52 protein-coding genes (2 of these 52 running past the window's edge) are annotated in these 57,671 nt (G+C 45.3%); 27 read left to right on the forward strand and 25 right to left on the reverse strand.

What is annotated here, in order from left to right; genetic code table 11:
- The 13 genes from AZI87_RS08570 to AZI87_RS08630 form a co-directional block, all read left to right on the forward strand.
- A protein-coding gene (locus tag AZI87_RS08570; RefSeq protein WP_063206145.1) for an arylesterase crosses the window boundary here: on the forward strand, positions 1–584 show its 3' portion. It extends 40 nt beyond the left edge of the window; 584 of the gene's 624 nt are visible here — the last part of the coding sequence; the start codon falls outside the window, past its left edge; its stop codon occupies positions 582–584.
- Positions 581–1,246 (forward strand): ABC transporter ATP-binding protein, encoded by a 666-nt coding sequence (locus tag AZI87_RS08575; RefSeq protein WP_063206146.1) that lies wholly within the window; start codon positions 581–583, stop codon positions 1,244–1,246. The genes AZI87_RS08570 and AZI87_RS08575 overlap by 4 nt, the downstream gene beginning before the upstream one ends.
- Positions 1,246–3,792 (forward strand): ABC transporter permease, encoded by a 2,547-nt coding sequence (locus AZI87_RS08580; protein WP_063206147.1) that lies wholly within the window; start codon positions 1,246–1,248, stop codon positions 3,790–3,792. The genes AZI87_RS08575 and AZI87_RS08580 overlap by 1 nt, the downstream gene beginning before the upstream one ends.
- Before the next feature lie 3 nt (positions 3,793–3,795).
- Positions 3,796–4,812: an L-threonylcarbamoyladenylate synthase gene (locus AZI87_RS08585; RefSeq protein WP_063206148.1), complete on the forward strand. Its 1,017-nt coding sequence runs from the start codon at positions 3,796–3,798 to the stop codon at positions 4,810–4,812.
- Positions 4,813–4,911: 99 nt separating this feature from the next.
- Positions 4,912–5,787 (forward strand): GNAT family N-acetyltransferase, encoded by an 876-nt coding sequence (locus AZI87_RS08590; protein WP_063206149.1) that lies wholly within the window; start codon positions 4,912–4,914, stop codon positions 5,785–5,787.
- Between the two features lie 105 nt (positions 5,788–5,892).
- Positions 5,893–6,753 carry a Ku protein gene (locus tag AZI87_RS08595; protein ID WP_063206150.1) on the forward strand — a complete coding sequence of 287 codons (861 nt, stop codon included), beginning with the start codon at positions 5,893–5,895 and terminating at the stop codon, positions 6,751–6,753.
- Positions 6,754–6,755: 2 nt separating this feature from the next.
- Positions 6,756–9,287, forward strand: a complete 2,532-nt coding sequence (gene ligD / locus AZI87_RS08600) for a DNA ligase D (RefSeq protein WP_063206151.1) — start codon at positions 6,756–6,758, stop codon at positions 9,285–9,287.
- Positions 9,284–11,632, forward strand: a complete 2,349-nt coding sequence (locus tag AZI87_RS08605; protein WP_063206152.1) for a phosphoenolpyruvate carboxylase — start codon at positions 9,284–9,286, stop codon at positions 11,630–11,632. Before ligD ends, AZI87_RS08605 begins: the two co-directional genes overlap by 4 nt.
- An 85-nt stretch (positions 11,633–11,717) precedes the next feature.
- Positions 11,718–12,281, forward strand: a complete 564-nt coding sequence (locus AZI87_RS08610) for a hypothetical protein (RefSeq protein ID WP_063206153.1) — start codon at positions 11,718–11,720, stop codon at positions 12,279–12,281.
- A gap of 41 nt (positions 12,282–12,322) precedes the next feature.
- Positions 12,323–13,159, forward strand: coding sequence for a lysophospholipid acyltransferase family protein (locus AZI87_RS08615; RefSeq protein ID WP_253696572.1), 837 nt, complete (start codon positions 12,323–12,325; stop codon positions 13,157–13,159).
- A 32-nt stretch (positions 13,160–13,191) separates the two neighbouring features.
- Complete coding sequence (gene dinB, locus AZI87_RS08620; protein WP_063206154.1) at positions 13,192–14,262, forward strand: DNA polymerase IV; 1,071 nt, start codon at positions 13,192–13,194, stop codon at positions 14,260–14,262.
- Between the two features lie 109 nt (positions 14,263–14,371).
- Positions 14,372–14,995 carry a hypothetical protein gene (locus AZI87_RS18115; RefSeq protein WP_063206155.1) on the forward strand — a complete coding sequence of 208 codons (624 nt, stop codon included), beginning with the start codon at positions 14,372–14,374 and terminating at the stop codon, positions 14,993–14,995.
- Positions 14,996–15,087: 92 nt separating this feature from the next.
- Positions 15,088–15,456 (forward strand): hypothetical protein, encoded by a 369-nt coding sequence (locus tag AZI87_RS08630; RefSeq protein ID WP_063206156.1) that lies wholly within the window; start codon positions 15,088–15,090, stop codon positions 15,454–15,456.
- On the opposite strand, the gene AZI87_RS08635 is transcribed toward AZI87_RS08630, so the two are convergent.
- The 3 genes from AZI87_RS08635 to AZI87_RS08645 all read right to left on the reverse strand — a co-directional run bounded on the left by AZI87_RS08635 (position 15,453) and on the right by AZI87_RS08645 (position 18,467).
- On the reverse strand, positions 15,453–16,613 hold the full coding sequence (locus AZI87_RS08635) for a mechanosensitive ion channel family protein (RefSeq protein ID WP_063206157.1): 1,161 nt from the start codon (positions 16,611–16,613) through the stop codon (positions 15,453–15,455). The two genes, AZI87_RS08630 and AZI87_RS08635, sit on opposite strands and share 4 nt — an antisense overlap.
- A gap of 446 nt (positions 16,614–17,059) precedes the next feature.
- On the reverse strand, positions 17,060–17,419 hold the full coding sequence (locus tag AZI87_RS08640) for an arsenate reductase family protein (protein ID WP_063206158.1): 360 nt from the start codon (positions 17,417–17,419) through the stop codon (positions 17,060–17,062).
- Positions 17,412–18,467, reverse strand: a complete 1,056-nt coding sequence (locus AZI87_RS08645; RefSeq protein WP_063206159.1) for an agmatinase family protein — start codon at positions 18,465–18,467, stop codon at positions 17,412–17,414. The genes AZI87_RS08640 and AZI87_RS08645 overlap by 8 nt, the downstream gene beginning before the upstream one ends.
- 148 nt (positions 18,468–18,615) lie before the next feature.
- Here AZI87_RS08645 and AZI87_RS08650 point away from each other — a divergent pair, with 148 nt between their 5' ends.
- The 4 genes from AZI87_RS08650 (at position 18,616) to AZI87_RS08665 (ending at position 23,190) form a co-directional block, all read left to right on the forward strand.
- Complete coding sequence (locus AZI87_RS08650; RefSeq protein ID WP_063206160.1) at positions 18,616–20,238, forward strand: peptide-binding protein; 1,623 nt, start codon at positions 18,616–18,618, stop codon at positions 20,236–20,238.
- 137 nt (positions 20,239–20,375) lie between these two features.
- Entirely contained in the window at positions 20,376–21,410 is a 1,035-nt protein-coding gene (locus tag AZI87_RS08655) for an ABC transporter permease subunit (RefSeq protein WP_172795342.1), read from the forward strand.
- Complete coding sequence (locus AZI87_RS08660; protein WP_253696574.1) at positions 21,407–22,435, forward strand: ABC transporter permease subunit; 1,029 nt, start codon at positions 21,407–21,409, stop codon at positions 22,433–22,435. The genes AZI87_RS08655 and AZI87_RS08660 overlap by 4 nt, the downstream gene beginning before the upstream one ends.
- A 158-nt stretch (positions 22,436–22,593) precedes the next feature.
- Positions 22,594–23,190: a transposase gene (locus tag AZI87_RS08665; RefSeq protein WP_172795507.1), complete on the forward strand. Its 597-nt coding sequence runs from the start codon at positions 22,594–22,596 to the stop codon at positions 23,188–23,190.
- Positions 23,191–23,244: 54 nt separating this feature from the next.
- On the opposite strand, the gene speA is transcribed toward AZI87_RS08665, so the two are convergent.
- Both speA and leuS read right to left on the reverse strand, forming a co-directional pair.
- A complete protein-coding gene (gene speA / locus AZI87_RS08670) occupies positions 23,245–25,149 on the reverse strand; it encodes a biosynthetic arginine decarboxylase (protein WP_063206162.1) in 1,905 nt (634 codons plus the stop codon).
- 125 nt (positions 25,150–25,274) lie between these two features.
- Entirely contained in the window at positions 25,275–27,668 is a 2,394-nt protein-coding gene (gene leuS, locus AZI87_RS08675) for a leucine--tRNA ligase (RefSeq protein ID WP_063206163.1), read from the reverse strand.
- 225 nt (positions 27,669–27,893) lie between these two features.
- Between leuS and AZI87_RS08680 the strand changes: the two genes are divergently transcribed.
- From AZI87_RS08680 to trmB, 3 genes are read left to right on the forward strand one after another with little or no spacing between them, the layout of a single operon-like run.
- On the forward strand, positions 27,894–28,892 hold the full coding sequence (locus AZI87_RS08680; protein WP_063206164.1) for a GGDEF domain-containing response regulator: 999 nt from the start codon (positions 27,894–27,896) through the stop codon (positions 28,890–28,892).
- Between the two features lie 39 nt (positions 28,893–28,931).
- Entirely contained in the window at positions 28,932–29,966 is a 1,035-nt protein-coding gene (locus tag AZI87_RS08685) for a cation diffusion facilitator family transporter (RefSeq protein WP_063206165.1), read from the forward strand.
- On the forward strand, positions 29,944–30,642 hold the full coding sequence (gene trmB / locus AZI87_RS08690; protein ID WP_253696576.1) for a tRNA (guanine(46)-N(7))-methyltransferase TrmB: 699 nt from the start codon (positions 29,944–29,946) through the stop codon (positions 30,640–30,642). The genes AZI87_RS08685 and trmB overlap by 23 nt, the downstream gene beginning before the upstream one ends.
- Here the strand turns inward: trmB and AZI87_RS08695 are convergent, their stop codons facing one another.
- Positions 30,643–31,716 carry a hypothetical protein gene (locus tag AZI87_RS08695; RefSeq protein ID WP_063206166.1) on the reverse strand — a complete coding sequence of 358 codons (1,074 nt, stop codon included), beginning with the start codon at positions 31,714–31,716 and terminating at the stop codon, positions 30,643–30,645.
- Positions 31,717–31,847: 131 nt separating this feature from the next.
- Here AZI87_RS08695 and AZI87_RS08700 point away from each other — a divergent pair, with 131 nt between their 5' ends.
- Positions 31,848–32,156 carry a hypothetical protein gene (locus tag AZI87_RS08700; RefSeq protein WP_063206167.1) on the forward strand — a complete coding sequence of 103 codons (309 nt, stop codon included), beginning with the start codon at positions 31,848–31,850 and terminating at the stop codon, positions 32,154–32,156.
- A 51-nt stretch (positions 32,157–32,207) separates the two neighbouring features.
- Here the strand turns inward: AZI87_RS08700 and AZI87_RS08705 are convergent, their stop codons facing one another.
- A complete protein-coding gene (locus AZI87_RS08705; RefSeq protein ID WP_063206168.1) occupies positions 32,208–32,495 on the reverse strand; it encodes a 2Fe-2S iron-sulfur cluster-binding protein in 288 nt (95 codons plus the stop codon).
- A 106-nt stretch (positions 32,496–32,601) separates the two neighbouring features.
- On the opposite strand from AZI87_RS08705, the gene trxB reads away from it, so the two are divergent.
- The 4 genes from trxB to AZI87_RS08725 all read left to right on the forward strand — a co-directional run bounded on the left by trxB (position 32,602) and on the right by AZI87_RS08725 (position 36,607).
- Positions 32,602–33,546 (forward strand): thioredoxin-disulfide reductase, encoded by a 945-nt coding sequence (gene trxB / locus AZI87_RS08710; RefSeq protein ID WP_063206169.1) that lies wholly within the window; start codon positions 32,602–32,604, stop codon positions 33,544–33,546.
- A 7-nt stretch (positions 33,547–33,553) separates the two neighbouring features.
- The gene (locus tag AZI87_RS08715; RefSeq protein ID WP_063206170.1) at positions 33,554–34,051 is read left to right on the forward strand and encodes a response regulator; all 498 of its coding nucleotides are present in this window, start codon (positions 33,554–33,556) and stop codon (positions 34,049–34,051) included.
- Between the two features lie 125 nt (positions 34,052–34,176).
- Positions 34,177–34,914: a hypothetical protein gene (locus AZI87_RS08720; RefSeq protein ID WP_063206171.1), complete on the forward strand. Its 738-nt coding sequence runs from the start codon at positions 34,177–34,179 to the stop codon at positions 34,912–34,914.
- A complete protein-coding gene (locus AZI87_RS08725) occupies positions 34,901–36,607 on the forward strand; it encodes a S8 family serine peptidase (protein WP_155722521.1) in 1,707 nt (568 codons plus the stop codon). Before AZI87_RS08720 ends, AZI87_RS08725 begins: the two co-directional genes overlap by 14 nt.
- A gap of 22 nt (positions 36,608–36,629) precedes the next feature.
- On the opposite strand, the gene AZI87_RS08730 is transcribed toward AZI87_RS08725, so the two are convergent.
- The 6 genes from AZI87_RS08730 to AZI87_RS08755 all read right to left on the reverse strand — a co-directional run bounded on the left by AZI87_RS08730 (position 36,630) and on the right by AZI87_RS08755 (position 42,238).
- A complete protein-coding gene (locus tag AZI87_RS08730; protein ID WP_063206172.1) occupies positions 36,630–37,700 on the reverse strand; it encodes a hypothetical protein in 1,071 nt (356 codons plus the stop codon).
- A 362-nt stretch (positions 37,701–38,062) separates the two neighbouring features.
- On the reverse strand, positions 38,063–38,905 hold the full coding sequence (locus AZI87_RS08735; protein WP_063206173.1) for a PilZ domain-containing protein: 843 nt from the start codon (positions 38,903–38,905) through the stop codon (positions 38,063–38,065).
- Positions 38,906–38,960: 55 nt separating this feature from the next.
- On the reverse strand, positions 38,961–39,929 hold the full coding sequence (locus AZI87_RS08740) for an ABC transporter ATP-binding protein (protein WP_063206174.1): 969 nt from the start codon (positions 39,927–39,929) through the stop codon (positions 38,961–38,963).
- Between the two features lie 2 nt (positions 39,930–39,931).
- Positions 39,932–40,921, reverse strand: a complete 990-nt coding sequence (locus tag AZI87_RS08745) for an ABC transporter ATP-binding protein (protein ID WP_063206175.1) — start codon at positions 40,919–40,921, stop codon at positions 39,932–39,934.
- A gap of 99 nt (positions 40,922–41,020) precedes the next feature.
- Positions 41,021–41,683, reverse strand: coding sequence for an HAD family hydrolase (locus tag AZI87_RS08750; protein WP_063206176.1), 663 nt, complete (start codon positions 41,681–41,683; stop codon positions 41,021–41,023).
- Between the two features lie 24 nt (positions 41,684–41,707).
- Positions 41,708–42,238 (reverse strand): OmpA family protein, encoded by a 531-nt coding sequence (locus AZI87_RS08755; RefSeq protein ID WP_063206177.1) that lies wholly within the window; start codon positions 42,236–42,238, stop codon positions 41,708–41,710.
- A 115-nt stretch (positions 42,239–42,353) separates the two neighbouring features.
- Between AZI87_RS08755 and AZI87_RS08760 the strand changes: the two genes are divergently transcribed.
- Positions 42,354–43,013, forward strand: a complete 660-nt coding sequence (locus AZI87_RS08760; protein WP_063206178.1) for an O-methyltransferase — start codon at positions 42,354–42,356, stop codon at positions 43,011–43,013.
- 135 nt (positions 43,014–43,148) lie between these two features.
- Here the strand turns inward: AZI87_RS08760 and AZI87_RS08765 are convergent, their stop codons facing one another.
- The gene (locus AZI87_RS08765; protein ID WP_063206179.1) at positions 43,149–43,955 is read right to left on the reverse strand and encodes a hypothetical protein; all 807 of its coding nucleotides are present in this window, start codon (positions 43,953–43,955) and stop codon (positions 43,149–43,151) included.
- A gap of 167 nt (positions 43,956–44,122) precedes the next feature.
- On the opposite strand from AZI87_RS08765, the gene AZI87_RS08770 reads away from it, so the two are divergent.
- Entirely contained in the window at positions 44,123–44,989 is an 867-nt protein-coding gene (locus AZI87_RS08770; RefSeq protein WP_063206180.1) for a hypothetical protein, read from the forward strand.
- Between the two features lie 23 nt (positions 44,990–45,012).
- Here the strand turns inward: AZI87_RS08770 and AZI87_RS08775 are convergent, their stop codons facing one another.
- The 11 genes from AZI87_RS08775 to AZI87_RS08825 form a co-directional block, all read right to left on the reverse strand.
- Positions 45,013–48,234: an error-prone DNA polymerase gene (locus AZI87_RS08775; protein WP_063206181.1), complete on the reverse strand. Its 3,222-nt coding sequence runs from the start codon at positions 48,232–48,234 to the stop codon at positions 45,013–45,015.
- Positions 48,218–49,540, reverse strand: a complete 1,323-nt coding sequence (locus tag AZI87_RS08780; protein ID WP_253696580.1) for a hypothetical protein — start codon at positions 49,538–49,540, stop codon at positions 48,218–48,220. The genes AZI87_RS08775 and AZI87_RS08780 overlap by 17 nt, the downstream gene beginning before the upstream one ends.
- A complete protein-coding gene (locus AZI87_RS08785) occupies positions 49,488–50,144 on the reverse strand; it encodes a recA protein (RefSeq protein WP_063206182.1) in 657 nt (218 codons plus the stop codon). The genes AZI87_RS08780 and AZI87_RS08785 overlap by 53 nt, the downstream gene beginning before the upstream one ends.
- 115 nt (positions 50,145–50,259) lie before the next feature.
- Positions 50,260–50,751 carry a methylated-DNA--[protein]-cysteine S-methyltransferase gene (locus AZI87_RS08790; protein WP_063206183.1) on the reverse strand — a complete coding sequence of 164 codons (492 nt, stop codon included), beginning with the start codon at positions 50,749–50,751 and terminating at the stop codon, positions 50,260–50,262.
- 44 nt (positions 50,752–50,795) lie between these two features.
- Positions 50,796–51,215, reverse strand: a complete 420-nt coding sequence (locus AZI87_RS08795) for a hypothetical protein (RefSeq protein WP_063206184.1) — start codon at positions 51,213–51,215, stop codon at positions 50,796–50,798.
- Between the two features lie 104 nt (positions 51,216–51,319).
- Positions 51,320–52,306: a hypothetical protein gene (locus AZI87_RS08800; RefSeq protein WP_063206185.1), complete on the reverse strand. Its 987-nt coding sequence runs from the start codon at positions 52,304–52,306 to the stop codon at positions 51,320–51,322.
- Between the two features lie 67 nt (positions 52,307–52,373).
- Positions 52,374–53,216, reverse strand: coding sequence for a hypothetical protein (locus tag AZI87_RS08805; protein WP_063206186.1), 843 nt, complete (start codon positions 53,214–53,216; stop codon positions 52,374–52,376).
- Position 53,217: 1 nt separating this feature from the next.
- Complete coding sequence (locus tag AZI87_RS08810) at positions 53,218–53,655, reverse strand: hypothetical protein (protein WP_063206187.1); 438 nt, start codon at positions 53,653–53,655, stop codon at positions 53,218–53,220.
- 168 nt (positions 53,656–53,823) lie between these two features.
- Positions 53,824–54,486, reverse strand: a complete 663-nt coding sequence (locus AZI87_RS08815) for a class I SAM-dependent methyltransferase (protein WP_253696582.1) — start codon at positions 54,484–54,486, stop codon at positions 53,824–53,826.
- The gene (locus tag AZI87_RS08820) at positions 54,483–55,247 is read right to left on the reverse strand and encodes a hypothetical protein (RefSeq protein WP_063206188.1); all 765 of its coding nucleotides are present in this window, start codon (positions 55,245–55,247) and stop codon (positions 54,483–54,485) included. Before AZI87_RS08820 ends, AZI87_RS08815 begins: the two co-directional genes overlap by 4 nt.
- A 42-nt stretch (positions 55,248–55,289) precedes the next feature.
- Positions 55,290–57,671, reverse strand: the 3' portion of a protein-coding gene (locus AZI87_RS08825) for a pyruvate dehydrogenase (RefSeq protein WP_063206189.1). 432 nt of this gene lie beyond the right edge of the window; only the last 2,382 of its 2,814 coding nucleotides appear in the window; the start codon falls outside the window, past its right edge; its stop codon occupies positions 55,290–55,292.

Consider the following 57,671-nt stretch of genomic DNA (forward strand, 5'->3'; position numbering starts at 1 on the left):
TCTCTCTTTTTCTATTCACAAGTTCCTTTTCTTACGCGCAAAAAAAACTGATCGTCTTGGGGGATTCACTCACCGAAGGTTATGGCGTGGCGAAGGATGCAGCTTATCCCGCGCTTCTTGAAAAAAAATTGCACGAGTCCGGAAAGAAAGAATGGACCGTGGTGAATTCCGGAGTCAGTGGTTCAACAACGGCGTCCGGTATTTCCCGCATGAAGTGGCTTTTTAAATCCAAGCCCGAAGCCGTGTTGCTTGTACTGGGCGCGAATGATGGCCTTCGTGGATTGAAAATCGAAGACAGCCAAAAAAATCTTTCTGAAGCAATAGAGTACGCAAATTCTCAAAAGGTGCGCGTGATTTTAGGCGGGCTTTATATGCCACCTAACTATGGTGTCGCCTACACCGACAAATTTAAAAAAATGTACGAGTCATTGGCAAAGAAGTACAAAGTTACTTTTATTCCTTTTGTCTTAGACAAGGTTGCCGGAAATCCAAAATACAATTTAGCAGACGGCATTCATCCCAATGAAGAAGGCCATAAGATTATCGCTGAAAATATCTTCCAAGTTCTGAAGGGGGAGCTGTGAGCTTAGTTCTTAATGATGTCCGTAAAAGTTTCCGCCAAGGTGAAACTGAAATTCAAGTTCTTAAGGGTTTGGATGTTTCTATTGAGCCAGGCCAAGTCGTCTCTATCGTCGGACAATCGGGGAGTGGTAAGTCGACGTTGCTTTCAATCCTGGCGGGGCTAGAAAGAGCTGACGGCGGTGAAATCCTTGTCGATAAAGTGAACCTGACGCCTTTAAGTGAGCAAGAAATCACTCTTTTCCGTGCGCAAAATATTGCCATCGTTTTTCAGCAATATCATTTGATCGCCCACTTAACGGCTTTAGAAAACGTCATGCTGGCTTTAGAAATTTTAAAGATTGAGGGCCCTCGCGAAAAAGCCAAAGAAGCCTTGGAAGAATTAGGTTTAGGCCATCGTTTGAATCACTTCCCGAGTCAATTGAGTGGCGGTGAGTGCCAGCGTGTCGCCATCGCCAGGGCGTTGGTGGTAAAGCCGAAAATCCTTTTGGCTGACGAACCAAGCGGAAATTTAGATACGCATACAGGTGATAAAGTGATGGATGTCTTCTTTGATATCGTTCGCAAACATAAGATCACTACAATCCTTGTCACTCACAGTGAAGCTTTGGCAAAAAAATGTGAAAGGACTCTTCGTCTTGAAGAGGGCCGCTTGAGGGAAGTCTAATGTTAATCAGACTGGCAGTCCGTGAACTTCTGCGCAGCTGGCGCTTCGGTTTGTTTTTTATTTTTAATTTAAGCTTAGGCCTTACTGGTTTTGTTTCTTTGCAAGCTTTCAACACGGCTTTAGAAAAAGAGATCACCGCCAACGCGAAATCCATCTTATCTGCGGATCTGGCTGTATCTGCTCGTCGTGAGTTGACGGACGAGGAAGTACAGAAGATGCGTGGCGTGTATCCTAGGGGGACAGAAGAATCTAAAGTCTATGAATTCTTTGCGATGATCAATTCCGCAAAAGGATCTCGTCTGGTTTTAGTGAAGGCGATCGATTCTGCTTATCCGTTTTATGGAGAGCTCGAGCTTGAATCCGGCAATGTCATTAAGAATGACACTGAGAAATCCATCATGCAGTCCGAGACGACCTGGATCTACCCCGAGCTGAAGTCTCAATTAGGCCTTGATACGGGTGATGAAATTACACTGGGTAATTTAAAGCTCAAGATCACTGATTTAGTAAAAAAAGACGCGACTCAAACTTTCCGCGCGGCCAATCTCGCCCCGCGTATCTTTATCAATCGCGAACTTTTGCCAAAGTCAGGTCTTCTTCAATTCGGCAGTACTTTTACTTTGGCGTACCTTCTAAAACTTCCGGTGCCGACGGATGAATTGGTTTTACGTGAAAGCATGTATCAGGCTTTGTCTGATCCTGCTGTGAATGTGGATACTCCCTCTTCCGCAGGTGAGGACTCTGGTAGGCAGTTGGGTTATCTGTCCGACTATTTGGGACTTGTTTCCATCGTAGCCCTTTTCATGTCTGCTTTAGGGGCCGCCTATATTTATCGCTTGTTTCTTTCGACTCGAATGAAAGAGATTGCGATCTTAAGAACCTTGGGTTTGCAAAGCTGGCAGGCAGTCAGTGTTTATATCTTGCAGGCTTCTTTGCTGGGGTTGATCGCCACTATCCCGACGCTCATTTTAAGCCACTTGATCTTACCAGTCTTAAGTGGGCTTCTTTCAAGCTTTACACCCTTTGATTTACAGCCGCACGTAAATGTTGAAGCGATGCTGGTTTGTCTTTTCATGGCGATCTTTGGAAGTTTCATTGTGAGCTTGCCATTCTTGGTTAAAATCTTTGATCTTCGAGCTAATAAACTTTTCAGTGAAGAAAAATTCGCGGTGGGAGAGGGCACAAGAAGATATTGGACGTTCTTGCCAAGTTTGATTCTTTTTTACTTCTTAAGCGTTTATCAGGCTCATTCTTGGAAAACCGGCAGTGCTTTTGTCGGCGCGATGATCGCGGTAATCGTACTTCTGCTGATTATCGGTTACGCAACTGTGAAGCTTGCGGGAATGCTAAAACACTTCCGCCGTTGGTTTTTAAAGTTCAGTTTCTTAAGTCTTTCTCGCCGAGCGGGAGCAAGCCTTGCGATCTTTGTTGCGTTAGGTCTTGGAGCTTTGCTGATCAATATTCTGCCTCAACTAAAAAACTCGCTCCAGGCGGAATTCCAATTTGAAGGACGTGGAAAAGTTCCTTCTCTTTTCATGTTTGATATTCAAGATGAACAACTTCCTGGGGTTCAGCAGGTTTTGGATAAAGACCAAGTTCAGGCTTTGGGACTTTCGCCGTTGGTGCGTGCACGCATCTTGAAAGTGAACGGCCAAGACTACGAAAGAAAAATTGAAGAACAAGGCTTTAAGACCCGTGAAGAAGAACGGGAAGCTCGCTTCCGCAATCGCGGGGTGAATCTTTCTTACCGTCACGATCTTTCCGCATCGGAATACATTGTTGAAGGACGTCCTTTTTCGGGAAACTTTAATCCAGACACTCAAACCAAAGCCGAACTTTCAGTGGAAGTGCGTTTTGCTGATCGCATGGGTTTTCATGTGGGCGACACTTTGGTTTTTGACGTTCAAGGGGTTGAGGTCGAAGGGCAGATCATAAATCTGCGCAAAGTAAAATGGACAAGCTTTCAGCCGAATTTCTTTATCTTGGTGCAAAACGGTGTCCTTAATGAGGCACCGAAAACCTGGATTGCAGCGATTCCTTTCTTACCAGAAGAAAAGCGTGCACAGTTGCAAAACGAAATCGCGGCGACGTTTTCAAATGTCTCGGTGATCGATGTGGTCCGTGCTGTGGATGATGTTTTGAAAACGGCGGAAAAAATGAGTTGGTCACTGGAGCTGATGGCCGCTTTAGCACTAATAACCGGATATATCGTTCTTTTCTCGATTGTTCGCAGTCAGATCAAGCTGCGTCGTTGGGAACTCAATATGCTTAAAATTCTGGGGGCTTCTGGAGGGGAAGTTGCAAGCTTCATTCTTGTGGAATTTGCCTTCTTGTCTTTCCTTTCGGCGTTAACCGGCGCTCTTTTAAGCATTGTCGTGAGTTTTTCTTTGAACACCTTCATTTTTGAAGGCGACTTTAAGCTTTCTTGGGCACAGCCGTTGATCTCGGTTTTGATTATCACGGCATTAAGCTTATTGATTTCTTTCCTTGCAAGCCTAGATATTGTAAAAGAGAGTGCTCTGGGTATCTTGCGCGAGGAAAAGTAATCAATGATGACGCCGAACGAGGCATTAGCAAAAGCGAAAACAATCTTGGATGAGGGGGGAGTTATTGGACTTCCCACCGAGACTGTTTACGGTTTAGCCGCTCGTATTGACATCCCTTCGGCGATCGAAAAGATCTTTACCACGAAAGAACGTCCTTTTTTTGATCCCTTGATCGTTCACGTCGCCTCTATTGAACAAGCAAAAAAAGTGACGGCCTATTGGGGGCCCGCAAGTCAGGCATTGGCCGAAGTTTTCTGGCCGGGACCCTTGACAATGATTTTGCCGCGAGATCCTTCCGTAAATCTGATGATCACGTCGGGCTTAGACTCTGTCGGATTGCGCATGCCGAATCACCCCTTGGCTTTAGAGCTTCTTCAGCAAGTGGGAGTTCCGTTGGCGGCGCCGAGTGCGAATAAGTTTGGTCGGACCTCTCCGACTTCGGCAAGCCACGTGCGTGTGGAGTTTAAAAACGAAAACGTTTTCGTTGTAGATGGCGGAGATTGCCAAATTGGTATTGAGTCGACCGTTTTATTAGTTCGTCACCGTCCCGACAAAGTAGAGCTTTCCATTTTAAGACGCGGGCATATTTTAAAGTCGGATATCGCGAAAGTTCTTAGCGATAAGGGTTTTACTTTTGAATTTATTGAGCAAGTGGATAAGCGCGAGTCGCCGGGGCACATGAAGCATCATTACATGCCTCCAGTCCCTCTTATTGTCTGCCTTGATCCTCAACGAGACGCCGCCGATGTTCTTAAAGAAGTGAATCAAAAGATCAACCAGCTTCCCGATGAGATCGAAAGCATTAAGATCATAAAACCCAAAGGTGGAATCGCGACACATGCGGTTTTGCGTTTGTCCGAGGACCCCTTGCTAGCGACGCGCGAATTTTACGGAAAACTTCGCGAAGTGGCAGCCCAAGGTCCAGACTGCATTCTATTCTATCGCGAAGCCCATCAGGCGGGTGAAAGATGGGAATCCCTGTTTGATCGTCTGAATAAAGCCGCTTCACTGATTCTGTAGGAACTTTGTTAGTGTCTAACAACAGAATCCTAAAAGACTTCTGACAATTTTGCATTTTAAAGATCGCTACACTGAAGTTGATTAAAAGGGAGGGGCCTTATGATCAACTCGCTAGCGTACACCAGCCTTGAGCGTGTTTCCTTGAATCTGCAGTCGTTCTATCAACTGCGCCTAAACCGTATCCACAAATTCAAACCTAAAGTTGAAATTCGCAGCGAGGTAGGCCCTTTCGAAATCAAGACCGTCACCAATGTTGACGAGCTGAAGGAAGCTCTGGCTTTACGCTATGAAGTGTTCCATCGCGAAATGCTGGGTAAAAAAGCCCTGCACGGCGTGGATGTGGATGAGTTCGACTTTGACTGTGATCATTTAATTATTAAAGAAAAGCGTTCGGACAAGATTGTGGGCACTTACCGATTGAATTGCTCTTTGTTCACTCAGAACTTTTATTCCTCTAAAGAGTTCATGATGAGCAATATTATGCAGCAACCGGGAGTGAAGCTTGAATTGGGGCGCGCGTGCATCCACAAGGATCATCGCCGTGGAATTTTGATCTCTCTTCTTTGGAAGGGGATCGCGGAATACATGGCAGCCACCGAAGCGAAGCTTCTTTTCGGTTGTGCGACGGTGAAAACCGATGATCCGCGTGATGCCGCTTTGTTAACTCGTTATTTTGAAGAAGAAGGACGCGTGTTTTCAAACTTCCGCACTCGTCCGACTTTAGCTTTCACGATGCCTATGCTTAGCTATTTCTTGGACGAAGTTCGAGGCCCTCTCACGGAGACTCAGAGAGCTCAGGCCGAAGAACTTCTTCCACCTCTTTGTCGCGCTTATTTAAAGATTGGCGCTTCTTTAGGTGGAGAGCCGGCATGGGATCGCGAATTTCAGTGCATCGATTTCTTGACGATTCTTCAGCGCGAGGATCTCAACAGAACTTTGTGGAAAAAGTTCAAGCTGGATGAGACTCAAGTATAGTTTTTGATTTGCCACATTAAGGGGCCTGTGAGTTTTATCACAGGCCTTTTCTTCGTTTTGTGTCCTTCCCTGATCCCGACTACTTTTATAGAGATAGGAGGGAGTATGCGTTCAAATATTTGGAAGGGCAGTATCAGCTTTGGTCTTTTGAATATTCCCGTTTCACTGCAAAGTGCCCAGCAGGACAGAGACATCCACTTCTCACTTCTAGATGGAAAAGATCTTTCCCATATTCAGTATCGAAAGATCAACGCTAAAACCGGTCGTGAAGTTCCCTATGACCGTATTGTCAAAGGCTTTGAATACAAATCAGGCCAATACGTTGTCATGAACGACACGGATTTTGATAGAGCCAATCCCAAAGCAACAAAGACCATCGATATTGAGGATTTTGTTTTGCTTGATGAGATTGATACGATGCTTTTTGAAAAGCCCTACTACTTGGCTCCACAAAAAGGCGCCGAGAAAGGCTACTTCCTTTTAAAAGAAGCTTTAGAGCACACAAAAAAAGTCGCTGTCGCTAAAATTGTTATTCGTACAAAGCAACATCTTTGCGCCATCATGGCACGTGGAGATTATCTTGTCTTAGAGCTTTTGCGTTTTGCACACGCCGTGAAGGACATTAAAGAAGTCGATTACATGAAAGAAGTGAACAAAAAAGTGAACTTCAGTGATCGAGAGCTCAAGATGGCCGAAGACTTGATCAAGGGCATGACATCGAAATGGAAGCCTGAAAAATACAAAGACACCTATTACGAAGACTTGATGAAGCGTATCCAAGCCAAAGTAAAACAAGGCAAAGGAAAGTTTGTCGAAGAAGCTCCCAAAGAAGAACGCGTGGAAGAATCTACGAATGTCGTCGATCTCTTGCCACTTTTAAGAAAAAGTATCGAAGCCAAAAACAAGAAGGAAAGAACTTCTTCCCGTGCGCCGACGAAGCGTGCGGCTAACTCCAGTCGGAGGTAAGCATGCCTCTTCGTGAGTACGTTAAAAAACGCGATTTTAAAATTACGTCCGAACCAAAATCCACGCCTCGTCGAAACAAGAAGGCCAAAGATGACACCCTGATGTTCGTGGTGCAAGAGCATCATGCGTCGCATTTGCATTATGATTTTCGCCTAGAATTTAACGGCGTTTTAAAAAGCTGGGCCGTTCCGAAGGGTCCGTCTCATGATCCAAAGATCAAACGGTTAGCGGTAGAAGTCGAAGATCATCCTGTATCGTACGGTTCTTTCGAAGGGGTGATTCCGGAAAAGCAATATGGAGCAGGTCGCGTTTACATCTGGGATACCGGTACCTGGGAACCAATCGGCAGCGTGCGTGAAGGGCTGAAGAAAGGGCATCTGGAGTTTAAGCTTAAAGGTAAAAAGCTGCATGGCCAGTGGATGCTTTTAAGAACGGGTCGTCCTGCCAGCGGCAGTAAGTCGCAGTGGCTTTTGGTTAAAAGAACTGATGAATATGTGATTCCAAATGATGAGGTCGTTCCGATTGAAGATGAAAAGGGGAATGTTCGTCGTTCAGCACGAGCGACTTCATCACCTTCAAAAAAAAAGTCGGCAAGCCCCGCCAAAAGAGCAGTCAAAGAAAAGAGAAAAGTAAAAGCGCTGCCTGAATTTATTAAGCCCATGCTCGCGGAATTAGTCACAGATGTTCCCGAAGGCACAAAGTGGATTCATGAAACAAAATTCGATGGCTATCGCACCCAAGCTCACTTTGAAAAAGGAAAGCTCAAGCTTTTCACGCGAAGCGGTTTGGATTGGACAGAGAAATACCCCGGTATTGAAAAAAGTCTTAAGCAGCTGTCGGTGGCAAACGCCATCTTAGATGGTGAAATCGTAGTTTTAGATAAAGAAGGACGCAGCGATTTTCAGAAGCTTCAAAATTCTTTGAAAGCTCACGACGTGAATAACCTTGTTTATTATGTTTTCGATTTGTTGTTCTTAGATGGTGAGGACTTAAGAGAGCGTCCTTTGATCGATCGCAAAGAACTTTTACAAGAAGTTATCACGGATCTCAACGAACCGCTGATTCGATATAGCGATCACATGGCCGGTTTCGGCAAAGATCTGTTCAAAGAGGCTTGTGATTATCAGCTCGAAGGTATCATTTCCAAAGATCAAGATAGCACTTATCAATCTCGTCGGGGCAGTTCGTGGGTTAAAGTGAAGTGCAAACTTCATCAGGAGTTCGTCATCGGCGGGTACACCGAAGGCACGGGAGCTCGTTCCTCATTTGGTGCTTTGCTTTTAGGTGTCTATGAAGGTGATCAGCTTCGTTACGTGGGAAAAGTGGGAACAGGGTTCACTGAAAAATCAATCGAAGACATTTTAAAGAAGCTATCGCGAAGGGAACAAAAGACATCTCCCTTTGATATTAAATCCCCCCGCGAAAGAGGAACTCATTGGTTAAAACCGGGCTTGGTGGCTGAAGTGACTTTTGGAAATTGGACTTCGGATAAAATTTTAAGAACGGCCGTCTTTCATGGATTGCGGGAAGATAAAGCTGCTAAAGAGATCCATATCGAAAAAGCCAAGCCGCTTGAAGAGGTTTTAGAAGAATCGCCTTCATCTAAGAAAAAAACCTCTAAGAGAGCTAAGTCTTCAAAAAAGCAAGAGGTCACAGAAGAATACTTGCGGGGTGAAATTTCTAATCCCGATAAGATTCTTTACGCGAAGGAAAAGATAACTAAACTTCAGGTCGCAAAATTTTATCAAGATCACGCGGATCTTATTCTTCCGCATGTGAAAGACCGTCCACTGAATCTTTTGCGTTGTCCAGAGGGGACATCTAAACAATGCTTCTTTCAAAAACACATCGCCGGAACGGTGCCAGAATCTATCACGCCTGTGAGTATTAAAGAAAAAAGTGGCACGAAGGCTTATCTGACTTTGGATTCACCAGAAGGTCTTCTGGCGCTTTCCCAGATGGGGGCGTTTGAAATCCATGTGTGGGGATCGCGTCGAGAGACTGTCGAACATCCAGATCTTATAGTGATGGATTTCGATCCGGGACCGGGAATCTCTTGGAAGCAGGTCGTTCAGTCCGCAGAAGATTTGAAGCAGATACTGGACGATTTAGGATTAAAAAGTTTTCTCAAAGTTTCCGGGGGCAAAGGACTGCATGTGCACATTCCCGTAGCTCCCATCTATAGCTGGGATCAAATCAAATCCTTCTCGCAAACCTTGGCGCAGGAAATGGCCCACCGAAATCCTGATATGTACACAACGACTATTTCTAAGAAAGCTCGGGATAAAAAAATATTCGTGGATTATTTGCGGAACGGACGAGGCGCGACGGCGGTGATGCCGTATTCACTTCGTGCCCGAGATAAAAGTGCCGTGGCGATGCCGATTGCTTGGAAGGACTTAAGAAAAATCAAGGCGCCTGATCAATTCACTTTAGAAAAAGCTATTGAACACCTTAAACATCGTAAGGTCGACCCGTGGAAGGACTACTTTAAGTACAATCAAAAAATCTCGATCTTAAAGCCGGTCCTATGAATCCGGAACAGTTACCAAAAGAACTCACAAATCTTGTGAACTGGTCCGTCACTGAATTAGGTAAGGTGATTCAGTCCGAACTTGGAGAAAAGGGATTTGATCGTATCGAATCTTTGCGTCAATACGTGAAAACGGAGGAGGGGGAGAAGCTACACGGTCTTCTAAAAATTAAAAGTGATCTGAGTCAGCTTTCAAGACAAGACCAGTATGCTATCGCTCATTCGTTTGCTTTAATGCTGGAGCTGATCAACTCTTGCGAGTCGGCTTATCGGACTCATCGTCTTCGTGAAGACACGAAGATCATGACCGAAGAAGGGCATAGCTTCGGTCATATCATTCATGTTTTAACGGCGCACCCCACAGAATCACGCAATCCCGATATTATTTATTACTTCAAAAAGATTCAGAAACTTTTAGAAAAACACCTGGTAAACGAAGAGGAAAAGGATACGACAGAACTTTTCGCTCTACTGAAAATCACTTGGCGCATTCCCATGTCAAAACAGCGAAAACCGACTGTGATGGATGAAGCTGAATATATTTATTCTCTGGCATTGCACGAAGATGTCATGCGGGTGTTTATTGATCAAACCGCGCAGAAGCTTCCGTTTTATATTCGCTCTTGGGTTGGCGGGGATAAAGACGGGCATCCCGGCGTGAATGAAAAGACGTTACTCGGAAGCTTGCAGATGGCGCGGCAATTTCTTTTGCGGTGGATACAAGATAAGTTTTCATCCTTTATGAAGGATCTTGAGCCTTTAGCGCACACTTTCGGTAAACACCAAAGCGAGATGGAACATTTGCTAAGCTTGGCGGCATCTATTCGCAAACTGCTGACGCAATTAAAGAAAATAAGAGCTGGTGATTCCAAAAAGGTAAAAGCATTGCAAAAAAATTTAGATCAGTTGTTGGCGGACTACCAAAGATTTTTAGGTATTGAGTCTTCGGTTTTATACGAAGTTCGACTTCTGTTAAAGATCTTCCCGGGCCTCGTAGTTCCGTTAGAACTGCGCGAAGAGGCAAGTCTTGTGCATGAAGCTCTTCAATCGCCCCTGCGAAAATCGGCCATATCACGGATGCTTCAGCTGTTAGGAAAGATCGCTTCAGAAAATGACCCGCGTTTTTACGTACGTGGTTTTGTTCTAAGCCAGACGGAAAGTGCCAAGGACCTTATCGCGGGTGTTCAGCTTGTGGAAAAGTATCTGGGAAAAGCGCGGCTCCCGGTAATTCCCCTTTTTGAAAGTGCGCATTCTTTGAGCTCGAGTGTCAGTATTGTCGAAGAATTTTTAAAAAATTCTGTTCGGCGCAAGTATATCGAAAATCTATGGTCTAAAAAATTTGAAGTGATGCTGGGATATTCAGATTCGGCAAAAGAAAACGGGTCTTTTCCATCTCGTTTTTTAATTTATTCAGCGATTCGTGAACTTGAAAAAGTAATTAAGACTCATGGTTTTGAACCTGTGTTCTTTCACGGTTCAGGTGGCAGCGTTGAGCGCGGCGGAGGAAGTATTCAAGAGCAGACCGAATGGTGGCCGCATTCTGCTTTAAATACCGTCAAGATGACCGTGCAAGGAGAGATGATTTATCGCAATTACAGCTCACCTGAAATTCTTCGCAGTCAGTTGGATCGTTTAGAGTCCGCCCGAGATCTCAGTCAAAAAAAAGAAGATCGCTTTGAAAGTCCTCGTGCTAGAAAGGATCTGCTAACGCTTTCGCAATTTGTTCAACAATCCTATCAGGAACTTTTGAAAGAGCCTGCGTTCTTGCAGCTTATTGAAACGGCGACACCGTACATTTTTTTGAAAGATTTGAAGTTAGGTTCGCGTCCGGCGAAACGACAAGGAAGTGTTGATATCAAACATCTTCGCGCCATCCCGTGGGTTCTTTGCTGGACCCAAACAAGGATTCTTTTTCCAAGCTGGTGGGGGATCGGCAGTTTTTGGAGGAATTTAAATGAAGAAGGAAAGATCCACTACATTCGGGCGTTTGTGGAGTCTTCACTTTTTCGCTCTTATATAAAACTTTTGGGCTTCACCTTAGAAAAGGTGGAACTAGAAATCTTCGCGATGTACCTGCACTCCTCGGAGCTTCCTAAAGAAGTCGCTGAACAAATGGTTCAGCGTTTCACCGAAGAATACGAGCAATGTCGACTGGCGGTACGCGAAATCACCGGTGAAGAAAGTCTTTTGTGGTATCGACCTTGGCTGGAAACCAGCATCGCGCTGCGCTCGCCGCTCATTCACCCTTTAAATATTCTTCAGCTCATTGCTTTGAAAGAAAAAGATGTCACTTTGCTTCGAGAAACTGTCACCGGTGTTGCCAGTGGCATGTTGACCACGGGATAAAAAAGTATCCTGGCACTTTCTTTGAATGACGCTTTACTAGGGGTTGTACTGGTGGCAAAAAGCTCCAGACATTAAAGGGGGATTTATGGGTAAAGGCGTTATTTTAGCAGCAGCAACAAGTCTCTGTGTGATGCAGGCGCAGGCATTAACTCTGGATTCCGCCGAGATCGCCGGAAATGCCTGTGAAGCTGCAGTGGGGACTCACGAAATCCGTGAAATCGCGGCCCATCGCTTTTTAGTTCCGACGGGTCTTTATATTCGCAAAGATGAAGACAAGCGAGTGGCCCGCGGCACTTGCACTTTCGCTCTAAATCTTAAAGCCTCGGCCGGCAAAAAAATCGTCGTGTCGGACTCTCATCAAACAACAAGTCTTCGTGCATATCCTACAAACACGCGCGCTCGTGTAGATTTGGAAATCTTTAAAGCGGGAGAACAATCTGTAAAACAAACCCTCGAAGTCGAAGCTTTAGAGCAAACCTCAAAACTTGAAAAATCTTTGGGCCAACAAGGAGCCGTTGTTGAAACAAGTTGTGGTGGTTCCGCCATCCTGCGTGGAAACCTGGCGGGCACCGTGATGGGAGAGGGCCGAGGTCGTGTTTTCACCCGCGATTTGATTCTGTCTATAGAAGAGGTCGACTGCGCGAATTGATTTCTTGACCATTTTTGCCGCACAGGTTTTAAATGGGGCCTGTGGAAAATATTGTTACGGGCGTACGCGGCGTCGTTAAAATTTTAGTCTTTATCATTATCATTCTGACGTTTTTGATTTGGTCATTTGTATGCCACTTCGCTTTGCGTTCTCCGGAAAAACGTTTGAAGACGTTTTCTGCGAACGCCAAGTTCTTCAGCGGCTTGATTATCAAAGCCATGGGCTTAAAACTGCTCGTAAAAAACAAGCCTGCCGATAGCGAAAAATTTCTTCTTATCAGTAATCACATGGGCTTTATCGACATCATGATGTTAGCGTCTTGTACGCCCATGGTGTTTGTGACTTCTAATGAAATGCGTGAAACTCCATTCTTGGGTCTTCTGACTGAAATGGGCGGTTGTATCTATGTTGAACGTCGCAGTCGCACGCGCATTTTAGAAGAAATGAAAACGATCGTAGACACTCTAAAAAAAGGTTTCCGAGTCGTTCTTTATCCCGAGGCGACGTCTACTAACGGCGAAAAAGTTTTGCCATTTAAGAAAACATTGATGATGGCCGCTGCTCACGCCGGTGTGCCTATTCAACCTGTCGTCATCAACTTCCGTAAAATCAACGGCGAAGATTTCACCTTGAAATGGCGTGACCATGTTTGTTGGTATGGGGATATTCCCTTTGCTACGGCGATGTGGAGAGCCGCGACTTTAAAGTCTGTGATCGGTGAAATTGAATTCCTAGAACAAATTCATTCGACCCCCGAAGATGATCGCGGCGTGATTGCTGAAAAAGCACATGCCCTGATAGCGTCTAAGTTCGTGCCGGTAAAAGGTGTTCCTGTCGAGGAGCAGCCTCCCGCAGAAATGCAGGCAGATCCCACTTGATTTCTTAAAACACATATGTAAATAATGTGTAAATGAGGAAGATCATTCACATTGATATGGATTGCTTTTACGCTGCGGTGGAAGTGAAGTTTCGCCCGGAGCTTAAAGGAAAAGCCTTAGGTATTGGCGGTCCACCTAACACTCGCAGCGTCTTAACGACGGCGAGCTATGAGGCACGCAAATATGGCGTGCGCTCTGCCATGCCCTCCTCTCAAGCGGTTCGCTTGTGCCCGCACTTGATTTTGATTCCTCCTCATTTCGACTTATATAAAAACGAAAGTCGAAAAGTTCGCGAAATTCTTGAAAGATTCACGAACAAGATTGAACCGCTTTCCCTAGATGAAGCCTATTTAGATGTCACGGACTGCCAGCTTTTCGGTGGCAGTGCGACCTTGATTGCGCAGGAAATCCGTCGCCTTATTTATACGGAGCTAAATTTGACCGCGTCGGCTGGCGTTGCTCCGAATAAATTTTTAGCGAAAATCGCCAGCGACTGGAAAAAACCGAATGGGCAGTTTGTTATTCGTCCTCAAGATGTAGCGTCGTTTGTAAAAGACCTTCCGGTTGAAAAGATTTTCGGCGTGGGGAAGGTGACGGCGCAGAAGATGCACGATTTGGGTTTGCATACTTGCGGGGATATCCAGAAATACACCGTATTAGAGCTTCACAACTGGTTTGGATCGCGTGCTCAAGAGCTTTATGATTTTGCCCGTGGCGAAGACAATCGCGCTGTCATCACCGAGTGGGAACGAAAGTCTCTGACAGTTGAGGAAACTTTCAACCGGGATCTGCAAAGTCTTGAAGAGTGCCGCAGAGCCATTCCGACACTTTATGAAGATTTCTTGCGCCGCCTTGAAAGAGGACAATACGAAGACCGCATTCGTGGCATTGTGGTGAAATTGAAGTTCTATGACTTTAAACAAACTACGCATGAAGAAGTCGCAAGGTCTGTACCTACAAAAGAGGACTTTGAGCGTCTTTTAGAAAAAGCCTGGCTTCGCCGAAGTGTTCCTGTTCGCTTAGTGGGCCTTGGCGTGCGTTTGGGATCACAGAAGAAAACCTCGGAAGGTGGCGACTCGCCGCAACTCAAGTTCGCGATTTAATTTATAATACTTACCAACTGGTGACACTTTTTTTGGCACTCTCGTTGCTCTATTGGTCCACGGCTTAAAGCCGGTGTCATTGAGACATCGGAAAAAAGAAAGGACCACTATGAAGAAGATTATTTTATCAGGGCTTCTTATCACCACTCTATTTTGTAATACAGGCTGTGACTCTTCGGATATTGCAGCGGGAGCTATCGGCGTTGCCATCGGCATTGGCATTGGCTCCAGCCATGATGGCCATCATCACCATCATGATCGTCGTCCTCCACGTTATCGTCAATGCGGACGACATCGTTGTTGGAGCGCCGAAGTTCCAGGCTTGGTTGAAGCAAATCCAGATGTGGTTGCATTCGCTCAGCGACATCAGATCAAACTCGAAACTGCGGAACAAATTAAAGCGGCTTTTGACAAAGTTCCAACTCAAGGATTAGCGGCGTTTGAAGCTATTGGTCTGAATGAAAAAGCGATCAAGTCTATTTCAAATCGCAGCCTTCCAAAAACAGAAACAATCAAAGCCGTGGCTTTGAAATTGGATATGTCAGAGGCGCAAGCACGTGACTTGATGAAAGAAGTTGTGGCGGATTTTGATGCCGAAGCTTCTGATGTGCAAAGCGCTTACTGGCAATCTTGCATGGCTAAAGGTAAATGGAAAACGCCACAAAACATGTACTGCAAGAAAACGTTCTGGAATGGTTGCAGCCCTGAAACAGGCGCCACTCTTTGTATGTAAAATGCGATTTCAGGAAGGGCATTTACGTCCGCCCTTCCTGAAGTGTCGAAAGCCAAGTTTACCTTCACGGTAAGGTCTTCTATAAAAGTTCCATGAGTGTTTTACTGTTGGGACAATCTCTTTTTTATTTAATTACGGGGCTTTGGCCCATTCTTCACTATCCTAGTTTTGCGAAAGTGACAGGTCCTAAGACAGATGTTTGGCTTCTTTGTATTGTGGGTTGGTTTATCACAATCATCGGCGTTGTCTTGCTAGCGGCGTATTTCCTCAACGAAGTTTCAACAAGTCTTTTTATATTGGGAGCTGGCGCACCACTGATGTTGGCTGGTGCTGACATCTACTACGTCTCTAAAAAAGTGATATCGAAAGTTTATCTTTATGATGCCTTTGTCGAGATTGTGATTGTTGCCGCTTGGCTCGTCATGTGGTTTGCGGGGAAGATGACTTCCCCGTTTCATTAATGATCCAGAGCAGGCCCGCTCGGAATTTTCTTCTGATTCGATGGATTATTTTCCGCATAAGTCTTTTCCACGGCTTCAGGAAGCGATTCAACGTAAAGAGATTGTCCGGGCAATGCCAAGCGCACATTTTGGGACTGTAGTTTTTCCTGAATACCCCACAGAATATTTTGCTTTATATCCATGTGCGCATTGAAGTCGGGATTTTGCACCCAGTAAACGAATTCAAACTCGACTGAAGAAGTTCCAAGAGCATCAAGATGACTTCTTTCCAGTTCAATATCCTTTTGTTGCTTTACGATTTCGGTGATCCACCCGGGAATTTGCCGAACGATCGGAAGCGGAGTCGTGTGCGGTACGCTGAAGCGTAAAGGCACACGTCTTTTCCACATGCGTTTAAAGTTTTGAATACGGCTGTCTAAAAGATCTCGGTTAGAAAAAACCAGTTCTTCTCCAGAAAGGCTGCGCACGCGCGTAGTTTTAATTCCAATATTTTCCACGGTGCCCATCTGAGGACCCACGGTGATGAAGTCGCCGACTTCAAATGGTTTATCCAGTACTATAGACAGGGAGGCAAACATGTCTCCTAAAATATTCTGCGCAGCCAGCGCGACAGCGATACCACCCACACCCAAACCGGCAAGCAACGCACCGATGTTCACTCCCAAATTGCTTAAGCTGATAAGTAAGAGAGCTACAATCAATGTGCCTTGCAACACCGTCGTGATAATTCCCATCGCTGAAACAGTGCTTGGATTAGTGCCTGTTTTTTTCTTTAAATAATTTTCTTTCCAACGATGGATGGCAAACAATCCCCAAATCGCGATTTGAAAAGCGGTGGCAAAAACGAGCACGGCTTTTCCAAACGAAAGCACTCGATCATCAGCGCCCATGGCGTGCAAAATAGGAATGAAAATCCAGATAAAGATAACCCACGATTTGGTTTTCATCAGACACGTCGCCAGAATATCATCTAACTGGCGAGTGGTTTTAGACGTGATATAGGTGAGGCGAGGTGAAAGCGCTTTTAAGATGGCTTTGATAACCAGCGTTCCTAAGATGGCTCCAATAAATGCAAAGACCCAAGGCCACGGGCCTCCCGCAGCGGCCACCACTTGCAAGTCGTGCATCATCTTTGAGTTCTGAAAATCCTCCAACATTCAAATTCCTTTCACGTCACAAGACCTGTTTATTGCAAATCAGATCTGGAATTTGTTCAATTCTGCCGAGGCTAATGTGGGGAAAGTCAGGACAAAACTACAAAATCGCCGCGACCTCATTGTTTGCTGACAGTGTGGGGTCGAAATTCACTTTTCGCTGTGGCAATCTGTCTTTGTAACGACCGAAGGAAGAAGGTAATTATGGTCAGCTTAACCGTCGTGATATTATTTTTTGCAATGGTTTTCGCAGGCATATACTTCGTCTATAAAATGAATAGAACTGAAGCATTACACCATCGACCTCACAGTCGTAGACCGCCAAAAACTCAAAGATGATTTTACCTGAATCAATGAGCGAAGCAGATTTCTTGGAATAAGTATTTAGGAAAAGAAATTTCGGCGGCAAAAAGAGGAGCTTGAAACGCTCCTCTTTTTTTTATTTGAACTTAGAATACTTTTTTCCACTCATCTTCTTTGAAACCCACAAGATGAGTGTCGTTAGAAATAACAAACGGTCTTTTTACAAGCTTTCCATTTTCAGAAAGAAGTTTGATCGCCTCAGCTTCCGTCATATCAGAAAGCTTTTCGCTCAACTTCATCTCTTTGTACATAACACCTGAAGTGTTAAAAAGATTGCGGAGACTGCCACCACGTTCTTTCAAAGCAGCAAGCATTTCCTTAAGCTCTTTTTGCGAAGGAGCTTTATCGACAATCGGAAGCTTTTCGTATTTTACTTTTTTCGCGTCTAAAAACTTAAGTGCCTTCACGCAAGTTGAGCACTTCGCGTATTCGTAAACCTTAAGCATTGCTTTTCACCAACCAACCGCACATTTTATAAAGAATGCGGGCCCCGACGTTGCCGTCCCACTCCACTTCGTGCTCTGCCAAACCGCCCGTGGAAACTTCATTTAAGTCAAAAGCGATGATCTTGCGACCGGAAGCGTGTACTTCGCGGAACAAAAAGAATACTTGGTCGACACTCAAGCCACCTGGAACCGGAGTGCCCGTGTGAGGGCAGAAGGCTGGATCCAAGCCGTCGATATCGAAAGAGATATAAACGTTTTGCGGAAGTTCTTTGATGATGTCTTTGCAAACCTGTTCCCAAGTTTCGCCTTTAAGCAGGCGGCGTTTTAGTTCCAAGTCATAGAATGTTTTAATGTCTTCGCGTGAATTGCTGAAGTCGTATTCTTCTTCGCAGAAATCACGGATGCCGACTTGAACCAATTTCTTTGGTTTCTTCGCGTCTGTCATCACGTTGTACATGATCGAAGCGTGGGATTGGTTAAAGCCTTGATAACCTTTTCTAAGGTCCGCGTGCGCATCAATGTGCAAAACACCAAAGTCGCCTTTGAACTTATCGCTCACAGCACGGATCGCTCCAAGGGGCGTGGAGTGGTCGCCTCCCACGAGGCCTAAGAGCTTTCCCTTTTTCAAAACGTCAGAACATTGATCATAAACCCATTGCGACATCTCTTCGCAGGCCTCGTTCACCTGGGCTGCCAGAGAGTTCATTTTCTTTTCGTCGTCGCTCAAGTTTGTGCGCATTTCGATAAGTTCTTGGGCCACGGCTTTGAATTTGTCGTTCATCGCGCAAAGATCTTCCGGGAAGTCGCGCATGTGGTAACCGACCTCATAAGCTTTGCCGACTTCGATATCGAAAAGGTCGATCTGTTCGCTGGCTTGACGGATGATTTGAGGTCCGCGAGAAGCGCCCTCACCGTAAGAAGTTGTGACCTCCCAGGGAACCGGAACTAGAACGACTTTGGACTCTTCTTCTGTCATGGGAATACCGAAGATTCCGAACTCTGCAGAAATGGTTGTGGTAGGATCGAATTTCACCGTCTTATCAGACATTTATTTACTCCTTGAGAATGGACAGCTTTATAGCATTTAAGCATAGCGTCAATCGAGCAATAACTTGATTATTTTTCTCGCATAACCGATTTTAACCGCACTTTGGGAAGTACGTAAATTCCCTACGAAATTCTTTGGAGGAATCACAATGAATATGAAGGGTCTCCTAGCTCTTATTTTGAGTTCAGCTTTGACAGCACCCGCTTTTGCAGCAGCACCCAATGCTAACGCACCAAAAGGCGGAAATTTCGTTTTTAACCTTGGCGGCGAGCCTCCAACGGTTCACCCGATCACAGCTACTGACGCTTACTCACGTTACGTACAAAACTACGTGTGTGATGGTATGGCGACTCGTGACTCTGAGACATACGACTGGAAACCTCGTTTGGCTGAGAAGTGGGAAATCTCCAAAGACAATAAAGTTTTCACTTTCCACCTTCGCAAAGACGCTGTTTTCCACGACGGCACGCCAGTAACTGCTGAAGACGTGAAGTTCTCTTTCGATGCTATCTTTGAACCAAAATACGAAGCGGCTCACTTGCGCCCTTACTATGAAGGTTTGACGAAAGCGGAGGTTCTCGACGCTCACACAATCCGTTTCACGGCACGTGACCTTTACTTCAACAACTTCGAATCTGCTGCGACTTTGACTGTCATCCCTAAGAAGATCTACAGCGATATTGAAAAGTCTAAGAAAATGAACCGCCAACTTATCTGCGCGGGCCCTTACGTACTTTCTAAGTTTGACCGTGGCCAAGTTATCACTTTGAAAAAATTTGATAAATGGTATGGCAATAAAGATGCAGCTTATGCTGGCATGTACAACTTCGACACAATCACTATGCGCTTCTACAAAGACGAAAACGTAGAACTTGAGCGCGCGAAAAAAGGTGAATTGGATTACCTTGATCTACGTGTTGAAGCCTTCATGAAAAAAACAGAAGGTGCTCCTTGGGGCAAAACAATCATCAAGCACAAAGTTGAAAATAGTGCTCCTAAATCTTACGGCTTCATTGGCTGGAACTTCCGCAAAGAATTGTTCCAAGACAGAAACGTACGTGTGGCTTTGGCTCACTTGTTGAACCGTGAAGAGATGAATAAAAAGTTCCGTTACGGAATGTCTGATCTTGCTAACGGCGCGATCTACTTGCGTTCTGAATACAACCCAGGCAACAAAGCTCTTGAGTTCAATCCGAAGAAAGCTCAGGAACTTTTGGCTAAAGCTGGTTGGACTGACAAAGACAAAAACGGTGTTCTAGAAAAAGAAGTGAACGGCAAACGTTCTGAATTCAAATTCACTTTGATCTACCCATCAAAAGACACTGAAAAATACTACACTATGTATCGTGAAGACTTGAAAAAAGCCGGTATCGATATGGAATTGAAGTATCTTGAGTGGAACTCTTTCTTGAAGCTTGTTGACGAAGGTAACTTCGACGCTGTGACAATGGCGTGGGGTGGCGGTTCCGTAGATCCAGATCCAAAACAAATCTGGCACTCTGCGAGCTCTGTAGCTGGTGGATCTAACTTCATCGCTTACAAAAACCCAGAAGTAGACAAATTGATCGACGAAGCTCGTGTTGAGCCTAACAAGGCTAAACGTGTGGCGGCTTTGAAAAAGGTTTACGCTAAGATCGCTGAAGACGCTCCATACGCGTTCTTATTCAACGACAAATACGCTTTCTACGCTAACTCATCTCGCATGGGTATGCCTGCAGAGACGTTCAAATATGAGATCGGTAGAGATTACTGGTGGTTGAAGGCTCAATAGTCTTCACCCAGGCGCCGACATATTAATTTTTTTTCCAGAAGGCGTACAATGTACGCCTTCTTTCTTGCGCCTCACTAAAAATAGTATTACAGCGTAACTATCTTTTCTCATCATAAAAGTATTGTGGGAGTAGGGCTTTGATCGTTTACCTGATTCGCCGATTGTTATTGATGATTCCGACGTTTTTCGGGATTACCGTAGTCACCTTTGTGTTGATTAACTTAGCTCCTGGAAGTCCCATCGAGCAGAAGCTTCAAGCTATCCGTTTCGGCGCTGCCGGCGGTGGTGGAGGCGGCGGCGGGGGTAGCATCAATACCCGCGGCGACACCTCCGTAAACGAAGAAGTTATCGAGGCTCTAAAAAAGCAATATGGCTTTGATAAGCCCCTTCATGTTCGTTACTTCATCTGGCTAAAAAACCTCACTCGTCTTGATTTCGGTGAAAGTTTTACTTACCAAGAACCCGTTATCGACGTTATTAAAAGTAAATTTCCAGTTTCCCTGCAGTTCGGTATTGCCTCCCTTATTTTAACTTATCTGGTCTGTATTCCTTTAGGGGTGCGGAAAGCCATTAAAGCAGGCGCCTCTTTTGACCGAGTGACGACGATCCTGCTGAATCTGACGTACTCGATTCCTCCGCTGGTGTTGGGTATCTTCTTGATCGTTGTGTTCGCAGGTAAACTGAATATGTTCCCAATCGGTGGTATTCAGTCTGACGACTATGAGTCCTTAACAACCATGGGTAAATTGTGGGACCGTGTTCACCACTTCGTTCTTCCTTTGATCTGTTACATGATCGGTGGTTTCACGGAGCTTTCAGTTCTTATGCGTAACTCGATGTTGGACATCATCAAGTCTGACTTCGTTCGTACGGCGCGCGCGAAAGGTCTTTCTGAAAACATCGTTATCTTTAAACATGCTCTTCGTAATGCCTTGATCCCTATCGCGACAGGTTTGGGTGGTTTCTTCGGAGCCTTCCTTGCTGGTTCGTTGATCATTGAGCAGATGTTTAACTTGGACGGTATCGGTCTTCTTGGATATCAATCTGTTCTTTCGCGTGATTATAACGTGATCATGGGATTGACGTTCATTTCATCGTTACTTTTGATGTTTGGCCGCGTATTCAGCGACATCATCTATGTTCTTATCGACCCAAGGATTGACTTCAAATGATGGATCCAATTCAGAAATATCTTATTAAGAATGAACTTACGCTTAAACGCTACAAGCGATTTAAGCGCGATCGCACTGCTGTGATCTCTGTTTGGATTCTATTGACGATGTTCTTCTTCAGCTTCACGGCAGAGCTTTGGGCAAACAACCGTCCTCATATCGTTAGTTATCACGGTAAACTTTATTTCCCACTTTTCGTAGACTACCATCCGACTGATTTTGGTCGCGATGATATCTACGTGATGGATTATCGCCAGCTTGAGATGAAAGAGGGCGACTGGTCTGTATGGCCCATTATTCAGTGGGATCCGTACGAAAGTAACAAAACAGTTGATACGTATCCTTCTCCTCCAACTTCAGTGAACTGGATTGGGACGGATGAAAGTGGTCGTGACGTGATGACACGTCTTCTTTACGGTTTCCGTTACACAATGCTTTTTGCTATCGGAAGCTGGATTGCCACTTACGCGATTGGTATCACGTTGGGTTCTTTGATGGGTTACCTTGGTGGTAAAACGGACTTAGTTGGTCAACGTATCGTAGAAATCGTTGAAAGTACGCCGATCCTTTTCGTTTTGATCACGATCATTTCGATCTTCACACCAAGTTTGCCATTGTTGATCATCTTCTTTGCGTTGTTCAGTTGGACAGGAATTTCTGCTTACATGCGTGCGCAATTCCTTTCATTAAGAAAGCGTGAGTACGTAGAAGCCGCTAAAGCTATCGGCGCAGATCACAAACGTATTATCGGTAAACACATTCTTCCGAATGGTTTAACACCGATCGTAACCTTCGCTCCGTTCTTCATCGCCGGTGGCGTAAATACTTTGTCTTTCCTAGATTACTTGGGATTGGGACTGGTTCCTCCAACACCAAGCTGGGGTGAGTTGATGGCCCAAGCACAAAAATGGTTCACCATTGCCGAGTGGCTAGTATGGGGACCGATGGTTGCGATCGTTCTCACATTGACGGTCCTAATCAACATCGGCCTCGCAGTCCGCGACGCCTTCGACTCGAAAATGTAAAGGTACCTGCTTCCCTTTGTATCGAAAAGGAACCAGGTTTCGGAAGCGCTAAAATCTGAAACCAAATTAAAGAGACTTCCTGATGGAAGTCTCTTTTGCTTTCTAGGTCTAGCATGCCTAGAAAAAAGCAAATTTTTACCTCTGAATATCCATATCATTTGTCTGCAAGATGCCATAACAAAGAGTGGTTCGATCTGCCGATGTGGCAGGTGTGGGCTGTGATGTCTAAGTATCTTTCTTATATTTCTGGAACCTACAAAATGGAAATCCATTCGTTCGTTTTGATGAACAATCACTTCCATTTGATTGCCCGATTTCCGGAAAACAATATGGCTGAAGCGATGAACTACTTCATGAGAGAAACTTCCAGGGTGATTTCCCGAAAGGCGGATAGGATCAATCAAACTTACGGTGGGCGTTATTTTCGTTCCGTGATTACGAAGAACAACTATTTAGATCACGTTTACAAATATGTGTATCGGAATCCCGTTGAAGCTGGTGTGGTAGAGAATGTGCAAGACTATCAGTTCAGTACCCTCTATTTGAAACTTAATGGCGTTAGTTGTGATTTTCCAATAGTCGATGATCCTCGTCTTTCGGCAATGCAATTGAATTCAACTTTGCTTTGGCTGAATACAGTCCCAAACGCGAATGACAAAGAAGAGGTGAGGAAGGCATTAAAAAAGCCCGAGTTCAGTTTGACGTCTCGGGCTTCTGGTTTCTTTGTGCATCATTTGGAGGTCGATCCTTTTTAGATCGACCTTTTTTAAAGAACCTGGTTCCTTTTTAACACAAAGGGAAGCAGGTACCTATTCGGCTTCTTCTAGGTAGGTGTAACCGGAGAGTCCTTCTTCGTAGTGCTTGATCAGAAGTTTGGCTTCTTGTTTTGTGATTGAGCCTTTTTGAATACTTTCTTCAGTAGCTTGACGAACATTGTCCACCATTTCAGAGCGGCCGTACTGAACGTAAGAAAGAACTTCCGTTACCGTGTCGCCTGGTACGTAGTGATCAATTGTGTAGCCGACACCGTTCAAAGAAATATGAACTGCATCGGTGTCGCCGAACAAGTTATGAAGATCGCCCAGGATCTCTTGATAAGCGCCCGTTAGGAATACGCCCAAGTAGTATTGTTGGCCGTCTGTGAATTGGTGCAGACGAACGGTGTCCTTCGGGGTTCCTGATTCTGTGTCGATGAATTTTTCAATCACCCCGTCAGAGTCACAAGTCAAATCCGCAAGAGTTGTTTCACGAGAAGGCTCTTCGCCCAAACGGTGAATAGGGATCACTGGGAACAACTGACCTACTGCCCAAGAATCTGGAACCGATTGGAACACAGAGAAGTTCGAGAAGTAAGTGTCGCAAAGTTCTTTAGAAAGAGCCGCGATAATGTCTTCGGTATCTGAAACCGTTTTTGCAAGCTTCACCATCTTAGTGGCGATAGCGAAGTACATGCTTTCACACCAAGCACGTTGTTCTAAAGACAAGACGCCGTAAGTGAAGAGCTGCAAAGTTTCTTGCTTAGCTTGTTCTAAGTCATTGAAGCATTCGTTGATATTGTCCTTGTTCACCTTTTCAAAGATGTACTGCATGTCTTGCATGATCGAAGGATCTGCTTTTGTCGCCGGACGAGGCGGTTCGTGGCGGTGAAGATCGTTCACGCCCAAAACGTTGAAAACTAGAACCGAGTGATGGGCCACCAAGAAGCGACCAGACTCTGTCACGATGTTTGGATGTGGGATGCCTTTTTCATCACAAAGAGTTTGCAGAACGGACACGATGTCATTCGCGTACTCTTGTTCAGAATAGTTCACAGAGCTGTCAGAGTGGCCAGAGCCGTCGTAGTCGATACCAAGACCGCCACCGACGTCGATGTATTTAAGGCCCGCGCCCATTTTATAAAGCTCAGTATAGAAACGTGCGCCCTCTTTCAAAGAGGACTTGATAGATTGGATCGCTGGAACTTGAGAACCGATGTGGTAGTGAAGAAGCTCAAGGCAATCAAGCATGCCTTCGTTTTTCAAGTACTCAACGCCTTCAACGATTTCAACTGCCGTCAAACCGAACTTAGAACGAGCGCCTGAAGAATCAACCCATTTACCCGCACCTTGCGTGTTCAATTTTGCGCGGAAGCCGATTTTTGGACGAGCGTTGAACTTCTTCGCTGTGTCCACGATCATTTTCAATTCTTCTTTACGGTCGACGACGATGATCGTGTTGCGACCTAATTTTTGAGAAAGAATTGCGGTTTCGATGTATTCGAAGTCCTTAAAGCCGTTGCAGATGATCAACGCGTTTTCCGTGTTCATCAAAGCAAGAACGACAAGAAGCTCTGGCTTAGAGCCGCACTCAAGACCCATAGAAAAGCCACGGCCGTATTTCACCAGCTCTTGCACCAAGTGACGTTGTTGGTTCACCTTGATCGGGTAAACGCCACGGTATTGGCCTTTGTAACCATGATCGGCAAAAGCTTTTTGGAAACAACCGTTCAAAAGCTCTACGCGAGATTTAATAATTTCTGGAAAACGGATCATGATAGGAACGCGGATACCACGGTCCAAAAGATCCTGAGTAAGTTCGAACAAGTCTACAGAAGGTCCACTTGCTCCCATTGGAGTAACAGAGACATTGCCTGCTCCGTTAATTCTGAAATAACCGTTGCCCCAGTTGTTAATCCCATAAAGCTCAGCACTTTTTTCAGGACTCCAATTTGACATCTCTTTTGGCCCTCACTCTTCTTTCTTTTACGAAAGAGGTTATATTTTCTAGCGGGGCCGTAAAGATTTTTTTTGAAAATCTGGTCCTTTTCGGGCGCCCGCGAGGCACCCGCGAAGGTGCCAGTTTATTTCACGATCAAATTTAAAATTCTGCCGGCTTTATAAATCACTTTGTCAGGATTTTTTCCAGCTAAAACTGCAGACACTCCGGCTACGGCTTTCGCCGCCGCTAAAGCTTCGTCTTCTGAAGCCGTCGGGCTTACTTCGATCGTGCCGCGCATTTTTCCATTCACTTGCACGCCGATAGTCACAGTGTCGTCAGCGACGAGGGTACTATCATATTTTGGCCATGGAGCCAAAGAGCAAAGTCCTTCTCCGCCCATTTTTTCCCACAATTCTTCGGCCAAATGTGGAGCAAAAGGAGCCAAGATTTGCACCAGCGGTTTTAGAGCCTCTTCTGAGCGGCACTCGGCCTTATAAAGCTCGTTCACCAAGATCATCATCGCGCTGATCGCCGTGTTAAAGCTCATGCTTTCGATGTCTTCTGTGACTTTCTTGATCGTTTTATGAACTAATTTCTTAATGTCATCTGGAGCCGCGCCTTTTGTAGCCACATATTGGCCTTCGTCGCTGACCACCAAGCGGCTGATGCGATCCAAGAAACGCTTCACGCCGTCAATACCTGTTGGCGCCCACGGTTTATCCTTGTCGACAGGTCCCATGAAGCTGATAAATGTTCTCATTGCGTCGGCGCCGTGGCTTTTTGCAATGGTGTCAGGAGAAATCACGTTTCCACGAGATTTCGACATTTTTTCGCCATCAGGTCCCAAGATCATTCCTTGGTGAAGAAGCTTTTGGAAAGGCTCATCATGAGTGACAAGACCGCAGTCAAAAAGAACCTTCATCCAGAAGCGCGAGTAAAGAAGATGGCCGACCGTATGCTCGGGTCCACCGACGTAAAGATCCACTGGCATCCAGTATTTCTCGGCTTCCGCACTGAAAGGCGCTTGATCATTTTTTGGGTCGATGTAACGCAAGAAATACCAAGAAGAACCCGCCGCACCTGGCATAGTGTCGGTTTCGCGTCTTCCTTCTTTACCATCACGAGAATAATGAACCCATTCGGCATTGCGAGCTAGAGGGGCCTCGCCCGTGTCAGCAGGTTCGTAATCTGCCACCTCTGGAAGAATCACTGGAAGTTCGTTCACAGGAACTCCGCGAGAACCATCGGCAAAGTGAACAATTGGGAACGGTTCGCCCCAGTAGCGTTGACGACTGAAAAGCCAGTCACGCAATTTATATTGCACTTCGCGCACGCCCAGTTTTTTACTTTCAAGATGCGAAAGCATTTTCTTGATAGCGTCTGCTTTTGAGAGGCCATTTAGGAAGTCTGAATTCACCAAAGTGCCATCGCCTTCAAATGGCAATGTTTCGCCACCCTCAAGAACGCGCTTTACTGGTAAATTAAATTTTGTCGCGAATTCAAAATCGCGAGCATCATGACCTGGAACCGCCATAATAGCGCCGGTGCCGTAGTCTAAAAGAACGTAGTCCGCAATCCACACCGGAATCTTTTCACCCGTAATTGGATGAAGAGCATAAGCGCCGGTGAAAACTCCCGTCTTATCTGTTGTAGCTTTACGTTCCACTTCCGACTTGCGCGAAGTCGCTTCAACATAAGCTTCTACAGATGATTTTTCCGCAGCGGTCGTGATTTTTTTTACGAGCTCATGTTCTGGAGCCATGACCATGAAGCTGACACCGAACAATGTATCCGGGCGAGTCGTGAAAACCTCAAAAGATTCTGACGTGCCGTCTACTTTGAAAGTAATGCGTGCGCCTTCGCTTTTGCCGATCCAGTTGCGTTGCGCCTCTTTGGTTCTTTCTGGCCAGTCTACTTTGTCTAAATCGTTCAAAAGACGTTCAGCGTAGTCCGTGATTTTAAGCATCCACTGTTTCATCGGAACGCGGATAACGGGATGTCCACCACGTTCGGACTTGCCATCGATGACTTCGTCGTTCGCCAAAACTGTTTTCAAAGCCGGGCACCAGTTCACAGGAACTTCTTTTTGGTAAGCTAGGCCGCGTTCGTAAAGTTTTAAGAAAATAAATTGAGTCCACTTGTAGTAGCTTGGTTCGCACGTGGAGATCTCGCGGCTCCAATCAAAGCTAAATCCGTAAGACTGAAGTGTGTTGCGGAAGCTTTCAATCGCTTTTTGAGTTGTGATGGCCGGATGGATTCCAGTTTGGATGGCATACTGCTCTGCCGGTAATCCGAAGGCATCGTAGCCCATGGGATGAAGAACGTTAAAACCGTTCACACGTTTGTAGCGTGAAACGATATCACCGGGGGTGTAAGAAGCCATATGACCGATGTGCAATCCCGAGCCTGATGGGTAGGGGAACATGTCCAGAGCATAGTATTTAGGTTTCTTGCTATTTGACTCAGCTTGAAACGCTTTTTGCTCGGCCCATTTTTTTTGCCATTTCGATTCAATTTCAGAGAAGTTCAAACTCATAACGGACATCCTTACAAACGTTTAAGTACTCCGTTTAGTCCTATACAAAAACACCCTCAAATTCAACGTATATGCAGTCGCAAACAAGTCTGTTTTGCAAAACGCCGTTCCGCAATCTGGCCCAAGATTTAGGTCCAGCCCAGACCTCGTCGATGGATCAGAATTTTCCTTAATCAAATCTCGAAATTAACCGATGAGTGAGGCAGACGTTACACTGGTATGTAGATGAGTTTTGAAAACAGCTCCAAACAACCTAAAAGTCGCCGCATTCTAGTAATCGACGACGATAAAGACAGCTTAGAGATTCTTTTAGAACCTCTGAGATGGGAAGGCTATGACGCTCGTGGTGTCACCACTGAAAAAGAAGCGCACAACCTTATCGAGACTTGGATTCCTCAGGTTGTCATCCTGGACTGGATGGCTCCGTCCATGGCGGGCTTAAGAGTTCTAAAAACCATACGTGAAAGACTGAATCACGTTTCTTGTGTGTTCGTTTCTGAAAATTCCAGCACTGAAGCGATTATTGAAGCCCTGGATTCAGGTGCCGACGATTACATTGTAAAACCTTTTGTTCCTCTTGAATTATTAGCTCGCATCCGTACGCAATTGCGTATTCGTGACTTGCATGAGCAACTTCTTTACGCCAACGAAAAACTGAAAGAGCTTGTTGATACCGACGACTTAACGGGTCTGTACAATATGCGTTCGCTTTATCAGCGTTTGGATTTCGAGATGGAGCGTGGTCGCCGTTTCCACCGTGACGTCTGTGTTGTCATGATGGATATGGATTATTTCAAAACTGTGAATGATGGACACGATCACTTGTTCGGAAGTTACGTTCTTTCCGAAGTGGGTAAAATCATTCGCGCCAACACTCGCAATATCGACATCCCGGCTCGTTACGGTGGAGACGAATTCCTGGTTGTTTTGACGGAAACCAATCACGAAGGCGCTATGTACTTCTGTGAACGTTTGCGTGAGAACATTCAGAAGACGACTTTCCGTAATGGAGAGGACTCAATCAAATTAACGGCTTCTGTGGGTTTTGCCATCACCATCCCTGGTGAAAATATCAGTGCCCGCGAGCTGGTTCGCCGTGCCGACCATGCGCTTTATGATGCGAAACGTGGCGGTCGCAATATGGTTTGTTATTACAAGCCAGAACAGGCTCCTGTGGTGGAACTCAAGTCTGCCGCGCAAAAACGCCGAAAAGCAGCAGGTTAGTCATTGACGAACTAAGAGGGATCAACGAAAACCCTCTATATGGCGTCAGACATTCTTTCAGACTCAGCAAATAAAATTAGAAATCGAGCCGCATGGATTTCCGCCATCGCAAGTTTTTTGATATTTGCCTTAAAGATGGGCGCTTATCGTATTACCGGCTCGACCGCCGTTTTATCCGATGCTCTTGAAAGTATTGTGAACGTCGTGGCCTCTTTAGTAGCTTTGTATGTCGTTCGTTTTGCCGCTCAACCTGCCGATCATGAACATCCTTATGGACATGGTAAAGCAGAGTCTTTTAGTTCGGCCTTTGAAGGTGGTCTGATCTTCTTTGCGGCCTTGATGATTATTTACGAGAGTATCAAGGCCCTGATCTATCACGAGCCGACTCAACAACTCGAGATCGGTTTGTTAGTGGTCGCGGTTGCAGCTTTGTTAAATTTGGGTCTTGGGCTTTATTTAAAACACATCGGTAAAACTCATCATTCTGACGCTCTTAAAGCCAGTGGTGCTCATGTCATTTCGGATGTGCTTACGACTGCAGGCGTGATGGTGGGGCTGGGTTTGGTTCTGCTGACGGATCTTCAGTGGATAGATCCTGTTGTCGCTATCTTGGTCGGATTGCAGCTGGCATATTCCGGATACAAAATTGTACGTGAATCCCTAGGTATTTTGATGGACGAGCAGGATGAGGAAATCTTAGAGGATCTCACAGATGTTTTGGCGAAATGTCGCGAGCCCGGCGTGATTGATATTCATCATTTACGCATCATTCGTTCGGGACGTTTTCATCACGTTGATGCTCACATGGTCATTCCTGAATATTGGGATATCGTGAAAGCACATGATCTGATTCATCGCTATGAATCTTGTGTGGTGGCGGCTTATAAGTTTGATGGAGAGCTCGCTTTTCACTTAGACCCATGTAAAAAATCCTACTGCCGCGCTTGCGATGTCTTGACGTGCCCTATTCGACAGCAGCCCTATGAGAGTTTGCGTCCGTTCACAGTGAAAAGCTTGACCGACGGCCCTCGTCCGACTAATCAAGGGGCCTATGACAATCCCGGTTCCACGTAGACGAATCAATATCACTAAAGATTTACCAAACCAAAACGCCTATACCTTGGCGTTGAACGGTGAGTATGCTCACGTTGCCTTTGACGAGCTTCGTGCTCCTCTGAATAAAGGCAAATGGCGTTCGGATGTTTTTAAAGCCGATGCGGCTTTGCCAATGGACGTGGAAGTCGGAACGGGGAACGGAACTTACTTCGCTCATCATGCGAAGACTCACTCACAACGTCTGCTGGTGGGATTAGAGCTTAAGTATAAGCCTTTGATCCAAACTATTCGTCGCGCGGTGACCGATGGCTGCAAAAACGCGGCGATCGCTCGCTATCACGCCTTCAATATCGAAGAGCTTTTCACTGAAGGTGAGATTGACAATGTTTACATCCACTTTCCAGATCCTTGGACTTCGCCTAAGAAACCCAAGAATCGTTTTGTTTGTAAGCAAAACTTGGATATTCTGTATCGCTTGCAGAAGCCGGGTTCCTTCATCAATTTCAAAACAGACTCTTTGGTTTATTTCTTGTGGGCGATGGATGAAATCCGTCAGTCTTCTTACAAGATTATTTTTGAAACTCAGGATTTGCATAATTCTGAAATGAAAGACCAAAATTTCGAAACTGCATTCGAAAAGATCTTCTTGCGTGAAGGTATTAAAATTAATTTCGTGCGCCTGCAAAAAGTTTAATTACTTAAAGAATAGCGGAACCACTTCGATCGCGATCAGCACAATGATGATGATCTCTAAAAGTTGGTTCCGTTTTTCGTTAGCCTCACCCACGAACAGCCGGGACACTTGCGCCAGGTTTGAAAGTTTTTGGTCGACACTGTCTTTCCAGTCCTTAAAGCGCAGTCTTTGCGAGGCGGCGCGGAAGATCTTTGCCAAATAGAAATCCCCGACCACTTTCATGGTGTTCTCAACGCTTTCAACGGTGTCTGAGATGTCGAGATAAATTTGGGCTGCTTCTCTTGATAAACGCGAATAGTGATTCTGAAAAATACTGAAACGTTTTTTCTCTAAAGAAGAATACAAGTAAGTCAGTCTTTCATCCAAAAGATCGTCGTAATAGCGCATTTCCAGCAACTGACAAAGAGAGAACTCGATGACGTCAATGATGTCCGTCGATCCAGAAGGTTCAATAATTAAAGCCGAATTCCAGTCGATAACCGCCAGATCATCTTGGCTGTATTGAAATGTGCTGTCCAAAATCGTCTTTTTAATTTGTTCAGACAGAGTTTCGTTATTTTCGGACAGAATCAAACGAAAGACATCGTAACGATTAAAGACTTCCATCGCGTTTTTTTCGCAGCCTTCAAGGCTTTGAAAGAAATAGCACGCGTAGTCTTCATAAGTTTCCCAGTTCACCGTGGAAACCGGACGACCTAATCCTGTAACGATCTGCTCTACACGTTTTTTCGCTAAGTCATGAAGGTTTGAATCATTTTCTAGGAAGTTACCCAATGCAATTAGGCGCTCCCAAGTCAGTCCTTTAGGAAGAATGAAGGACATCGTTAAAGAGACTGCACCGAAATGCCAAATCTTGGCTGTCACTTCTAAATCCAGTGGGTGACCTAAAGCACTGTACTTTGAGTTTTCAATCACCAGTGAAAGAGGAGGCTGATTGATGATCATCGCTTTGGATGAGCGGTTTAAACGGAAACGTTGGGCAGACGACGACATCTCGAAGTGGCGTTGCACACCTTCAAGGTTCACGTCTTTTCCGATATCAAATACGCGATAAATATGAATACGTCCGTTCATATAAATAGGCTATCGCGGCCAAGAAGACGTGTCAGTTGTTCAATTTGTAACTCAAGGTCCTGCGTCAAACAGCAGTTTGATCATGTTGGGCAAAAATCCGTTTATAATATTTTATAACGACGGAGGTAGATATGAAGCTCCTACTAGGGCTGATCCTTTCGGCACTTGTGTTAACGGCCGTAGTTGACACCGTTTTCGCTGCGATTCCTCCCGAACGTGATTCTGCGCAATTCATCGCCCCAAGTGAATCAATGACAGTCCTTCGAGGGAATGTGTCCTTGTGTAATTCCGAACGACCTCATGGGGGAAAGAAAGGATTGTCTTATATCCAGCTTGGTAAGGGCCCGTGTGCGGCCCAAGTCGCTACACCAATTGGATGGGATCGACCTGAAGAAGAAGCGACTTCTCCTGGAATTCCATTTGAAGGAAAAGGTCTATAAGTTTCGTTACCTTTATCGAGAGCCGCTTCTGCACCCCAAATAAATCTGTTTTTACCAGTACGTTGCATCGACGGTGACGTCGCCAATCACTTGAGTTTGGCAGCTAATGCGAACATCTTTTGGCAGATCTTTAGACTCCCTTAAGAAGGCCTCGGTTTCGTTTTCCGGGGTCAAATTCTCTTTGCCTTCCACAATGGTGATCTTGCACTTGGCGCAAACACCATCACCATCGCAACTTGAAGCGACGGGGAGGCCGGCTTCAAGAAGAGATTTCATCAGGTTTGCCCCCGAAGGAACCTCGAAAGCGGGACGATTTTTTTTAAACGAAATCAAAGGCATGGCTCATTGTAGCTGACGCAGTCCAAAACGTGCAAAGAAGTAATGAAAACAAGCCTGTTTGTGGTAGCCTAGGGGCGTAAATTGGTCCCTATTTTGTGAGGTTTCTATGACTCAAGATACTAAAGTTGAAAACGTGATTATTATCGGCTCAGGCCCTGCAGGTTTGACAGCGGCTGTTTACACATCTCGCGCGAATTTAGAACCATTGATGATCGAGGGCGAAGAAGCCGGTGGTCAATTGATGACGACAACAGAAGTGGAAAACTTCCCTGGCTTTGAGCATGGAATCACGGGACCTGATCTTATCACAGTGATGAGAAAACAAGCCGAAAGATTTGGAACTCGCTTTATCACTCGCAACGTGACGAAAGTGGATTTCTCGCAACGTCCATTCAAAGTTTGGATTGGTGACAAACTTCATTTAGCAAAATCAATCATCATTTCAACAGGCGCCAGTGCGAAGTACTTGGGTCTTCCTTCAGAAAGACAGTATTCAAACCGTGGGGTATCCGCGTGTGCAACTTGTGACGGGGCTTTCTTCCGCAACCAAGAAATTGGTGTTGTCGGTGGTGGTGACACAGCGATGGAAGAGGCCACTTTCCTAACTCGTTTTGCTTCTAAAGTTTATGTGATCCATAGACGCGATCATTTCCGCGCTTCCAAAATCATGGCTGAACGTGTGATGAAAAATCCAAAGATCGAAGTTCTTTGGAACACGGAAGTCACCGAAGTTATGGGCGATGGCAAAAGCATGACAAGCGCTAAGATCAGAGACGTCAACACGGGTGAGGTGAAAGATCTTGGTATTACGGGTCTATTCCTAGCCATTGGCCATAAGCCAAATACAGACCTTTTCAAAGGTATGTTGGATATGAATGAGACAGGGTATTTGATTACACAGCCAAACACGACCTATACTAATATTCCAGGTGTCTTTGCGGCCGGAGACGTGCAAGATCACGTATACCGCCAAGCCATCACGGCAGCCGGTACAGGCTGTATGGCAGCTATTGATGCTGAAAGATGGTTAGAAGCTCAAGGTTCTCACTAAGGAATGTATGAAGGATAAAAGAATCAACACGAAGGATTTAGTCGATAAAATCGAGAAGATGACGAAGGCGCGCATCGCAAGCCAAGACGTTGTCTCTTTAGATCAATTTCGTGAGGCGAAGAAGAAACTTGATCCCAAAGTGATCTTGGTCATCGAAGATGACGAGACCATGCGTTTGGCGATGAAGAGAATTCTAGAAACTGAAGGTTATGTGACAAAGCTTGCCGCTGACGCCACGGAACTTTCTACGGCCTTGGATGACCATCCGGTTGATTTGATTCTGATGGATGTAGGTCTTCCGTGGGTGAACGGTTTTGAACTGGCTCAGCTTCTGAAAGACCACCGTGATCTTAAAAAGATTCCGTTGGTTTTCGTTTCTGGCAAAGCCACCGAAGACGACATGAAAAAAGCTTTCGAAATCGGCGCTGATGACTATATCAAAAAGCCTTTCGACGTCGAAAAGCTTAAGAAAACTGTTCAGACACTTCTTAAATTGAACGAGTAGTTCAAGGGCCTTAGACGAAGGTACTGTCTCAGTCCGAGACCCTAAGGCCAGCTCCACAATTTCTCAATAGTCCTAGCGGAAAATAATGAGCATCCTGTTAGTAAACAAGCTAAAATAGGAAGCTCATGGCACGTCGGTTATCCATAGTCATTTTATTGATCGTATTAGGGGGAGCGGCTCTTTATTTTTGGAATAAAGGGGCTTCTTCGTCAGTAATGACTGCAAACACTGATGCTTCTTCCATCTCATCATCAACAAAGGACAATGAGTCCACTTCTACTGCCACCGTGGCAGTGGAATCTGCTGAGAAAACTCAAACCACTGAAATTGCTTCGAACCAAGAGCCAGCGCAGATGGTGCCGCGCAAGTTAAGACTTCCGAAATCCGAGAGTGGAAAAGTTAAGTTGAATCTTCAGAATGCGGAATTTGTTGATTCACGCATATTTGAAGAAACGGACTGGAAAATTTGGAAAAATGTTAGAGCAATTCCCAAAGTTGCCGGAGAACCTCCTCAAGAGATTGTAGGAGACACATCTGCTTATTATCTCGTGAAAGATGAGGGCGCAGATCCAAATGCATTTGTGGCTGCAAACCCTGTGGTCGTCTATGATCCGCGGCTAGGAATTCCGGGGATAGTCACGGGACGATTCTCTGTAGTTTTAAAAAGCGGAATTTCTACAGATCTCTTAACTCAAAACTTGGGGTTAAAAATCCTAAGCGGCTTTCCAGATATACGAACATACTTTGTGACCTCGCCAACGGAACCATTCGATTTAAAAGAACTACAAGACGTTTTGAATAGTGACCCCGGTATTGAGAGTGTCGAAATGGAAATTTTAAGAAAACGATATGAAAAGAATTAGCCATAAAACACGCATTCTTATATCGCTTATATTGGCAGGTTCCGTCACCGCGCTCTTTTTTACGAATTGTGCAGAGAGTACCTTTTCTGCTGCCGAGCCAGATAAAACAGGCGCCGATCCTCTTTTGGAGCTTGCATGGCATATCAATAACACTGCTCAAAAAGTTTTTTCATCAAAGTCTGGCGAGCCTGGGAATGATCTTAATCTTCTTCAAACTTGGCAAAGCGGATATTCGGGAAAAGGAATTAAAATTCTTGTCTCTGATGATGGAGTTGAAGATACGCACGAAGATTTGAAAAAAAATTTCCTTAGCGGCGTGTCTCTTGACTTCACAGGTGCTTATCCGTGGGTCTCAGCGACCGCGTCTCCAAAGCATGCTGAAGATAATCATGGTACGTCGGTTGCTGGTTTGATCGCAGCCACTGCTTCCAATGGAGTAGGAACCAAAGGAGTGGCATATCAGGCCTCAATTGCGTCTGCTAATTACATCGCGTATGGGCAAGATCAAGATGATGATAAAACTATTGCGCAGGCTGCCGGGGATTTCGATATTTATAATATGAGTTGGGGTTTTGACCAAAATATACTTCACGTTCCTTTATCGTCTTTTCTAGCTCAAATGAAATTTAAGGTAATGAACGGACGCTCAGGTAGAGGTTCGGTTTATGTTAAAGCTGCAGGGAACTCGTTCTTTATTTTGTGTCGTGGCTCCGAAGAGGAATATTGTGTAGGCAACTCAGGCTTCGACTCTGACAACAGTACGCCGTACACTTTGATCGTAGCAGCCTTAAATGCTCAAGGGTACGCCGCAAGCTATTCATCTCCGGGTTCAAACATTTGGATCTCCTCTTTTGGTGGGGAATTCGGGGACGATTCTCCAGCAATGATAACGACTGATCGTATGGGGTGTTCGAAGGGATTTTCGGTTTCAAACATCAATAGTAAGGTTGCTTTTGAGCGTGGCGCGAACGGGAATTCGGCCTGTAACTATACAGCTACTTTTAATGGAACGTCCTCCGCGGCACCAATTCTTGCTGGTGTTGTCGCTTTGTTAATGGAAGCTAACCCAAATCTTTCATGGCGTGATATAAAATATATTCTCGCAAAGACAGCCGTTCCGGTGAACTACGTTACTTCGGGTGTAATATCACATCCTTTGGAAGTTACGCCTACGGGGTATGCTTGGGAGCAGCCATGGATTGTGAATGGTGCGGGTTTTAAATTTCACAATTGGTACGGCTTTGGAAAAGTGGATGTCGACGCTGCAGTGAAAATGGCGAAGCAATACGTTTCTCAGCTGGGAACCTATACCGAAACTGATTGGGCTCATACTTCGGGAAGTATTTCTGCGAGTATACCCGACAATAATGCCGCAGGTACAAGCAGTCTTATAGTTGTAAATGACGTCATCAAAATCGAATCCGTTCAAATTAAAGTGTCGGTCACACATCCCGACGTCTCGGAACTGGCTTTGGAATTGATATCTCCTTCTGGTAAAAAGAGCATTCTTGTGAATATGCGAAATTCCTTGTCAGGCCTAGCCAACTTTACCGAATCCAGTGCCGTTTTTCTGACAAATGCATTCTATCAAGAGAGTAGTCAAGGCGCGTGGACCTTGAAAGTAGTTGACGGTAAAAGCGGTAACACAGGAACGTTAACTCAATGGAAAATCAATTTCACGGGTGGTAGATAGAAGGCACCTTCCGGTGCCTTTTTTAATTCCCTACAAACATCGAACTTATACAATTCGTTTGCAGACTTGTCCCGGTGAAGGGCACGGTCCCAACGCGAGTCAGAGTCTTCGTCGTTGAATCATAAGTGAATTTTTCAATCACGTTCGCTAAAGATGTGGATCCATTCGCTACATATACAAAACCTGTTTCAGCATCATAGGTCATCGCTGAAGGGCCGTAAATCACACTGGTGTTGTTGTAGGCGACAGTCGGCGATCCAATCGTGACGGTCGAGGCGGTTTCGGTTATGGGATAGGAAATTATCATATTCGAAGCCGCAGTCGTACTTCCCGTTGCGATCAAAACATCATTCGACGAAGGAATGTAAACCATGGCTGTCGGCAAAGCCGTTGTCGGAGTGATCGATGTGCTTGCTAAACAATCTGCCGCTGAAACATAGCCCGTGCTTTTTATCGCGTTTAACTTGTTATTAGGAGCAGCGGCGGCATGGGTATAAAGGATGTGTCCATACGTCGGAGTCACGGCCACACTTGAAATCAAGGTTGTCGTTGTCGCACAAGCTCCACCCGGTGCGTTCACATAGGCCGCGGTCCCCACGCGACTTTTCGCTGCGAACTTTTCAATCGAGCTTGATTTGCTGATGAGAAGAGCCCCATCAGAGGCAACAATCATACTTCTCATCACCGCATTCAGAGCCGTCGAGTTCGTAAAATAGGTCTGATATTGATTTCCATTTGAAGACTTCGTCACTCGATCCACACGACGCCCACTGGTGTTCTCGACCAAAGAAAGAACGGTGTTGTCATCGTGATTGATAACGGTGATAGGCGCATCGCCCGGCGAAGCCGCGTTGTAGTCAACGATGATGTCATGGATATTTCCGGTCGCTAGATTCACACGGGAGATCGTGCGCGAAGGGGATGTCGGCGTAGGTCCCCCGGCATAACAACTTCCGCTAGCAATATAAAGAAAGCGTGTTGGATTTGTGGCTTGATCGTTTTCGCTCGAACCATCATCTTCAACCTGTTGCTCGCAAGCCGTTGCTAACATCAGAGTCACTACTAAGAGAACCAAGTACTTCACTGTACTCATATTGTTGTCTCCTTTACGTCCTACCTAAAAAATATCGGCGCGATGTTAAGGAGCCTTGACTAAAACACTCGCTTTCTAGACCAAAAATGTTTCATTGCGAGATGTTCATGTAACCGAATTTTTATTCAAGGAAAAACTATGCCGAGGTCTCGTTCATAATTGTGAAGAGAAGCCGATGAGTATTTTGAATTATATAAATAACTTTGCAGCCACCTTTGCACGTTTCGACAATCTGCAAATATTTTCCTAAATGGGTAGAAGAGAAATCTTCTACCCATTTTTTTTGAAAGTGCCTGCTTACTTTTTGGGTCTACGGCGCAGCAATTGATGCGCCGTAGACCCAAAAAAGAAGCAGGCACCTTTTAGCCGGCGCTTCGGCGGACTTGGTCTTGGTAGATGACGTAGGCTTTAAGAAGAGCGTCCAGACGCAAGGTCATGGCGACGTCTTGTTCGATGAACATCAAGCGGCGTGGGTCTGTCATGTCTCCGACGATTTTTGCGCGGAAAAGCAGACGGGCTTTTGATGGATCGGGTTCAAATGGATTTACGATAATAAGATCGAAGGGTTTATTCAAAAAGTCTCGCGGGATCTCATCTTCCAACATCGTACCGCTTAAAGAAATATTCTTTGAGTAAGTGCGGAATGAACGAATCTTAGAAACCAGAACGACTTCGATTTTAAAGTTATGACGAGGATCGCGACGACGATCGGCTCCACTTGGTTCTGCTTTTGGAGCTGGTGCTGGATCCGCTTTTTTCTTTGTGGATTCAGGTTTAATTTTCGCGATCTTTTTCAGATCTAACTCATCACCATTGAAGTCTTGATGATGATAGCCACCGAACTCTTGTTGCTTCAAGGGCGCTTCTCCTACAACCACTTGTGTGTAAGGGCTGTCAGACGAAGATTGTGTCGGCGGAGCGTTGTGAGTAGCCGTTAAAGTGTCATCAGGAACAGAGCCAGGTGATGTGAAAGCAGGTTCTGCCGGACGAGGAGGTTGCGCCATGACGAAGTATTTTTGATCCGACGTTAAGAACTCCTTAACGCTGATCCATTCTTCCCAACCGGGTGTCCAAAGAAAGTATTTATGATGTGATGTAGAGTCTAAAGACAGCAAAGTGACCTGCGCTTGAACAACAGACATCGGTTTTGTCTGTTTCTTAGTTTCAGCGTCGTAGATGATCCAAACTTTGCCTTGCGTTTTCATAGACTCCCCAGGTTACGCAACCTAGGGAGTTTATCGGAAAAAATAGGTAACTTCTTTATACGCGAATGCAGGCCGCGATATGATCCGGAGATTTTAGCTCCAAAGGCGGGACTATGGTCTTGCAATCCTCGATAGCCATAGGGCAGCGAGGGTGGAAATGACAGCCTGTAGGAGGGCTGATTGGCGACGGCACGTCCCCAGTCAAAATGATACGCTCGTCACGACGGCGAGGATCTGGAACTGGGATTGCTGACATCAGGGCTTTCGTATAGGGATGTTTCGGATTGCGGTAAAGCTCTTCAGCCTCTGCCATTTCAACGATTTTTCCCAAGTACATAACAGCCACACGTGTTGAAACGTGTTCAACCACCTTCAAGTCATGCGCAATAAAGATGTATGTAAGACCGAGCTTTTGTTGAAGCTCCATCAAAAGATTGATCACTTGTGCTTGGATCGAAACGTCCAAGGCTGAAACCGGCTCGTCACACACGATCAATTCAGGGTTCACCGCCAAAGCACGGGCAATACCCACACGCTGACGTTGACCGCCCGAGAATTCATGCGGGTAACGGTTCAAATGCTCACGACGAAGACCCACAAGGTCGATCAATTCGTGAATACGGTCCTGACGATCTTTCACCGAGCCATAAAGGTTGTGAATGATCAACGGCTCCTCAAGGATCGAACCGATCGTCATGCGCGGATTCAAAGAAGCAAACGGGTCTTGGAAGATGATTTGCATTTTTTTACGCATGTCACGCAACTCTTCACCTTGAATGTGCGTGATATCTTTACCGTTGTAAGAAATTTTTCCAGAAGTCGTGTCATGAAGACGAATCAAGCAACGACCCAAAGTAGATTTACCGCAACCGGATTCACCCACCAGGCCTAGCGTTTCGCCTTTTTTAAGTTCAAAGGAAATACCTTGAACCGCTTTTACCGAAGCCACTTCACGGCTGAAAAGTCCGCCATAGATCGGAAAGCTTTTAGTGACATTTTCAACTTTCAAAAGAGGAGTGCTCATTCTTATTTTACCTCTTCAGTCAAAGGGTGGTAGCAAGCCACTTTATGAATACCGCGAAGGTTTTCAAGTGACGGATAAGACTCGCGGCAATCGGCCTGAGCGTAAGGACAACGATCCGCAAAACGACAACCCTTAGGAAGATTGTACAAGCTAGGAACCATGCCTTTGATAGTTTTCAAGTGTTCAAGTTTGTGACCCGTTTCAAAGTGCGGGATGGAATCCAAAAGACCTTTTGTGTAAGGATGTTTTGGACGATAGAAAATATCTTCCACTGTTCCGAACTCAACCACGCGACCCGCGTACATCACGGCAACTTCTTGGCACATCTCTGCAACAACACCCAAGTCATGCGTGATAAGAATCATGCCGGCGTTAAAGTCTTTTTGAAGTTTGCGCATAAGATCCAAGATCTGAGCTTGGATCGTTACGTCCAATGCTGTCGTTGGTTCGTCGGCAATCAAAAGTTCGGGGTTGCAGCTGATCGCCATCGCGATCATCACACGTTGTCTCATACCGCCCGAAAGCTGGTGCGGAAATTCATGGAAACGTTTTTCAGGAGCTGGGATACCCACGATGCGAAGCATGTCGATCGCGCGCTCACGAGCTTGCTGTTTGTTCAGATCTTTTTGGTGCAGAAGAATGGCTTCTTCGATTTGATCACCGATTGTGTAGACCGGGTTCAAAGAAGTCATAGGCTCTTGGAAAATCATCGCGATTTCGTTACCACGAATCTCGCGCATTTTAGAGTCGGTCACGTCCAAAAGGTTCTTGCCTTTGAACATAATTTTTCCGGATTCAATCTGACCTGGCTTTTGAATCAAGCGCATGATTGAAAGAGATGTAACAGATTTGCCGCAGCCAGATTCCCCAACGATTCCAAGAGTTTGGCCCTTTTTCACATGAAAGCTGACATCGTCAACGGCGAAAAAAGAACCATCGTCGGTTTTAAAGCGCGTCTTAAGATTTTGAACCTCTAAAAGAATATCACTCACCGGAGATGACCCCCATTTAAGGTTTCATCTTATATAGGCCTGGGGGCTCCGACGCAAGCCTACAAAGGCCCTCTGGTCCTTTTTTCTAGCGAATATGCGTCATGCTCTGACAGAGAGCTTTTCGAGGAGGGAATGAAGGTCCTGATAATGCCCCAAAACTCCCATCGGCTCATATTTTTCCAAGAGAGAAATTGAGGTGTACCCAAATCCAATCGCGATGGAGGGAACGCCCGCGCGCAAAGCCGAAAGAACATCGGGGATGCCATCGCCAATCATAAAAGTGTCTTGGGGAGTTCGGCTCGCAAGCTTCATCATGGTCTGAAGGGGGAGAGGGCTCGGTTTGCGTTCTTCCAAAGTATCGGCTCCAAACACATTCACCCAAGGATAGCGGTCTAAGCCAAGGTGGCTCAGAATAGCCTTCGCGGGTTTTTCGTTCTTGTTTGTGATGATGGCCACGGGGCCTTGATAAGAAGAAAGAAAATTTTCTACGCCCGGAAAGATAGTGGTTCTATTAAACATCTCCTCTTCATAGATGCGTAAAAATTCCATTTCGAGTTCCACGATTTGTGAAGGCTCTAAATTGTCTTCAAGAAAAAGATCTGCGATCAGCTTTTTAAGACCTTCACCGATGTGAGAAATAATGACTTCATCAGAAAGCATGATTTTGCCGTGGTTTTTCAAAGTGCGATTTACGGCAACCACGATATCGGGAGCAGAATCAATCAAAGTACCATCAAGGTCGAAAGCAAGAAGTGGGTTCATGCCCACATCTTGCCGTTTTTCATTTTATTCCACAATCTCAAAATCCACGCGACGATCGCGCGCTTGTTGGGATTCGCTACCCATCATGTCCGATTGTACGGCGCCCATACCAATGGCTTCGATTTTTTCTTCAGGGATTCCTTTTTTTACTAAGTAATCCTGAACGGCCAGCGCTCTTTGTTCAGAGATATCCTGATTTTCACTGCTGTCACCGACAGCATCAGAAAAGCCGGTTACGCGAACGGTTTCAAAAGTGTTCAAAGATTTTTTCATTTCATCGGCAATGCCGTCCAAGGCGCGACGATTGGAAGCAGAAAGTGTGGCGCTCTTTGGTTCAAAACGAATGTTTTGTGAAAGTGCCGTGAACTTTGTACTGCGACTTAGATTTTCATCACCGGTTTTACCCAAGGCAGCTGCTGAAGACTTCGGAGCATTTGCGGACTGCGAGTTGGTCGCCGGGCGATAGTATTCTCTTGGAGGTTCTTCTTTAGTGGCGCAGGCGCTCAGGGTCCATACTGCCAAAACTGCGAGGGAGTTAACTTTTAAACGTGTCATATATTCCTCCTTGCTTGGAACTTTCGTCTGCAAAAACCTATTATTTCGAGATAAAGAAACGCCCGCAAATTAACTTCCTGTTAACTTCATCGGAAATCTGTGAGAAGATCCCCGCATGCGTGAGACGGTGTTAACTAGCAAAGAAAACTACATGAATTCCCTTCTGTTTGAAGAGAATGAGAATAAAAAATTATCGCGTCAGTATGCCGAAGAACTGGGCTTGGCGCGCATTAGTATTTCTCCTGCTGAAGCACAGCTTGTAAAAACTTTGGTGCGTCTTCACGGCACAAAAAAGTTCGTCGAGATTGGGACCCTAACAGGTCTATCCGCGCAGTATATTTTTGAAGCCTTGCCTGACGGAGGCGAGCTTTGGACCCTAGAAAAAGATCCCAAGCATGGCGAAAAATCTGCGGATGTTTTTGCAAGACTAGATCAGAGCAAAAAGAAAATTCATTTAGTGATGGGGGACGCCCGCGCAGAACTGGAAAAGATTTCTGTGTCAGGTCCTTTCGACGGTGTTTTCATCGACGGAAACAAAGCGGCTTACTTCGATTATCTTATGTGGGCCGAAAAGAATTTGCGTTCAGGTGGTTTGATCCTCGGGGACAATATTTTTCTGAGCGGTTCTGTTTGGGGTGATGCCACCACTCAAAAGTTTTCCGAAAAACAAATCAAGGTCATGCAAGATTTCAACAAGCGCCTTGCAGACCCAGCGCTCTATGAATCCGCGATCGTTCCATCCTACGAAGGCCTTTTTGTCGCCATCAAGAAATAGGTGCCTGCTTCTTTTTTGGGTCTACGCCGCAGCATTTTTGTAGGGCTTTTGCATTTCCGAAGAAATAGGTGCCTGCTTCTTTTTTGGGTCTACACCGCGGCATAGTTGTGGGTGTTATGTGCGAGAAATAAGATTTTACGATGGCTCAACAGATTTATAGGCTTCGATCTTCATTTCAATGGAATAGTCTTTCGATGCTTCCTTCAATGGCGCCAGCAACCAGCTCCACTCCTTCACTTTTTCGTATCCAGAAAAATTAACAGGATAGTGGCCTTTGTAAATCTCGTCGCCTTTGGGGTCGCGATAAGTGACTTCGCGGTCGGCATAGATAAGTTTTGTGCCTTTGCAGGCGCTTAAATTTTTAAGATGGATTTCCGCAAAGCCCGTACAAAGCACGTCTTTTTCTTCCAGAGTCAATGCGCGTTTGATTTTCTTTTCAATGGCTTCAATCGGAAGAAGGGCCAACTGTGAAAGAAGATTCCCTGACACAATGAGGTCGGCGTCGAAATTAAAAAGTGTTTCTTGAGCCAGTTTGTCTTTCAGCTCGTAAAGATCTTCAAGGCTTTGCAGGTTCTCTAAACTTGCTAAACTGCCAGATAGATCTTGTGTGATGAGCTTCACTCGTGAAGTTCTTTTAGCCAACAAATGATGACGGATCGGGTGAATCACATCCACCAAAGTGATCGATTCAAAGTTCTTTTCTAAAAGATGCATGGGGATTTCGTGTAGGTGGGCGCTTCCCAAAATCACGACGGACTTTTTTCTAGGCAAGGCCTTAACCGTAGCTAAAAACAAATCCTGACAATTCTTAAGATGCGGAAGCCAGGCTTTTTTGCAGCGGTGATAACGGGCTTGCAAAGCGATGGATTGATAAAGAAAGCCATATTTTTTGGCGATGGCAGACGTGGGTGTAAAAAGAAAAATAAAGGCTTCGCGAATCATTCTTAGGGGATACCAAAGATCTTCGGCAGGGTCATGGGTTTTTAGGCCCTGAATTTGCTCAATACCTCTTTATACGACATGAGTCTCAATTTAAGAGACTTTAGCCCACTATCTTTTAGACAGAGGGGCGCCATTTTTGCGCTCGTGGGGTTATGAGGAGTTTTTTCGTGTTGAAGTGGATGCAAACAGTGATTTTAGCTATGTCGATGGTTATGGGGTCTATGGCCCAAGCCTACCAATTGACGTGCAACTGGGTGTTTTCCGAAGAAGTGGAGATCTTTCTTAATCCCGATTCGCCACAAAGAATTCTAAAAGCTATCGAGCAGTATAAAGCGATCATGGGGCTGACAGAATTTAACCATAAGCCAGGCTCCTTGGATCAAGCAAAAATAAATCTACAACATCTTTCACCGGAAAAGAAAGCGGAGCTGCATAAGCTCATTTCTGAGTACTACAATGAAGTGAAGGCTTTAAAGTATAACAACGACGGTCCTTTTAAAACTTTCAAGCGTCATATTGATCTAGTTGTTGCTCGTGAAATCAATGCGGCGGAATTCTTCAAAGAGGCTATTTACAATAAAGGCCGTTCGCTGGAAGAAACATTAAGTGCTTATTACGAGCGCGTTCAGAAAATCACAAAGGTCCCTGTCGTACTTAAAGGAGAAGATGTTCTTTTAACGGCCATTCGCCTGCAAGATCGCTTCTTATCCGAGAGAGATAATACGATTGTTTTGTATGGCAGTTTTGTGAATGGAAAAGCCTATTCTAAATCAAGCGACCTGGATTTCGCCGTCATGAACCCAAGACTCGAAACGCAGATGCGTGAGACCGAGCTTCTTGGTTTATTAAAAGAGTTCCCTTTATCGGAAGCCCAGGCTCATACAATCACTCCTGCGCAAGTGCATGGACTCGGCTCGATGAACCCTTTAGTTCTTATTGTGCGCAAGAACTACATCGTCTTGCGTGTTTATGAAAACGGTCTGCATAAGGATTTCCAGAATAAAAATGTGAAGTTTCATGAGTTCTATTTCTAGCTCTGTGGCGATCTTGCTGAAAATTACTGAAGCGGCAACACCCGGGCGGCGCGAATATTAATCAATTCTCCGACTTTTTCGATTTGGCCATGAATTTCTAAAAGTGATCTTCCATAAATAGCTAAGCGATCTTTCTGATAAACATCCGGGTGAATCACGATATTCATAAAACCAAATTCATCTTCTAAGGTGATAAAGCACATGCCTTTCGCCGTTGGTGGTTTCTGCGTGACCGAAACCAATCCCGCCAAGCGCACTTTGGTTTTATTTTTCATGCGGGCAAGATCATCCGAAGAAAAATAGGGAACAAAACGTTTTGACACGAGTTCATTGTTTTTTTCTTTCAAGTAAGAACGCAGAACCGAAAGGGGATGAGAGTTCACTGAATACCCCTTCGTATCGTATTCGCGTCGCAAGCGATCCCAGTTCGACTCAAAAGGAATATTTTCTGTGTCGTCGTCATCTTCCTCGTCAACTTCGAATTGTTCTTTGGGAAGACCCCACAAAAAACTTTCTTGATCTAGGCTGAGACTTTCTAAGTGCCAAATCAGATCGCGCACATTTCCATTAAAGCACTCAAAAGCTCCGGCTGCGGCAAGCTTAAGTAAAGCACTGCGTGGAAGTTCGGTGCGGCGAATGAAGTCGGGAAGATCTTTGAAAGGGCCGTAAGCCTTGCGGGACTCTTCTACGCGACGAAGTAAAGCTTCAGGAAATCCAAAGATAGATCGCAGTCCCACACGCATGGGATGCAGTCCCGGTCCCATGCCCTCTAAAGTGTAATCATAGTTAGATCTTTGCACGCACAATGGAACAACCTGAACGCCATTTCTTTGCGCTTCGGCCACTAAAGTGCGGGGAGCATAAAATCCCATGGGCTGACTGTTTAAAAGCCCACACACGAAAACATCGGGGTGGTGTTTTTTAATGTAACAGCTTGCATAGGTTAAAAGAGCAAAGCTAGCCGCATGACTTTCAGGAAAACCATAGTTCGCAAAACCTTCAATAGTTTTATAAATCTGTTCTCCGTATTCTTGACTGATTCCATGAGCGGCAAAACCATCCAAAATTCTTTTACGAATGCTTTCCATGGTTGAACGCTTCCGCCAAGCTGAAGACATAATACGACGAAGCTCATCGGCCTCACCCGGAGTAAATCCAGCCGTTGCGATCACGATCTTCATCACTTGTTCTTGAAAAATGGGAACTCCGTGAGTCTTTTCCAAAATAGGGATCAGATCATCATGAGCATAAGTGACTTTTTCTAAACCCTGACGGCGTTTTAAAAATGGATGAACCATGCCCCCTTGCAAAGGACCAGGACGAACCAGCGCCACTTCAATGACCAAATCGTAAAATGTCTTAGGCTTCATGCGAGGTAACGTCTGCATTTGGGCTCGAGACTCGATCTGAAAAACACCGACGGTGTCGGCTTTGCCAATCATTTCATAAGTCGGGGCATCGTCTTCTTGAGAAAAAGAAGCTAAATTGAAATGCAGATTTTTATGATGTTTTAAAAGCTCAAAGCATTTACGTAAACATGTCAGCATGCCCAGACTTAGAACGTCGATTTTCATCAGCTTCAAGGTGGCGACATCGTCTTTATTCCACTGGATGACGTAACGTCCATCCATCGTCGCTTTTTCGACGGGCACCATTTCTGTGATGGGATCTTGAGTGATCAGAAAACCACCCGTATGAATTCCCAAGTGACGGGGAAAGCCACGCAGTTGTTGTGAAAGATGTAAAAACATTTTCCAGTGATTAGGATCCGTCACACCGAAGCGAGCGGCGGATTCAGGTTCTAACAAACGACTGATCCCGTCTCGACCCATAAATTTGGCCATCGCATTGACTTTATCTAAAGGAATACCAAAAACTTTCGCCGTTTCTCGAATCGCCATGCGAGAGCGATAACGAACGACAGTGCAGACCATAGCAGCATGGCGTTCATTGTACTTTTCATAGATATGCTGAATCACTTCTTCACGGCGACTGTGCTCAAAGTCGATATCAATATCCGGCGGTTCGCGACGTTCACGAGAAATAAATCGTTCAAAGAGCAAAGAGATTTTTATCGGGTCCACTGAAGTAAGACCGATGCAATAACAAACCACCGAGTTCGCTGCAGATCCGCGACCTTGATATAAAATCCCCCGGCTTTTTGCGAAGTCGCAGATTTCTTTCAAAGTCAGAAAATAGTCTTCGTATTCAAGCTCTTTAATCAGCGCGAGTTCATACTCGATCTGACTGATGATTTTCTGGGAGACTCCTTCAGGATAACGTTCCTTTGCGCCCAGCAAAGCCAGATTGCGCAAGTGTTCTGAAGGCGTGGTGTTTTCGGGCAAATTCGAATGCGGATAGCGATAGCGAATTTCGTCCAAAGAAAAATTCACACGTCCGGCGATCTCCACAGTTTTTTCCACAAGATCTAAGCGATCTTGCCATAATGAAGACAGATCTTCGATGCTGCGGTAAGCTCGCTCGGCATTCTGAATCAGCTTATCTTTAGCTTCAAACAAAGTAGTGTGATGTAAAATGCAGGTGATAACGTCAAACAAGGGCTTTCTGTCGGGCGTGTGCATGAACGGGCGCTGTGTGACAAAAAGCTGAGCTTGATATTTTTCTTCTAAAAGAAAAGCCTGACGGCAGAACTCTTGCGACTCCCAAGTCAGATCCCGCCAAATCGGCAGATAAAGACGATCACCGAAAATCTTTTCTAATTTTTCATAGCGCTCGGAACTCCAAGGAGGAATGGCCAAACATAAAAGACCTTTGTTGTGCTCGGCCACTTGCTCTAAAGAAAGTTTTGAAAAACCTTTCGCCGCTTGTCTTTTACCTAAAGTCAGAAGTTTGCAAAGATGAGAATAACCTTCTTTATTAATGGGAATCAGAGTGACGGACGTTTCATCGGTCAAAGTCAGCTCAGAACCTACGAGATATTTAAAGCCCTCTTTAGCTTGAACAGAAGCTTCAAACATCGAAGGGGATTTGACTGAAAGAAATCCGCGCACCACGCCGTAAAGACCATTTAGGTCACAAATGCCGACGCCGTCATAATCAAGCTTGATAGCTTCAATCACCATCTCTTCAGGTGAAGAAGCTCCTTGCAGAAAAGAAAAATTGCTGCGACCTAAAAGTTCAACAAAGCCTTTGGCGCGAGGCTTAGGTTTAGCCACGCTTTTCTGGGATTGCGACGATAAGGCGGGAAGCTTAACTTTGTGATTTCCACTAATCAAAATAGCCATGCAAGTACACCTGTAAATTTATGCGATCCTTGAAAACCCACAGAAGCTGACCTTGATGAGAGAGCGCAAAGTAATAATCTCTATTTTTTAAATCTTGAACGGATATCTGCCACCAGGACGATTCGATTCGTTCACTGGGTAAAGATGAAACAAAACGCAATTTCTGCGCTTCGGCCGTCGACAAAAGCTGCGGCTTATCTAAAAGCAAAGCGGGGCGAGGACTGGTCGCCAAAGACTTTGCATAAACCGATTTCACCTGGAGCGCTTCTTCTTGGCGTTCGACTAAATCCTGAGGCTTGAAATCTTCGGGCCAGTCAGTGACTAAACGAAAACTTTGTTCTGGAAAATGGCTGGCTTCCATTTGTAAAAAGCCCATATCGCACTGAGCTTGCTTGGCAAAACTGATGAGACGGCGCCAGCGGTCTTCGGTGTTGTCGCGCGGTTCAAAAAAATCCAGTTGTTGCACCTTTTCTGGCACATCAAAAACGGAAATTTCAAACTCACGAATCGGATTCTGTAAAACCAACGACGTCAGCTTCTTTTCCAAGAGATCTTCAAAAAGCTCCTGATCGCGAGTCGGGCTGACCGGCTCGATACTGACAGGATGTTTTTTATCTGAGTATTCGCAGTGCAGAATCAAATCCATGCGTTGGGCATAACGTGAAAGCCCCGCCAAACGCGCAAACAAAATATCCATGTGCGGTTTAATCCGCGCCATCAATAAAGGCACGGCCCCTAAGGGATCGTCAAAGTAACCATAGCCCACAAGAGGGTCGCGAGGCACAAGAGGTGATATGACCTGAGAGTCTTGAGAATGCAGACGATTCCAAAGTAAAACACCGAACTCTCCCCATCTTTCGCGCAATGAATTCATGCGAAAATTTAAAACATCTTCCAAACCATGCACACCCAGGGTGTGGAAGAATGAAATCATATGTTCAATCGGTCTTTTTTGGGGCCAAGGATGTAGACCTTCTAAGTCTTTCAAGGCATCTAAGCCCAAACCACGAAAACCCTCTTGTTCTTTCCCGCGAGGAGCCACATACGACGGGCGCCAACGTGAAAACATCTGCGCCGCCGGAGCCGTGTCAGCAATAGCCACTGCTGGATCGCCCGAAAACTTACGAGCGATCTCTAAAGCTTTTTCCATCGTACGATGTTCGCCGCCAAATAAGTGCTGCGTAGATTCGATCTCGACAAAAATAAATTGCGGAAAGCGAAACTGCACACGCGGACTTAAAAGCAGAAAGGCCTCAGCTGAGGAGCTTTCTTGTGGTGTTTTTAAATTGATGCATAAAGTTCGCATGGATCATACTCCCAGCAATATTAAAAGGTGTCGGACGGTGCAAGGCTCTTTGAATAGTGATGAAGTCGCGTTGAAAGTGCATAATCAGACTAAAAAGTGGATTGATGAACTTCACCGGCTTTTGATTTACAAAAACCAAAGCCACTTTGTGCAGGCGACAAAGACGTTTTAATTTTTGCAGCTGATGATTCTTTAAAAAGATCTCTTTTAGGTTGCAGCCGATCACTTCAAATAAAGAGCTAGTAATCAACTCTTGCAACAACCAGAAAAGCTGATCTTTTTCTTGCGGCTCTTTCACTACAAGCAGACGCTTTAAATTTATTTTTTGATGAGAAAGATGGGTTGGAAATAACTGCGCATCTCCATTGATCCAAGCGGCCCATTTATTTTGAGCATGAACTTGTTGAACGATGCGAATCCATAAAGAAGTGGCTCCGGTACCGGGCAGGCCTTGAAGCAGGCTTAAGTCTCCTTGAGGCACTCCCTTCCACAAAAGGAAGTTGTCCAAAACGGCAAGACCGGTGGACAAACCTGCAGGTGGTTGTAAGTGCTCTGCAGAGACAAAAGGAACGTTCTGTAATTCGGGAAGGGCGAGGGCACGCATAAAGCTCTCCGTTATTTACATATAATTTACATAGTAATTTATATGTAAGTCAAAGAGCTAAATGTGAATATAGACTAAGGTTTTAGTTTGAAAAAACTTACCAAAAATCAAGAGCTTACAAAGCGCCTTCAGAACTCAACAATTCTGCCTTTAGCTCCGGGCCCCAGTGATATTTGAGTTTATTCGCATTTTTACCCACAACACGGTGGCAAGGAATCCAATAACAAACCGGATTTTTCGCAACAGCTGAAGCAATAGCACGAACCGCAGAAGGCTTACGCAATTTTTTTGCAAGCTCTGAATAAGTCCAAGTTTTGCCATAAGGAATTTTTAGAAGTTCTAACCACACACGCACTTGGAATTCTGTGCCTTGAAGTTTGATTTTGTGTTTACCGTTCCAGAAATTGCCTTTGCTCCACTTCACCGGAGTAAAAGAGCCGACATGGAAGTGATAGTGTTCATGGAAAAAATCAGCCAGGTCGCCTTCGACCTTCTTTTTACCTAAAGCATAGCTACCTAAAAAGATCAGCTCAGAGCCATCAAAAGCGGCAAGCCACTCGCCAAATTCAGAAGCTACTTTATAAACGCGGAATTCTAGATCTCCCATAAATCACCTCGATGTATGAGAGACCTGTACCTTAGATTATGTCATCACACAACTTCTTCGATATAAAGAGGCGTGAAATAGCGGATGTCATAGCCTCCATAGCGTTTAAACGCGTCTATCACTTCCTCTTTTTCACTGTCGGAAGGCGTGGGAACGCAGATTAGAACATGACCATTTCTTATCTCTTGGTCGGCTTCGTTTAAAAAGCGCCACTCGGCAGAGTCCGAAAATTTAATAAATTTACGCATGTAGTTTTCTAAAAGAGTGTGATGGCTTCCTTCTAAATCGACGGCATCGATACCTTTGTCGCCTTCAAACACGTTGAAGTCTTCGTCGGTATATCCGTAATCCTCAAGTTCTTCGATGGCCTTCATTGCTTCGTCTGCGTTTTCAAAAAAAGCCGCCGTGTAGTGATTAGGATAAGGTAAATAATCTGGATGAGGCAGTTGTTCCAAACTCACCATAGAAAACCTCCGTTCTGTCTTGTCATTATAAAAGGTGCAGAGGTGAGAATTTTTTAAATCACACTGTCTAACACATTTGTAAAACTAGCTCGGACCAAAGCCCTTTATTCGAACATTCCATCCATCGTGATGTAACGTTGATTGTTAGGTGTCAGTCTGAGTGATTGATAGAAGGTCTGTTGACATTGACCCCGCAAAATCGCATCGATGCCGCCGATAGTAGCCGTGTAAACCTCATCGACATTCAGAACATCCAGTGAAGTGATCACACCCGTATTCGGAGCGGTCGCACGCACTTTTTTCAAGAAATGATCGCGAGAGTTGCATGCCATCAAACCTAAGATAGGTGTTTTTTTAGAACCTGATAAAGCGGTTAATAATTTCTTCAAGCCGGGACGTTGCACTTCATAGTATCCGTCGTAATTCACCTTGTTGCGACCACGAACAAACACGGGAGGAGAAAAATCAGGACCGCCGCCATTTCTCGCATGACCAAAGTAAAAAACCGCATCGGCGTTTTGCAAAGCTTTTGCGAAGTAAGCGTCCATGAAGTTTGTGCGATCTTGTTGTTCGCGGCTCATGCGCCCGATGTTGGTTTCAAGAAATTCGGTGGCAGAGGAAAAGTGTACTTCCACGCGCGCGGGATATTTAATCCCATGCACGATCACTTCGCGATTAAAGCGATACATATTATTTGGATCCTGCTTAAAGCCGCAAAAACGGGCGCGACCATAACAAGGGGTCGTTAGAAGTTTTCTTAAAGCAGCGAAAGCTCCTAAATCTAAGGAAGGACTTAGACCAAAGCTTCTTCCTTCCGCATAGACATTACTTCCTGTTGTCCAATCAAAATACCCCAAGGCAATGCGAATATCGATCAGGCCATCGTCAAGAACATCTTTGTAGCGTTGAACACAGATATTGCGTTTGGCGGGTGCTAAGGCACTCAAATTGTCAGTGGCTTTGTCGTCCAGACGATCCACGTAGTTTCTTCCCATCACATCAAAGCGCGATTCGTAAAGATAAGTTCCTCGCGCGAACGTGGAAGAAGTGAATAGCAGAAAAGAAAAAATCCCAAAGATGACTGACTTCATGAAGTCCTCCTTGGGATTTAAGATAGTCTGTAGAATGTCGCAGTCTAGTTACAGGCCTCTAATGGGATTATGATTTCCCACACAGAAACACTTCATGAACGCAGTCGCCGCGGTCGTCTTGATATTGATCTAAAACGTTAAAGATGGCCTCACGCAGTTTTTCTTTTATTTCTGGCAAAAAATGCGACTGAGTAGAAAACGCTGTATAGAAAATGTTGTTCTTATTTTCAGAAGCAATCTCGCTAGCATCAGAGCGTATTTGAGTGCACAGAGTTTTCGTCAGATCAGCAAGCTTTCCCGCATCCGAAAGATTTAAAAAGTCCATCTGACTCGAACGTACATAGAAACGGCCATTTTGTGAAACGACAGCGCCTTCTTGCATAAGAAAATTCAACGGATCCGACAAAGACTCTGGAGTCATGCGCGCGCGCTGAGAAATTTCGGTAAGGCTCGCCCCTTCCTCCTCAGTTCCTAAGGCCGCAAACACACGGAACAGAGTCGGCTTTGATAAAAGACGATGGGGATCTTTCACCTGTGAACGCGCGTCCATCTGTCTTTGTAAAGCGAGTTTGATATAGCTCACTTGTTGGCGAATTTCTTCGTGAGACATTTTATTGGTAAAAAGCTCTGGCTGGTCCTTTCTGACCAACAAGGAAAAAATGTCAGAGTAGGGCTTGGGAAGCTTCAGAGTGATCTTTAGTTGATTCACGCTGTCTCTGGAAAGCCCCTTTTTTCCGGCAAGGTATTCAGAAAGAAAGCTACGAGAAGAAAAGCCCGCGCGGCGGGAAAAGTCGGCCAAATTCACTTTGCCTTTTTTGCGATAACGAACTTCCAAGGCACGCTTTAAAAAAAGACGGGCATTTTCAATCTCAAGCAGCTCGTGATAAATGGAGTCAAACTGATTGGTCATGCTAGTTTCCTACAGAAATTCGAGGAAGGGGTTTCGTAGATCTATCGTAAGTGATGCTTCCGCCCGGCGAGCAAATCATGAAAGGAAAGAGGTTTTGATCCAGCTTCCTATTTTTAATTTCTAAATCGCCCAAGCCCATTCCAGGGTACAGAGTCAGAATGAAGTCTTCTTTCACACTTTCATAGAGCCATTCCGAATTCGTCCGGAACGAAGCCATGACATACATCTCGGTGATTGCGACGGTCTTCTTCGTGTTATCATTATGTTGAAGAATAACGGCAAAGTGGCCGCCCTGAAGAAGTGGCGCGATTCCCACTTCAATCCACGGATTTGCGTACTGCTGCTGACACAAAATATCCGTTTGCAGGCTGTAAGGTTTGATCTCTGCACGTGCAGAGAAGGATGACAGAACTAAAAGACACAAAGCGAACCAATTCATAAACGCCCCCGAAGCTCAGCTTTTTTGGTAACTTATATTTGGGGCTCTGCCCCAGGTAAACGAAATTACTTCATTTTGCGGTGGTCCACGATCACTTGGCGAACCTCTGAAAGCCGCTCTGGGGGCGGAAAAGCGGCTTGCGGTCGATTTTGTAAACCCATTTTGGACTTAAGAGCGATAAATAGAGAAATGCGTATAGTGGGAAGGCTCCTGAACTTCGGAAAGCCAAGGATGTTCTTTATGAATAAGAAAACGAGTCAACCGGCCTCGGCCAACAACTTGAATGCGGCGACTTCTGGCAACCTCTTGAAGATCCTGCAATGTTTTTCTGACGTTGGTTTCAGTGCCGTAGTCGAAAATGAAATAGACATCGGCACTCGGTAGATGAAAGTTTTCCGCCGCCAGATCGGCGGACTGAATAAGAATCAAGGCATCGGGAGATCCAAGGATTCTTTGAGCCTCTTCAACGCGCCTATTTTCTAGTTCGTAGCCCATAAACTGAAGATCAGGATAGTGGCGCTGAATAACAAGCGCCATGCGCGCGTAAGCGCAGCCCAAGTCCACAATAATGTCGCCAGCCTGAAGTGACAAAAGATCTAAAATATTGTGAATCTCGACATAAGGAGTTTGAAAAGCCTGAACGGAAAGATGCTCCCAATTTTGTTGCGTTAAGGAAGACTCTTTAGAGCTCGCGCGAATTTTCGCTTCGATACTTTCGCATTGAAATCCAAGATGCTCATCCACTTTCAAAGAATGCTCTTGGGCTTCTTGATACGTATAAGAATTTAAGTCTAAGAGAGGAAAGGGATTATTCGCGTCAAAAACGATCATAGCGGTGTCGCCACGCTATGAAGGAACTTTTCAAGAACCGGGGCATAGTCCGATTTAAAATCGCGAAGACCCGTTAAGTGTCCCGCTTCGGGGAGTGCAAGCTTCGTCCAATCCAAATTACTGTGCGGTTCAAAGACTTCGTCAATATGATCCGGTGGAATTAATAAATCCTTCCAACCACGAATAGAAAGAACTTTAAAACCTTCAGGAAAGGTCTTTAGGTCATCATGCAAATCTTTGTGTAAGAAAGGACTCCAAGCCATACTTAGAATCGGCGCTAAAGCCACACGTAAAGGCATCGGCTTTAATTTATATTCATGCGTGTACAAGTTGTAGGCTGAAGGAATAAAGCGCGCCGTAGGTCCACTATCACAAACCAGAGCCACGGTGTCTGAACAATGACGACGAGCCATCGCTTCAATCGCAGCACCGGAAGGGTTTGAAAAAGAAAAGACAATCTTTTTACCCGGAATCAAATTTAGAAGAGTTTCAATCTGATCGGCATACACGTGCTTAGTCCCAAACACACCGGCTTTACTGACGGGAGGACGAAATGAGATCAGATCTTTTAAAGTGCCCTGAAGTTGAAAGGCAAAAGCGTCAAAACCCAAAGAGTTTACAAGCTTAATATGACGAAGAAGTTGCTTCTTACTGCCTTCATAAAAGTGAACGAAGAAAATCAGCTCTTCGTACTTTTTGTTTCGAGGTAAAAAGAACTCCCCATCAAAGGGGAGTTCTTGCTTAGCTAATTCTGTATACATTCAATCCAGTTTCTGTCGCCGTTCAAGCGATCGACCCTGTGACTAGTGCTTGTGCACAGGGTTTTTAGCTGGCCACAAATCAGTCCAGTGTCCAGCGCGTCCTTCTGCTTGATGAGCTTCACCGAGAGCGCTTTCAGAAACAATGACTTTCTCAAGAGCTGTTTCAGCTAGCACTTTTCCGCAAGCTTCAACAACAGCTTCCGCGTCGATGTTGTGATAAGCGTAGATCTCTGAAGGGCGACCGCACTTCGAGTGCTTACGAACTGCCAAAGACTCCTGACGAACGCCGATGATAGAACCGATGTTGTCTAGCAAGCCAGCCTCACCATCCGCTACAGAAACCGCAGGGATGCGTTTACCAGCAACAGTCACTAGGTCACCCGTAGTCACTTCGTCAGCTTTTCTTAGGTACAAGTTCGAGTTCACACCCAAACCGTTTTTCAAGTAATCATAGTCATCTTCATGACCTTGGATGCCAACAAGTAGATCCGAAGAAGTCACAACGATCACGTTTCCGTAAATTCCGCGAGACAACAAGGCTTCAGAAGCTTTGATTGCTTCAGTCACCATAGAGCCCATCGCGAAGATGTTCACAACGTTATCACCTGGCTCGTAACCTGCGTAACCGCGGTAGTCGATCAAGTAGTAAGCGCCTTTAAGAACTTCTTCACGGATTGTCGCCATCATTTGCGCCTCATCCACAGTTCCTAGTTCTTCCTCGTTGAATGCGCCTGCAATAGGGAATTCAGAACGAGCCAAAGCACCCTCAAGACCGGCTTTGAAGCGAGCTTGTTTTTTCAAGTAGTGAAGCATGTCTTTTTGTTCTGCTCCACGAGTCACTAGGCGAAGAAGAGTTCCTGTTCTGCCAGCATTGTCGTTCAAGACGTGACGTTTGATTGTGTCACACAAGATCCAGTCAAGCTCTTGGCAGAAGAACGGTTCCCAAGTGATTTGATTTGGGATTTGGATGTCAGACTTCCAACCATGTTGCGCACCTTCTGGAGAAAGCGTCACACCTGATGGAGTTCCCACGCAGATGAAAGAAGATTTCCAGTAAAGGTTGTAGAAGTATTGATCCAATGCACGTTTGATGAAGAAATCGTAAACCGTCATCAATGGGATGATTGGAATACCCAAGAAGTCGCGCATTTTTCCGAACGCGCCCACGCAAGACATCACGTTTCCTTCAGCGATCTCAAAACGCAGGAAGCGGTCTGAAACGTCTTCGCCAGGAACGAGGTCAGGAAGTTTGTGGTCTTTAACGCCCAATTCAGTTTCCAAGTCTTGAACAACCGGTGCGCCGAAGATCTTACCATCCATCGCTGGATTCAAGTTCGTCGAAGTACCTACGTCCGGAGCCATAGAAATGAACAACTCACCTGGAAGCTTGAAAGGCTTTTCTGAATCTGTCAGAGGCTTTTGCTTTTCGCCCAATTTAGATTCATCAAGCGGAGTGTTCGCAATACGAGTCAACTTTGCCGTCAACTGACCTAGCATCCACTGTGTATGAGGATAGCTGGTCATTTTCGTGTTGATGTCCAAAGTTTGAGGGATATCGCCGAACTCAGTTAGTTTTCTTAGGAAGAAGTCTTGGTTCTTCGCTTTCAAAGCATGTTGCGCTTTGATTTCAGTAAGAAGTTTTTCTCCGCGAGCGGCCAAGAATTTGCCTTCCACAGAGTTTGCAGCAAAACGTTCATAAAGCTTGTCGCCTTTGATGCCTTGTTTTGCTTTTAGTTCCATCACTTCTTCTTCTTGTGGCAAAGAAGAGTGGTTGCCCGGTTGAGCTGCTGCTTTCAAGCCCCAACCTTTCAAAGTGTGGGCGATGATGATTGTTGGCTTACGAGTGGATTTTTTAGATTTTTCCATCGCTTCAGCCAAAGCGATCATGTCGTGACCGCCGAAATCGCGAATAGCATCGAAAAGCTCTTCATCAGAAATGCTTTCCAAGAACTTCTTCATGTTGGGATGTTCTTTTGCGATGCCTTTTTTCAAAGCTTTCATATCTTGAACAAGAAGAAGAGCTTGAAGTTCGTAGTCTTCAAGTTCTTTTTCTAGGAAGTTTTTGAAAGTGTCGCCGTCTTTCTTTTTGAACAAAGCTTGGCGTTTAGAACCGTGACGTACTTGAATCACTTCCCAACCGTTGGCCGCCATCGTGCGCTCAACACGGTCCGCATCAGTTCCGTTCATGATTTCTTTATTCGTGATACGGTGACCGTCCAAAGATTGACGGTTGTAATCTAGGATCCAAGTCAATGAACCCAACTCGCGCTCGGCAAAGTCAGGAACCGCTTCATACATAGAGCCTTCACGGAATTCAGAGTCACCGCAAACCGCCCAGAAGTGAGCATCTGGAACTTCATAGCCGTGTTCACGAGCATAGCGGTAAGCCAATGCAAGGTAACCGGCTTCAACTGGTGGAATACC

Origin of the sequence: Bdellovibrio bacteriovorus (assembly GCF_001592745.1) — a bacterium.
GTDB lineage: Bacteria > Bdellovibrionota > Bdellovibrionia > Bdellovibrionales > Bdellovibrionaceae > Bdellovibrio > Bdellovibrio bacteriovorus_B.

Excerpts from the sequence above, each read along its gene's own strand:
- AZI87_RS08640 (WP_063206158.1), bottom strand. The coding sequence starts at position 17,419 with ATGCTTAAGGTTTACGAATACGCGAAGTGCTCAACTTGCGTGAAGGCA.
- AZI87_RS08700 (WP_063206167.1), top strand. The coding sequence starts at position 31,848 with ATGAAGCTCCTACTAGGGCTGATCCTTTCGGCACTTGTGTTAACGGCC.
- AZI87_RS08635 (WP_063206157.1), bottom strand. The coding sequence starts at position 16,613 with ATGTTGGAGGATTTTCAGAACTCAAAGATGATGCACGACTTGCAAGTG.
- AZI87_RS08595 (WP_063206150.1), top strand. The coding sequence starts at position 5,893 with ATGCGTTCAAATATTTGGAAGGGCAGTATCAGCTTTGGTCTTTTGAAT.
- AZI87_RS08715 (WP_063206170.1), top strand. The coding sequence starts at position 33,554 with ATGAAGGATAAAAGAATCAACACGAAGGATTTAGTCGATAAAATCGAG.
- AZI87_RS08680 (WP_063206164.1), top strand. The coding sequence starts at position 27,894 with ATGAGTTTTGAAAACAGCTCCAAACAACCTAAAAGTCGCCGCATTCTA.
- AZI87_RS08730 (WP_063206172.1), bottom strand. The coding sequence starts at position 37,700 with ATGAGTACAGTGAAGTACTTGGTTCTCTTAGTAGTGACTCTGATGTTA.
- AZI87_RS08645 (WP_063206159.1), bottom strand. The coding sequence starts at position 18,467 with ATGTCTGATAAGACGGTGAAATTCGATCCTACCACAACCATTTCTGCA.
- AZI87_RS08630 (WP_063206156.1), top strand. The coding sequence starts at position 15,088 with ATGAGTGTTTTACTGTTGGGACAATCTCTTTTTTATTTAATTACGGGG.
- ligD (WP_063206151.1), top strand. The coding sequence starts at position 6,756 with ATGCCTCTTCGTGAGTACGTTAAAAAACGCGATTTTAAAATTACGTCC.
- AZI87_RS08795 (WP_063206184.1), bottom strand. The coding sequence starts at position 51,215 with ATGGTGAGTTTGGAACAACTGCCTCATCCAGATTATTTACCTTATCCT.
- AZI87_RS08775 (WP_063206181.1), bottom strand. The coding sequence starts at position 48,234 with ATGGCTATTTTGATTAGTGGAAATCACAAAGTTAAGCTTCCCGCCTTA.
- AZI87_RS18115 (WP_063206155.1), top strand. The coding sequence starts at position 14,372 with ATGAAGAAGATTATTTTATCAGGGCTTCTTATCACCACTCTATTTTGT.
- AZI87_RS08720 (WP_063206171.1), top strand. The coding sequence starts at position 34,177 with ATGGCACGTCGGTTATCCATAGTCATTTTATTGATCGTATTAGGGGGA.
- AZI87_RS08660 (WP_253696574.1), top strand. The coding sequence starts at position 21,407 with ATGATGGATCCAATTCAGAAATATCTTATTAAGAATGAACTTACGCTT.
- AZI87_RS08705 (WP_063206168.1), bottom strand. The coding sequence starts at position 32,495 with ATGCCTTTGATTTCGTTTAAAAAAAATCGTCCCGCTTTCGAGGTTCCT.
- AZI87_RS08785 (WP_063206182.1), bottom strand. The coding sequence starts at position 50,144 with ATGCGTGCCCTCGCCCTTCCCGAATTACAGAACGTTCCTTTTGTCTCT.
- AZI87_RS08780 (WP_253696580.1), bottom strand. The coding sequence starts at position 49,540 with ATGCGAACTTTATGCATCAATTTAAAAACACCACAAGAAAGCTCCTCA.
- trxB (WP_063206169.1), top strand. The coding sequence starts at position 32,602 with ATGACTCAAGATACTAAAGTTGAAAACGTGATTATTATCGGCTCAGGC.
- AZI87_RS08800 (WP_063206185.1), bottom strand. The coding sequence starts at position 52,306 with ATGAAGTCAGTCATCTTTGGGATTTTTTCTTTTCTGCTATTCACTTCT.
- AZI87_RS08755 (WP_063206177.1), bottom strand. The coding sequence starts at position 42,238 with ATGACACGTTTAAAAGTTAACTCCCTCGCAGTTTTGGCAGTATGGACC.
- dinB (WP_063206154.1), top strand. The coding sequence starts at position 13,192 with ATGAGGAAGATCATTCACATTGATATGGATTGCTTTTACGCTGCGGTG.
- AZI87_RS08735 (WP_063206173.1), bottom strand. The coding sequence starts at position 38,905 with ATGAAAACGCAAGGCAAAGTTTGGATCATCTACGACGCTGAAACTAAG.
- AZI87_RS08740 (WP_063206174.1), bottom strand. The coding sequence starts at position 39,929 with ATGAGCACTCCTCTTTTGAAAGTTGAAAATGTCACTAAAAGCTTTCCG.
- speA (WP_063206162.1), bottom strand. The coding sequence starts at position 25,149 with ATGTCAAATTGGAGTCCTGAAAAAAGTGCTGAGCTTTATGGGATTAAC.
- AZI87_RS08695 (WP_063206166.1), bottom strand. The coding sequence starts at position 31,716 with ATGAACGGACGTATTCATATTTATCGCGTATTTGATATCGGAAAAGAC.
- leuS (WP_063206163.1), bottom strand. The coding sequence starts at position 27,668 with ATGAGTTTGAACTTCTCTGAAATTGAATCGAAATGGCAAAAAAAATGG.
- AZI87_RS08820 (WP_063206188.1), bottom strand. The coding sequence starts at position 55,247 with ATGTATACAGAATTAGCTAAGCAAGAACTCCCCTTTGATGGGGAGTTC.
- AZI87_RS08765 (WP_063206179.1), bottom strand. The coding sequence starts at position 43,955 with ATGATTCGCGAAGCCTTTATTTTTCTTTTTACACCCACGTCTGCCATC.
- AZI87_RS08790 (WP_063206183.1), bottom strand. The coding sequence starts at position 50,751 with ATGGGAGATCTAGAATTCCGCGTTTATAAAGTAGCTTCTGAATTTGGC.
- AZI87_RS08610 (WP_063206153.1), top strand. The coding sequence starts at position 11,718 with ATGGGTAAAGGCGTTATTTTAGCAGCAGCAACAAGTCTCTGTGTGATG.
- AZI87_RS08685 (WP_063206165.1), top strand. The coding sequence starts at position 28,932 with ATGGCGTCAGACATTCTTTCAGACTCAGCAAATAAAATTAGAAATCGA.
- AZI87_RS08750 (WP_063206176.1), bottom strand. The coding sequence starts at position 41,683 with ATGAACCCACTTCTTGCTTTCGACCTTGATGGTACTTTGATTGATTCT.
- AZI87_RS08760 (WP_063206178.1), top strand. The coding sequence starts at position 42,354 with ATGCGTGAGACGGTGTTAACTAGCAAAGAAAACTACATGAATTCCCTT.
- AZI87_RS08805 (WP_063206186.1), bottom strand. The coding sequence starts at position 53,216 with ATGACCAATCAGTTTGACTCCATTTATCACGAGCTGCTTGAGATTGAA.
- AZI87_RS08590 (WP_063206149.1), top strand. The coding sequence starts at position 4,912 with ATGATCAACTCGCTAGCGTACACCAGCCTTGAGCGTGTTTCCTTGAAT.
- AZI87_RS08580 (WP_063206147.1), top strand. The coding sequence starts at position 1,246 with ATGTTAATCAGACTGGCAGTCCGTGAACTTCTGCGCAGCTGGCGCTTC.
- AZI87_RS08605 (WP_063206152.1), top strand. The coding sequence starts at position 9,284 with ATGAATCCGGAACAGTTACCAAAAGAACTCACAAATCTTGTGAACTGG.
- AZI87_RS08650 (WP_063206160.1), top strand. The coding sequence starts at position 18,616 with ATGAATATGAAGGGTCTCCTAGCTCTTATTTTGAGTTCAGCTTTGACA.
- AZI87_RS08585 (WP_063206148.1), top strand. The coding sequence starts at position 3,796 with ATGATGACGCCGAACGAGGCATTAGCAAAAGCGAAAACAATCTTGGAT.
- AZI87_RS08815 (WP_253696582.1), bottom strand. The coding sequence starts at position 54,486 with ATGATCGTTTTTGACGCGAATAATCCCTTTCCTCTCTTAGACTTAAAT.
- AZI87_RS08810 (WP_063206187.1), bottom strand. The coding sequence starts at position 53,655 with ATGAATTGGTTCGCTTTGTGTCTTTTAGTTCTGTCATCCTTCTCTGCA.
- AZI87_RS08725 (WP_155722521.1), top strand. The coding sequence starts at position 34,901 with ATGAAAAGAATTAGCCATAAAACACGCATTCTTATATCGCTTATATTG.
- trmB (WP_253696576.1), top strand. The coding sequence starts at position 29,944 with ATGACAATCCCGGTTCCACGTAGACGAATCAATATCACTAAAGATTTA.